The sequence below is a fragment of the Phyllobacterium sophorae genome (assembly GCF_003010965.1).
Taxonomy (GTDB): domain Bacteria; phylum Pseudomonadota; class Alphaproteobacteria; order Rhizobiales; family Rhizobiaceae; genus Phyllobacterium; species Phyllobacterium sophorae.
In genome coordinates, this window is record NZ_PGGM01000002.1 from 1 (window position 1) to 57671 (window position 57671).

Below are 57671 nucleotides of genomic sequence, written 5' to 3' on the forward strand. Positions count from 1 at the left end.
CACGCTCCTTCACCAGCTTCACCGCTTCAAGCTTGTATTCGCGGCTGAACTTTCGTCTTTGCATTCATACTCTCCGGTTTCACGCAGAACACCTTAACTCAGTGTCTATGAAACCGGCAGCAGGCCACTATGTCTGTGTCGCCGCTTCGACGTTGGGGGATAGTCCTGTTTGGGACCGAGATCGAGCTGCGATCTGCGGCAACATGGTTCGGCTCTATAAATTAGTTCACACCGTTCTAGATCAGACTACCCAGCGGCGACAGGAGGCCGCATTCATATTCGCGAGGCTAGTGTTCGAGACGTTGGTAAATATTCGTTACATGATCGAGCATTTCGAGCCGCAGCTAATCGACGAATATGTGAAATACTCGCTGCGCCATGAGCGGAAGTTGAGAGACCGGGTATTGGCAAACATCGATGCCCGCAACGGCATCATGCTTCCAATCGAAGACAGAATGCTCAAATCTATCGAAAGGGCTGCTACTGCAGCAGGGGTGCCCTTGGATGATGTTGATATAAGCCAGAAGGGACCTTGGGGAGGCAAGAACCTCTTCGATAAGGCCGAGGCGGTGGGGCTAGGGGGCATCTATCTCGGCGCTTTTGGTGGTCCATCCCATGGTGTCCACGGCAACTGGCATGAGATATATTCAAACCATGTGGAGTGGGACGAGGAAAGTGGGTTTACCCCGAAGCTTGATTGGCATCATCCGCGACCACAGGTCCTTTTTGGCTTGAGCACTTTGATAATCGAAACGCTGGCCATTTATTTTAGCTTCATGTGCGGTGAGCAATGGGAAGCAATTTTTGGCGAGCCGCTTTCGGACCTAAGCCATCGTGCCACATTGGCCTCTAACGCTCACGAAGCCTATCTCGCCGGTAAGCAGTGGCCAGAAATCTGAAACATATTTCCGTTGGCCAACGTTGGGCCATCGGAACGTATCGGGACACATCGGGAACTTTGGGAAGGGCGGACCAACATTTATTCAATGAAATCAATGCGGTTTGGGTTTCCTCCGGGCCCACCATTTCTCTAGCACGCGCCATGGACTGCCACACCATGATGTTGAGCAGGAGGTTCTACATCTGAAGCACGGTCCCGTATCGGATCGGACTCTCGGCATTGACCGCCGCCCAGCTCAATTATTGGAGGCTAGGACGAATACACTTGGTCCCGCAGCCATATCGGCTTCCAATTTGTCATAGAAGCCATCGCGGTCGTGCGGTTGCGAGATCGGCGGCCCCAATCGCGCCGGCGTGACGCTCGAGACGGGCGCTCACCAGCGTTGGACAAAGCGAAATTTTGGGAATGTAAACGCACTGCGAATTTGATCGAGATATCCTTCAGCGGCGCATCCTCCGGACGAGGAAGCCGCTGATTCACTGTCTGAAGCTCAAAGAAGCCAGCTCAAGCCGAAAGCGATTGCGACACCGGCGGCGAAGATGCAGCTGTAAAGAAAATATGATCGATGGTGCGGCCACGCATCGTCATCATCTTCGTCAAGATCATCCGTTATATAAATGTCCTCGCGCCGCATACCGGACTCCCGATAACAACCCACTCAACACTAAACCCTTTGAACGCCTTCAAGTTCCAACACCTGTGAGCAATGATGTTCCGTCACAGGCGATATATTTCTCCATTATGAACCATTCACTTCAAGGCCCTTTAAGCGTTGACGGTATTATAAAAGCTCTCCCCCAGCCGTAATCTCAAACATCCGCCTGTTGCGCCAGTCCATCCACGTCACCAGCAATAGCAAGGACACATCCAGGAGTAGGGCAAGAAATCGACCGGTCGTTTGGTGTCTCGTGTCATGTGCCCAATCCTCATCATTCCGCCCCAGCCACCCTCGAGGAAGCCATGGCCCATACCATCAAGATCAATGGAACTGCTCACAGCGTCGACGTCGATGATGACACCCCCTTGCTGTGGGTGCTGCGAGATGTGCTCGGCATGAACGGCACCAAATTCGGCTGCGGAGCCGCATTGTGTGGCGCCTGTACCGTTCATATTGACGGCGTGGCGACACGTTCCTGCGTCACCACGATCGACAGTATCGGTGACAGTGCGGTCACCACGATCGAGGCTATCGGCGAAACGCCGCAGGGAAAGGCTCTGCAGAGGGCCTGGCTCGATCTGGAAGTGGTGCAGTGCGGCTATTGCCAGTCGGGACAGCTCATGTCGGCCGCAGCACTCTTGACCGATACGCCGAAGCCGACCGATGCCGATATTGACGGTGCAATGGCCGGAAATGTCTGTCGTTGCGGCACCTATCAGCGCATTCGCGCTGCCATCAAGCAAGCAGCGGAGGCCTGAGGTCATGAACACAATCGATTTGAACGTTCCCATTCTCGGGCAGAACAAGACCTCGCGCCGTGCCTTCCTGCAAGGTGGCGGCTTGCTATTGGGCTTCGCCATGACCGGCATGGGCAGCAAAACAGTGTTTGCCGCAACTGCGGCGCAAGTGACCGAAGCTGAGGTAATAGCGCCATTCGAACCTAATGCCTTCATCCGCATCGATCCCAAGGGAGTCGTGACGCTGGTCATGCCGATGGCTGAAATGGGCCAGGGTGTCTATACCTCCATGGCCATGCTCCTTGCAGAAGAGTTGGAAGTCGACCTTGACCAGGTGTTGCTGCAGCATGCCCCTGCCAATGATGCCCTCTACGCCAATCCGATACTCCAAAGCCAGACGACGGGTGCCTCAACGACGATCCGCGCGTTTTGGACGCCATTGCGTCAGGCAGGTGCGGTCGCTCGCAACCTTCTGATTACGGCTGCGGCCAAGAAATGGAACGTCGATCCTGCGACCTGTCAGGCCAGAAAGGGCGTTGTTTCCGATGCGTCGGGCTCACTACACCTTGGCTATGGGGAATTGGCGGAGGAGGCGGCCAAGCTGCCAGTACCGGCCGCCGACAGCGTGGCGCTGAAGGATCCGAAGGATTTCACCCTAATCGGCACCAGGGCCAAGCGGCTGGACACATCCATAAAAGTGGACGGCCGTGCTGAGTTCGGCATCGACATCAAGGTGCCGGGAATGAAGGTCGCGGCGATCGCCATCTCGCCCGTTTTTGGCGGCAAGCCCAAAACAGTGGATGACGCGGCAGCGCTTGCCGTCAAGGGCGTACATCAGGTGGTCAGGACGGACGAGGCGGTTGCCGTCATTGCCGATCATACGGGAGCGGCCAAGAAAGGATTGGCGGCGGCGGCCATCCAATGGGACGATGGTCCAAATGCCACGGTCAGCAGCGCTGACCTCATCAAGCAGCTTGACGAAGCGTCAAGGCAGCCTGGTGCCGTTGCACGCAATGAAGGTGACGTCGAAAAGGCGCTCGCCGGTGCGGCACAACGAATAGATGCCATCTATCAATTGCCTTTCCTTGCTCATGCGACGATGGAGCCGATGAATTGTACCGTACATGTGCAGAAGGACAGCTGTGACATCTGGGTTGGCACCCAGGTACCGACACTTGCCCAGGCGGCGGCTTCCAAGCTCACCAACTTACCTATCGAGAAGGTGAAGGTACATAATCGCTTGCTCGGCGGCGGTTTTGGGCGGCGCCTCGAAACTGACGGTATTGTCCATGCCGTCAAGGTTGCCAAGCAGGTGGATGGCCCGGTCAAGGTCGTCTGGAGCCGTGAGGAAGATATCCAGCACGATATGTATCGCCCCTATTACTACGATCGGCTCTCCGCAGGGCTGGATGCAGATGGCAAACCCGTAGCCTGGACGCACCGCGTCTCAGGTTCTTCGATCATTGCACGCTATATCCCGCCGCTGTTCAAGGATGGACTCGACTTCGATGCTGTTGAGGGTGCTGCCGAGCCACCCTATGCCCTGCCAAACATCCATGTCGACTATGTGCGGGTCGAACCTGCCGGCATTCCGACTGCCTTCTGGCGCGGCGTTGGCCCAACACACAATATATTCGTCGTCGAAAGCTTTATGGACGAACTTGCACATGCGGCAAAGCAGGATCCCGTCGCCTACCGAAAGGCGCTGCTCGGGCACAATCCGCGGGCGCTCGGTGTCCTGAACCTCGCGGCTGAGAAGTCGGGCTGGGGAACAAAGATGCCTGAAGGTCATGGCCGTGGCGTCTCGGTGCAGTTTGCCTTTGGTACCTATATCGCGCAGGTGGCGGAGGTGGAGGTCGCTGCTGATGGATCGGTCAAGGTCAATCGGGTCGTTTGTGCTGTCGATTGCGGCTTGGTCGTCAATCCGGACACGATCGAAGCGCAGATGCAGGGCGGAACGATTTTCGGTCTGACGGCGGTCTTGCACGGTGCGATCACGCTCAAGGACGGGCGGGTCGAGCAAGGCAATTTCGATACCTATTTGCCGATGCGGATCGATGAGGTGCCGGTGGTCGAAACGCACATGATCAAGAGCGCCGATGCACCCGGCGGCATAGGCGAAGTAGCAACGGCGGCTGTCAGTGCGGCGGTGACGAATGCGATCTTCGCAGCCACCGGTAAACGCGTCAGGACCCTTCCGATTGATCCCGGCGTTTTGAAGAAGGAAGCCTGACCGGTTCCAAATCAAGTGGCGCTGGGGCCCTGTGTCACGGACATGGGCTCCAGTTTTTCATGCTCGGCAGCTTGGCGAATTCATGCCTGTCTGGCTTCTCGAACCCCCACGACTTCCTTGGAAAATATTACGGCTGCGAACACAAGTGCGCCCGCGAAGGTGATAAGCGAGCCTATGCCGACAAGGGGCTCTAACTGGGTGTTGCCGAGTTCCATGAAGTATAGGGCGGGCAGCATGACCAACAAGCCAAATGTGTACATTGCGTAATGGACCATTGCCAGCCGCTTGTTTGCCTTGGAAGGATTGAGAGCATAGTACCCTCCAAAAATGGCACTCGATACCCAGCCGAGAAGGTTGACATGGGCATGGGCTGCTATCGTGGTGTGGTTTCCCGACATTCCCATCTGCAGGCCCACAATCAGGCCTATGATCAGCCATATGATTGCTGTTTTGAAAAACAGCTGAGAAATCTGTGGCATTTGCGGTTCCCCTCCGAACTGCGATTTAGTGATGTGGCGGAGAATACACGCGTGTCCAATGTCTTTCTAGCAGGCACATCTAAGCAAAAATAATCAGATTCAATACGTTTTTGATGGATATCAGGTATGGGGTGCTTCAATATTTTCCATCGGTGCGCGTACGGTCCAAACAATGCGATTGGCACTTTGCTCCAGCGTGCCTTCGCCGCCAAGTGACAGCGGTGTTACGCGTTCGAGGACAACTTTGCCAAATCCATTGTTGCGTCCCAATTTGACGGCAGGTCCGCCAGACTCGGTCCAGGCTAAATAGAAACTCCTGCCTCCATCGCCAACGAACCAGTCGACGGTAATGTGTCCGGATTCTGCCGAAAAAACGCCGTACTTGGCCGAATTTATCGCCAGTTCATGGAAAGCGATTCCAAGGTATTGGACTGCATTGGGTTGAAGCGTGATCGTTGGACCTGACATCGTGATATTCGCTTCGTCACCGAATGGCCTGATCTGTGCCAAAAGCAGATCTGAAATCGTCGCCCCGCGCCATGCGACATGCACCAGCAAGTCGTGTGACCGTGCGAGCGCCATAATCCTTTCACGAACTTGCTGCTCAAATTCAGGAGCATCACCGGTGCGGTTGCCTGTCTCGCGGATCATGGACAGGATCACGGCGTATTGGTTCTTCACGCGATGGTTCACCTCCCGCATGAGCATCAAAATCCGTTCTTCGTTCTCTTTCTTTTCGGTAATGTCGCGCGCAATTTTTGAGGCACCAATGACGCGGCCAGACGAGTTTTTTACCGGCGACACTGTCAACGAAATGTGGATACGATCGCCGTCCTTGCGTTGGCGTATTGTTTCATAATGGTCGATTCTTTCTCCCCTGCGGATGCGCTCGACAATGCTTGGTTCTTCATTCAAGCGCTCAGGCGGGATTAGCAGGGTGATGGAACGGCCAATCATTTCGTCCGCCGTGTAGCCGAATATCCGTTCGGCACCCTTGTTCCAGCTGCGAACAATTCCGGTGAGGTCCTTGCTGATGATCGCATCGTCTGATGATTCAACGATTGCAGCAAGTCGTTGCGTGGCAATTTCGTCTCGCTGCCGGTCGCTTACATCGAGCAGCATATTCAATGCACCGACGATTTCGCCCCGCTTGTTGCGCAGCAAGACCGGACAGGGCAGAAAAGTAATGCGGCTGCCGTCGGGCCTTTCAGCGATTGCCTCTGTCCCGCGAACCTCCCGTTGTTCACGAAGGGTCACGGCCATTGGGCATTCATCGTGCCGCATGGGTGTTCCGTCGGGCCAGTACAATTTCCACGACCCGCACCACTCATCCTCGCCTATTTGAGGTTTTCGCCCCCAAAGTTCAGCTGCAGCTTTGTTGTAAAAAGTAATAATTCCAGATTTATTGGTGGTATAGACCGCAGCGGGGAGATCCATGATGATCGTGTCACGGCTATTGTTGTCCATGCCATGCAAAGCTGCTAGCGAAGATGCAAATGAACTTTGCGGAACGTCCACAATTTCCCCAATCCAACGGCAATTCTCTTCTTGTTGTCGGTCAAAACCAGGAGTCGCTGGTTGCAACAAGATTCCGAGTATTGCCGTTAAACTGTTTGCGACGTACTTGGTTCCATTCCTTGCGCATGCACATTGTCGGTCGCCGGAGGTTGAAGGGGTGGCGCTTTTCGATGAAAGCACTTGAAATGCAATTGCAGGCCGGTTTCGCAAGGAATCCAGCCTGCAATATATTCAGCGTATCGCTTGAGCGCCAGTATGCTTGAGTTCTATAGACCCGGCGTGCGAACCAATCAAATTGCGAAGACGACAGCTGCAACTGCAAGCGCGCCAAACAAAATCATCGAGCATGTCATCCAGTTGGAGATATCGCCGTTTTCTTTCGTATGCCGCATCATCGCCTGACTCCTCCTGAGCATAGCCGGTTGCACCGGCCCGTTCTCAAAAATCACGAACATCCGTCGCTGATTTTAGTTTCCAGCTGTTTTCATAAGTTGTCGTGATTCATAAACTGTCGCTGGAAGGTCAGAAGGTCTAATCCTGTCACTCCAGTTTCAGTGTAAGGATTATAGCGCTTTCAATTTAGTCGTTCAATTTGAACCGAGCGGATGGTCATCACATTTTGATAGCAATTGAAAGGAATGTGATACTGTCGGTTCAGCTCGTGGCGGCGTCCAACAGCCTTGGAAAAACCATCCGCACCAAGGCACCACGACCGCCGTGGAAACTTTCCGGTGCATCGAGCATTTCAAGATGCCCGCCATGATCCTCGACGATTTTCTTGACGATCGCGAGGCCGAGACCCGTTCCCTTTTCGCGTGTCGTTACATAGGGCTCAAGTAACTGGTGACGGTTTTCGGACGGCAATCCTTTGCCATTATCAAGAACTTCGACAATGATCGATTGGCCAGCGGCAGTGGCGCGGATGAGAATAAAGCCTGCCGTGATCTGACCGGTCTCTAATACCGCATCAATGGATTCCGAAGCATTCTTTATGATATTGCCGAAGGCCTGACCAAGCAGGCGGCTATCGAAATTTCCTAGAAGCGGTTCATTGGCAATATCGTGTTCAAACTTGATCCGGTTTTTGCTTATTTCGACGAGGAAGGACGCATCGCGCAATACGTCGCGGATGTCCGTCGCTGCCAGCTGGGGCTTTGGCATGCGAGCAAATTCGGAGAACTCGTCCACCATGCGGCCGATATCGCCGACCTGCCGGATGATGGTCTCGGTGCACTGGTCGAAAACCTCTCGATCTTCGACAATGACCTTGCCATAGCGGCGCCGGATGCGTTCGGCGGACAGCTGTATCGGCGTCAATGGGTTTTTGATCTCATGGGCAATCCTGCGGGCCACATCGGCCCATGCAGATGAGCGATGGGCGGCTACCAGGTCGGTAATGTCGTCGACTGTGACCACATAGGACGTGTTCTTGGTGTCAGCGTCTTCCCGGGTGATCTGGACATTGAAAGATCGTGCGATGCCACCGCGTGTGATGCTGATCTGTTTGCGGCTGGAAGACCGGCCGTTCTCGCGTGCAGCCACGAATACCGCACCGATCTCAGGTAAAATCTGGACAAGGTTCTTGCTGGCTGCCTGCAGGCCGTCAATTGACAACATCTGTTCGGCCGGACGATTGAGCCCGGCGATATTGCCTTGCGAATTGACGCTGATGACCCCAGCCGTCACGCCGGACAGGACTGCTTCTGTAAACCGCCTCCGCTCGTCGATCTCATCCTTGGCCGAGATGAGGTCGCTGTGCTGAGTTTTCAGCTGCTCTACCATGTTGTTGAACGTTTGCGAGAGCGAACCAATGTCACCATCCGATCCGCGCACGGGGACGGAGACGTCGAAATTGCCGGTGGCTACGTCCTCTGCTGCGCCGATCAGCATCCGGATCGGTTGAACGACGCGATTGGCGACCGCAATACCCGTCCACACTGCGGTGAGCAGCAACAGCAATGTGAGCTCGATGTAAAGCAGCGCGTAGGCGATCTGCGTATTGGAACGGTTGTTTGCCAGCGATTGATACTCAGTGTTGTTGTCCGTCATGACGCGCATATTGTCGAGCGCAGAGGAATCCACCGCACGGATTGTATAAAGATACAGGTCTGGCAAGGCCTGTGTCTTGACTACGGCGCCGACAAGATTTGTGTCCCCGGGCGGTATCAGCACAGGCTTGTCTCCGGCCGCACCTTTCAGCGCTTCCAAGGGCACTGCGGGCAATGAATGATCTACGAAGAGTTCTGCTCTGACGACAACCTCGCCGGTCGACTTGACCAACGATGCGCCCAGCAAATTATTGCGGCCGGCATCGTATGTCAGCCAATCCGAGAATGCGCCCCGGTCGAGACTGTAGAGAAGTCGCCTCTGATCCAGGTCTATCGCCATGGAAAGTGTTGTCGTCAACAGGCTCTGTACGTTGTCCTCCATGTAGGATTGCGCTGCCTTGATCGACATGTCGATGATCTGGTTATTCTCCGGTTTGATCCATGAGTTCAGCCGGTTGTCCAGGACAATGAGCGAAAAACACGCAACAATAATCGACGGGATCGATGCAATCAGAGCAAAGATGATCGCGATGTTGGTATGCAGGTCGTTGTGCTTTTCCTTGCTTTTGAACAGGAGCAGTTTTTTCAGCGTCGCGTAGGACAAATAGACCAGCACCAGAATGGAAATGGCATTGGCAGCGATGATGAGCTGGGTCGTTTGCTTTGTCGGTGATACGTTGGTGATGCCCATCATGACGATGAACGAGACGATCGTTGTCGCCAAAACCAGGAGCGTCATCACCAACGCGCCTTTCGGCAGAACCTGCGGTTTCACTACAGTCTTGCTGGCGGGCATCCATTCGCCTCGTTGGATCCCCCGATCGTTCGGAGCGGATCACATAGTTCTGTTGTCGATTATCGGTCGTGGCGCCGCTTGTAAAGCAAGCTTGCATAACCAGCACACTTTGAGGCAACAGGAAGAATGGGCGCGTTGCCGATGTGCCACGGCTGCCTACGGAGAACCTTATGACAATCCGCACCATACTTAAGTTTCCCCATCCAGGTCTGCGATCGCATGCCAAGCCTGTCACCGAGTTCGACGGTGGCCTGCAAATGCTGGCACAAGATCTCCTTGAGACAATGCGTGCTGCTCCCGGAATTGGTATTACCGCTCCGCACATTGGCGTCCTGAAACGGCTTGTCATCATTGAACTGGACCCGAATGCCGGCGCCCGGTTCTATGCCAATCCCGAAATAGAATGGGCCTCCGATGAATTTACCCGGCACGAGGAGGGAAGCATTGCTATGCCGGGCGTCTCGAATGAACTGGAGCGACCCATATCAATACGCGTCCGCTACCAGGATCTTTCAGGTGTTTTACACACCGAGGAGGCGAGCGGCCTTTTGTCAGCTTGCCTGCAACATGAAATCGATCAGCTGGATGGCCTGTTCTGGATACATCGCCTGTCGAAATTGAAGCGTGATCGCGTGATCAAGCGCTTCGAAAAGTTGCAGCGCATCCAGAAAGCGTAGGGCTGTTCAGCGGTGAATCGGGTCTTTCCAGGGGACGCCTTCCGGCTTTTCCACAGGTTCGATATCGAGATTGACGACAACCGGTTCCTGACCGGAGCGGACAAGGACACATTCCAGTGCTTCGTCCGGGCTGGCGTTGATCTCTTGGTGCGGTACGTAGGGCGGTACGAAAATGAAGTCGCCGGGGCCAGCTTCCGCGACAAATTCCAGCCTCTCGCCCCAGCGCATGCGAGCGCGGCCCTTCACCACATAGATAATGCTTTCCAGGTCGCCATGGTGATGCGCACCGGTCTTGGCATTGGCATGGATCACCACGGTGCCGGCCCAGATTTTCTCGGCGCCTGCCCGGGCACGGTTGATCGCAGTTGCGCGATTCATGCCCGGTGTCTGTGCCGTGTTCGGATCAAGTGAATCGCCCGGAATTACCTTCACACCGTGCTTACGCCAGTCGATAGGTTGCTGACGATCTTGGCCACCATCGTGGGGATGATTGTTGGACAAGGTTATCTCCTGTTTCTTTCCAAGTATCGACGTCAATCTAATCAAGATTGCGACGCTCGACCAGACTGGCTTTTAATGACGATTAATTAACCTCACCTCGGAGTATTTACCTTGACGATCTAACTCTTCGCTCGCCAATGTGTGTCAGCTGCGGGTGTTTCCGCAGTTGTCTGGAACGCTGGGTGATGCCAATCAGTAAATCGCGAAAATCACCGTTCAATGCCGGGAATGAGCGCGGTGGTGATCGCCTGCTTCAGATCGAGGCGGTCTATGACAAGGTTCCCGTGGGCCTTTGCTACATCAATCGCCACGGAGTCTTCGTGACAATCAACGATCAGTTGTCACGCATGCTTGGAATTGCAAGTGAGTTGGCGCTGTGTCAGCGCATCGAAGACATTGTACCTGACCATGCGCCTCTTCTGCGCAAGGGATTGGAAGCGGCTCTCGCTGGACTTGCCATTCCCGATCAACAGATCGAACATTGCGAAGATACATTCATGGTTTCTGCGGCACCAGTGATGAATGATCTGGGCGAGTTCGCTGGTATTTCCGTCGCCTACACCAACATCACGAATATGAGAAAAATGGCCGAGAAGCTGTGGGAAACCGAGCAGCGTACGGCCTATGCGCTCGAAAGTGCTGGCCAGTGGATATGGGACTTGAATATTGCGACGATGCGCGTGTGGCGTTCGCCGCAATACCGCATACTGCTCGGCCTTGACCCGAACGGCGCAGATTCAGAAAGCGTTGCCTGGGATATCGTGCACCCTGATGACAAGGCCCACGCGATTCAAGCGTTTGAGGATGCCGTCAGTGGTCGCACGTCACATTTTGAAGCGATATACCGTGTGCCGCGCGGCGCCGGCGGCAACGCATGGATACTAAGCCGTGGTAAGGTCGTTGAATATGGCCCCGACGGTTCACCGTTGCGGCTCCTGGCGACAAGTGTCGATATCAGCGCGCAGAAGCGTGTCGAGGAACAGCTCTCAACGACGGTACAGTTGCGGCTGGAACTCGAGCAGAAATTGCTGGAAGCCAACCGCAAGCTAAAGAACCAGTCGGAACGGGATCATCTGACCAATCTGCCCAATCGCCGGAAGTTCAGCCATCTGCTGAAACGGGAGTTCGTGCGTGCCATCGAAAATGCAGATACCCTGGCGGTACTGATGGTCGATATCGACCATTTCAAGGCTTATAATGATTTCTACGGGCATCTGGCTGGGGACAAATGTCTCGTGCAGGTGGGACGCGCCTTGAACAAGGTAGTCAAGGATAGCGGGGGATCTGTTGCACGGTTTGGCGGTGAAGAATTTGCGGCACTCCTGCCCAGCATTGCAACAGAACGGGCCGCCGATATTGGTGGTCGAATGCTTGAAGCAATTTCCGCCATGCAGCTTGAGCACGGCGCCAGTCCAAGCGGGAAGGTTTCCGTCAGCATCGGCATGGCGGTCCTTGACGAAGCTCACCGTGTGGCCGTTCCCGGCCCCGACGACCTTCTGAATCTGGCTGACAGTGCGCTTTACGAATCGAAACGCAATGGACGTGGCAGGCTGAGTGTTTGGGGTGCCTTCACGAGATAGGCCGTTGCATGCCGCGTATCGACTTCCTCCAAATCATGGGTGCATGCAGGTTGATCGACCGGACTTCTGGTTGCGATTCTCCTCCATGGTTTGCGAGCCATGCAATACTGTTTTTCACGATTTCGTCGACCGGCTGGGAAAACGTCGTGAGCGCATACGATGCCCATGCTGCCTGCTCGATATCATCAAAACCGACCACGCAGACGTCTTCCGGAATCCGCAGCCCGAAATCATGACGTGCTCCGTCCATCAGTCCAAACGCCATGAGGTCATTGACGCAGAATACCGCATCTGGTTGCTTTGGTTCAGCAAACAAGGTTTGGGCAATCTTGCGGCCGCTCTCATAGACTGTGTTGCCATGTCGAACGACCGTCACATCAAGGCCGAATTCCGCCGCGGCAGCAACGAAGCCTCGTTCGCGAGCCATCAGGCTCGGGGTGCCAACCGCTGAGTTGGCGAGAGCAAGGTGGCGGCAACCGGCGCGTAAAAATGCACTTACTGTCACTCTCGCGGCATGGCCGTCATCAAGATTGATGCGGAAAGGCCCGTCGATCTCGTCATCCCTGTTGATCAGAACAATGCGCTGTCCACTGTCGAGACAGAGTTTTGTGATTGCTTTGTCCGGTAGCCCAGACAAGAGAATGGAGGCGTCGGCGCGGTAATGCAGGGTCTGTCGCAACGCCGCATCGACGCTGCCATCCGATCGATCCGTGTTGATCAGCATCGAAATCTTGCCGGCCCGCTGCAATTCGTGGGTGAGGGCGCGTACCAACCGGGCGCGGTAGGGCGTATCCATCTCCGATACGACGAGGCAGACAATACCGCTTTCGCTGCGCATCAAACCGCGCGCCAACTGATTGACATGATAGCCAAGCGCTTGCGCGGCCGCCATGACGCGCTGACGCGTTTCATCCGATACGCTGGCGCCGGGCGTAAACGTGCGCGACACTGCCGACCGGGAAACGCCGGCCCGCTTCGCAACATCATCGGCGCTGACGAATGATTTGTTCAATTGCCTGATCCCACCGATTAGCGCTCTCCCTTCTATCATCTTGCACGCGATTGCGTGGGCTTGCAATCCCGCATTAGGCCTCAAATATTCGCGCATCGAGCAGTCATTCAGCTTGACAGCCTGTCTCAGCATGTGAAATCTTTGCACACGCTTGCAAAAAGGCGTGCGGCATGGAGGTGCCGCTTTTTCAGGGAGGAAAATCATGCGTTCTGTATTCGCAATCGCTGCCGCTTTTGCCGTTGGTCTTCAGATGATGCCAACCGAAGTGCGCGCTGCGGACAATCTCAATTTGATCTGCTCGGCCGATGTCGTCATCTGTGAGTTGATGAAGGGCATGTTCGAGAAAGAAACCGGCATTCAGGTTAATATGGTGCGTCTGTCATCGGGCGAAACCTACGCCAAGATCCGAGCTGAGGCACGCAACCCGAAAACCGATATCTGGTGGGCTGGTACGGGTGATCCGCATTTGCAGGCCGCATCCGAAGGACTGACACAGGAATACAAGTCGCCCATGCTCGACCAGTTGCAGGATTGGGCGAAGAAGCAGGCAGAGAGTGCTGGATACAAGACGGTTGGCGTTTATGCCGGTGCGCTTGGCTGGGGCTACAACACAGAGATCGTCAAGACTAAGGGCCTGAAGGAAGCAAAATGCTGGGCGGACTTGATCGATCCATCCTTCAAGGGTGAAATCCAGATCGCCAACCCGAATTCATCTGGCACGGCCTACACGGCGTTGGCGTCCCTTGTGCAGATAATGGGCGAAGACAAGGCTTTTGACTACCTGAAGCAGCTCAATGCCAACGTCTCGCAATATACCAAGTCCGGATCGGCGCCGGTGAAGGCTGCTGCACGCGGAGAAACGGCGCTCGGTATTGTCTTTATGCATGACGCCGTCGCGCAGATTGCCGAAGGCTTCCCTGTAAAGGCCGTCGCTCCTTGCGAAGGCACGGGATATGAAATCGGTTCTATGTCGATCATTAAAGGCGCTCGCAATCTTGATGCCGCGAAGAAATGGTACGACTGGGCGCTGACTGCCGAAGTGCAATCGCACATGAAGGAAGCAAAATCCTTCCAGCTACCTTCGAACAAGTCTGCGACGGTTCCGCCGGAAGCGCCGAGGTTCGAAGACATAAAGTTGATCGACTACGACTTCAAGACCTATGGCGACCCGGCCAAGCGCAAGCAGTTGCTAGATCGCTGGGACAAGGAAATTGGCGCAAGCGCCAACTGATCCCTCCGCGCTTCTGACGCTTATATGTCCGGACCGACCGTCCGGACATATAGTCAGCGCAGGCAACTATCTTTCATGAATCAAGGCGGCAAGTGGCGTGATGGAACGTAGCGACCGGAGACTGAACATTGCTCTTGGTATCGGGCTTGCCGGGTTCACTCTCGTGCCCTGGTACAGAATCGAAAGTGGCTTTTTTAATCTCGGTTGGCTGGGCAATTTCCCGACAGGGCCGGAAGAAGCGCCTGGCTTGGCGCAAATCTTCGAATATGGCCGCTGGACCTTGGCGGTCTTGGCGCTGCTCTTCATTGTCGGCCTATGCGCTCGAGCCTTCAAGGTCTCGCCATTGCGTTCAAATATGCTGATCACTGCAGGTGGGGCCGGTCTCATCTTCCTTGTTTTGCAAGGTCTCGCGGTCGGTTTCAGCGGCTGGACGTGGACGATCAGCGAAAGTCTTTTCGGACCGCTTGCGGATGGTCAATCATCCATGGGGGCGGGGGCAGGGCTGGTTGCGTTGTCCTTTGTCTTGTTGTTTTCCTTTGGCCTCGCCGAGCGCGGCGCGCTCAGGGGCGATGCCTTCGTGGTTGCCTCGATCGCTCTGCTTGTTGTCCTCGTCAGCATTTTTGTGTTCTATCCGGTCGGTAGCATGTTTGTCGGGGCCTTCCAGACCTTCGACGGTTCGTTCGATCCCTCCGGATTTGTCCGCAACATTCAGGATCCATCGATCTGGAGCCTGGATTGTGTCATCGGTGGCAATCGTTGCGGGATTGCCTGGCGGACCCTGCTTCTGGCGATACTTGCGGCCTTTAGCTCTACGTTACTTGGTCTATGTTTCGCACTGGTCGCGACACGTACACGCTTTCCATTCAAGAAGGGTTTGCGACTTCTGACGATCCTGCCGATCATCACGCCGCCTTTCGTCATCGGCCTCGCGCTCATCCTGCTCTTTGGCCGCGCCGGTGTGGTGACACAGCAGCTTTCCAACCTCTTCGGCATCGAGCCCGGCCGCTGGCTCTATGGCCTCACGGGCATCTGGATTGCACAGGTTCTCTCGTTCACGCCCATCTCATTCCTGGTGCTGATCGGTGTCGTCGAGGGTGTCAGTCCATCCATGGAAGAAGCGTCGCAAACGCTGCGCGCAGACCGCTGGCGCACATTCTGGAAGATTTCACTGCCCTTGATGAAACCCGGGCTGGCCAATGCTTTTTTGATCGGATTCATCGAGAGCATGGCGGACTTCGGCAATCCGCTGGTGCTCGGCGGCAGCCACGGGGTGCTTTCGACAGAAATCTTCTTCGCTGTTGTGGGCTCGCAAAATGATCCGTCGCGTGCCGCCGTGCTGGCGATTATCCTGCTGTTCTTCACGCTTTCCGCATTCCTTGCGCAGCGTTTGTGGCTCGGCGGCAAGAGCTTTGCGACCGTAACCGGCAAGGGCGATTCGGGGGCACATATCGCCTTGCCCCGATCGCTTTCAATAGGTGTGCATGCCATCGTCATTCCATGGATCCTGTTCACGCTGGTCATCTACGGCATGATCTTCGTCGGCGGCTTTGTCCGGACGTGGGGTCTCGATAACACGCTCACGTTCGAGCATTATCAGCGCGCATTCTCGTTCAGCTTTGATAATGGCGTGGTTGCCTGGACAGGGGTTGCGTGGAATTCCTTCTGGACAACCATCAAAATCGCGCTGATTTCGGCACCGCTCACAGCAGCAGTCGGACTGCTCACAGCCTATTTGATCGTTCGTCAGCGCTTCGTCGGACGCAATGTGTTCGAGTTCGCGCTGATGATGAGCTTTGCGATACCCGGCACAGTTATTGGCATCAGCTACATCATGGCGTTCAATTTGCCGCCGCTGGAGATGACCGGTACCGCGCTGATCTTGATTGCCTGTTTTGTCTTCCGCAACATGCCGGTTGGCGTGCGCGGCGGCGTGGCGGCGATGAGCCAGCTCGACAAGAGTCTGGACGAGGCGTCATTGACTTTGCGGGCGACCAGTTTCCGCACGATCCGCAAAGTCATTTTGCCCTTGCTTCGCCCCGCGATCGTGGCTGCGCTGGTCTATTCATTCGTCCGTGCCATCACCTCGATCAGCGCTGTCATATTTCTGGTCAGCGCGGAGTACAATATGGCGACTTCCTATATCGTCGGCCTTGTCGAGAACGGCGAATACGGCGTTGCCGTGGCCTACTCGTCAATGCTGATTGTCGTCATGATCGTCATCATCACCTGCTTCCAGCTACTGGTGGGCGAGAGGAAGTTGCGCCGCGAGAACCGCGTTGCGACCGCCTTCGTTCCGTCTGCCGCACCTCAAGAGAAGGCCGTATCATGACAACCCATCGCACCGGTTCTGTTGTTTTCGCCAATGTCAAAAAGCAGTTCGGAACCTTCACGGCCATTCACGATCTGACCCTGGATATCGAACCTGGTACGCTTGTGACCTTACTCGGTCCATCAGGCTGCGGCAAAACGACGACCCTTCGCATGCTGGCCGGTCTCGAGCATCCGAGTTCGGGACGCATTCTCATTGGCGGCAAGGACGTTACCATGCTTCCCGCGAACGAACGTGATGTCTCGATGGTATTTCAGTCCTACGCCTTGTTCCCCCATATGTCGGTGCTTGAGAACGTTGCCTATGGGCTCGAATCATCGAAGATGAAAAAGAATGAGGCGCGTGAACGGGCAGAGGAGGGGCTGAAGCAGGTTGGTCTTGCCGGTTATGGCCAAAGGCTGCCCGCCGAGCTCTCCGGTGGCCAGCAGCAGCGTGTCGCCGTTGCCCGCGCACTGGTGCTCGAACCGCAGGTGCTCTTGCTTGACGAACCCCTCTCCAATCTTGATGCTCGCCTGCGGCGCCGCGTGCGAACGGAAATCCGTGAGCTGCAGCAGCGCCTCGGTTTCACGGCCGTCTATGTCACCCATGACCAGGAAGAGGCGCTTGCGGTGTCGGACAGGATCATAGTCATGCAGGACGGTGTTGTTGCCCAGCAGGGCTCACCGCGCGAACTCTACGAAGCACCCGCGTCATCCTTCATCGCCGACTTTATCGGTGAGGCCAATGTGGTTCCCTGTGAAGTGCTGCGAAGTGATGGCGGGCAGGCGATCATCCGCGTTGGCAGGCTCGAACATTCGGTTCCCGGGCGAAGCGCGCGGCCGGGACCGGCCAAGCTCGCCGTCAGGCCCAACGCGATTACGCTCGAGGCGGCTGAAGCCGGCGCTTTTCCCGGAAGCATCCGGCATGCCGCCTATCTCGGCGATCACGTGGAATATGAAGTCGAAACGGAGGCGGGCACACTCTTTGTCGTGGATCCAGCCGTCGACAGGAACCTTGCGCCTGCCACGAATGTCAGCATCGGCTTTCATCATCGTGGCATCGCCATCATCAACAATTGACGCCTGTATCCATACCGAAGGAACGAACATGACATCGCATGCCGCTGCTGATCTTCAGGATCGCTTCGCCCTGGCTCAGAAAATGGCAACCGAGGCCGGGGCCGTGGCTCTTGCCCATTTCAATGCACGTGAACGGCTGGTCATCGAGACCAAGGCCGATCCGCACGATGTTGTCTCAATCGCCGATCGCGAAGTGGAGGATCTCATCCGGACGCGAATCGCCGTGGCATTTCCGGGCGATGCCATTCTTGGCGAAGAATATGGCGTCAGCTCAGGTACGTCCGATTATACGTGGGTTATCGATCCGATTGACGGCACTAGCCCCTTTGTCAACGGCATGCCGACGTGGTGTGTTTCCATCGCAGCCTTGCATGGAGAGGAAATAGCCATCGGCGTCATCTATGTGCCGTGCAACGATGAACTCTACGCGGCAGCCAAGGGCATGGGTGCCGCATTGAACGGCAAGGCCCTGAAGCTTGATGCGAGCCGTAACATCCGCAACGCAGTGACCGGCATTGGCGCCAACAATCATGTGACACCGGCAACAGTGGCAGCGATTGTTGAAAAACTGCTCGATGCCGGCGGCAATTTCATTCGCAATGGTTCCGGCGCGTTAATGCTGGCTTATGTCGCGGCCGGGCGGCTGGTCGGCTACTACGAACCATATATGCATGCCTGGGATTGCATGGCGGGCTACTGCCTGGTCAAGGAAGCCGGCGGCTGGCATCATCCATTTCCTGTCAAGGGTGATGGCCTTACGCGAGGATCGCCGGTGCTCGCTGCTGCGGAAGGTGCTGTAAGCGATCTGCGCGCAATAGCAGGCCTTTAGGGTCGAACCAATTAGACTGCTGGCGCAGGCGGCTATTCGACAGCCGTTTCGCCGTCGACCGTCGCGTGCCTGGCCGACAATAGTTTCGTATCGCTCGGCTGAAACCGTCCCTCGATATCGAGATAGGTTGAATAGAGAACGCCGGCCACGAAAAGAACCGCAACGCCGTAATCGCACACTTTGATCAAGAATAACCGCGTGTGCCTCCCTTCATAATCATAGTAGCCTCGAGTTCTTTTCATGGCCCCCACCACATTTTTACCCATTAAGCTATTTTACGACTGACGCCGGTACCTCGCAATCAATCGGAGGCTAATCAGTTGGAGTGGCACGAGTGATGAGTGAGGCGGCCAACTAGATCCCTTGTGACTAAGCTGACGAAAACCGCACGTTGAAGCGAGGCAGGCCCTGTCGGCCCAGTGAACACTGTCGCTCTATTAGGGCGTGGGAAAATACCTGCGCTGACGAACTGGTAAAATTGAGGGATCGCCCGCCAGCGGGTCAGGTATCGCGCGAGAGCTTGTCACGCAAAAAAATGTCAATTTCCCGCTCTCGTGGCAAATGCAAATCATTGACTTATTTCAGCGAATAACATCGACTAAAGTATGATGCTGTAGAGCAGAGTTTCTTTAAAGCTGGATAGTCATGACGGTCGTGCGGAATCTTTTGTGGGCGCCAACAATAGGCTTATCTTGGCTGTGGGGGTTGGGGTTCTTCTATTCTATCCATGTCACGTTGACTTATGGGTGGCTCGGCTTTTTCGGCTTTGCCATCGCCAATGTCGCGGGTCTATGGCTGTTCGGCTATATTCTTGGCCGCACCAAGCGCCCTCCGGATCAGATCATCAAGGAAATTGAAGGCCGTTACGCGGGTGTATTCCTGCTCTTCCAGATGGCCGCGCTAGTTGTCACCATCTTCGGCTTTGTAGCTTATCTTTGGCAGCCGATTGTCGGCGAGGGCTCTCCGGTCGGTGTTGCCCTGTTGCTCTTGTTTGCCTGCGCCATCGGGCATGCGCTGTCATTGCAACAAATAAAATTATTGCACATTGCCTATACCGTAGTTGGTGTCGCCGCTGGCATCGTCTTGCTCATTGGGTTGCGCCAGACGTCGGATTATCCGGGGGTGCCGCTTCATCAATTCGACAGTCGCTTCTATGGCCTGGTCATGCCCACGCTTATTGGCTTTCTGCTTGGGCCCTGGCTCGACATTCAGCATTGGCAACGGGCCGTCACCATCAAGCGCGAAGGCGGTAACGTGGGCCTTGCATATGGGGTTGGTGCATTGCTGTTCTTCGGGTTTCTATTTCTGAACGCCTTGACAGCCTCCGCCGTCGGCCCGATCGGCAGCATTCTTTCGATCGATGGGCTGCCCAGCGCCCAGGGTGCCGTTTCTGCAGCCACTGTGCTCGCTGCAGAAAACGGGCAGCCATATCTCGCAGTTGCCTTTGTGGTCTGGACGGTCATTGCCCTCGCTTCAACCGTGGACAGCTTTTATTGCGCAACGTCGTGGTTCCTCAAGGGTAAGAATCTACGCAGTAACAGTCCGCTTCTCGCCCTGATCCCTGACGGTGTGGCCTCATCGCCCCTATGGCTTCTATTTGGCGCTGTCTGGGTTGCCTTCACTGCGGTTCCAGCGAACTTTTCATTGATGTATTTCATGATGCCTTTTGCGACATTGTTTGTCAGCGCTTCAGCCAATCTGGTCTGTGAAGCGCTGGGCGCCAGGCCGAAATTCGATCCAGTGCTGAGCTTCATGATCGGCTGCGGTTCCGCGCTGATATTTGTAATCGGATATATCCAGCCAATACCGGGTTTCCTGTTCATCTCGCCGTTCATAGGATTGATTGGCGCATTGCCGGCTATCATTGAGTTGGTTGGCCCGGCCTCGAAAGCGATACCAGTCGAGATCGTCGACCAGCCTTTCCGAATGATGACGCCATCACCATTGACGGGTGTGTCTGGCGGCGAGGATATGTCGCCGTCACATGGCTTCGACGGAGAGTGGTTCGTCATGCAGTTGGTACCGACCTATGACGACACCAATTCGGTCGGCAACGTTTATTTCGCCAATTATGTCCGTTGGGTGGGCAAGGCGCGCGAACTGTTCTTCAATGTCTGCATGCCGGATTTCGACCTCGCCACAACGCGGTTCTATATCCTTACCCGGTCGTTCTCTCACGACTATCGACGCGAGTCGAAAGAATTTGAACAGATCAGCGTGCGGATCAAGATCGCGCGGCACAACCGCAAATTCGTCACGTTGCAGCACGAAATTCATAGCTCGGCGCAAGGCCTGCTTGGGCACGGCGAGCAGTCGTTGATGTTCGTGGATCGGGAAAATTACACTCCGCTCGACATTCCGGGCGAGGTAATCAAGGGCTTTCTTCCCTATTGGCCCAAAGATTCCCGCCTGTCTCCGAGCTACCGGCCACCTATCCAGGATGCTGCGAAACGTCAGGCTTGAGGTATTCCACCGGCCATTTCAGCTGATTGACGAGTCGTCCGGGATCCAGACCTGGCTTCATATGGACAAACTTTTGCTCTAGCTGGCGACCTGATAGCGCTCGCTGTCAAATGCCAGGAGTTCGAAGGTCTTTTCAACAGGCTCGGCAGGGCTGAACAGGAAGCCCTGCACCTGATCGCAACCTTCCTTCTGCAGGCAGGCGAGCTGTTCGCGGGTCTCTACACCCTCTGCGGTAATCTTCATGCCCATGCTGGCGCCGAGGCCCATAACAGCGCGGATGATCGCGAGGCTCCCCCGATTGTGGGGCAGATCACGGACGAAAGACTGGTCGATCTTGATCTTGTCGAACGGCATCTTGCGCAAATAACTCAAGCTCGAATAACCCGTCCCAAAATCGTCCAGTGCAATGCTGACGCCCATGGCGCGGAACTGGCGGAGCAGAGAGATTGCCGCAACATTGGCCTCGAGGAACACTGATTCCGTGATCTCGAGTTCCAGACGGTTCGGTTTCAATTTGTTTTTCGTCAGGGCATCGCGGACAATCGATGCAAGATCGGAGTGCCGGAATTGGATTGCAGATATGTTGATCGCAACATGGATGTCCTGCGGCCACGAGACGGCGGTACGGCACGCTTCTTGAATGATCCATTCGCCAAGAGGAATGATATTGCCGGTTTCTTCAGCGATCGGAATAAAGATGGTCGGTGAAATGAAACCGTGTACCGGATGTTTCCAGCGAAGCAGGGTTTCAAAGCCGACGGTTTTCAGCGTCTGCGCGGAAACGATGGGCTGGAAGTGCAGGATAAATTCCTGCCGGGCCAGCGCTCCCCGCAAATCCATTGCCAATGCACGCTTTGCCTCGATGCGCGCATCCATTTCGACCTCATAGAAGCGGAAGCTGTTGCGGCCCTCGTTCTTGGTACGATAGAGCGCGAGGTCCGCGCAGCGCATAATGTCGTTGACGCTGTCGGTCGGAGCGATTGCAATGCCGACGCTGATATGGATGTTGATCTGGATACCATCGATCCAGAACGGCTGTGAAATGCTCTGGACCAATTGCTCGGCAAGCTCGGTTGCCGCTGCTTGATCGGCACCGCGCGCCAGAATAGCAAATTCGTCGCCGGACAAGCGTGCGACTGTGTAGGTTGCGGGTGAGCTGCCGCGCAGCCGATCGGCAACCTGCTTGAGCAGTTGGTCGCCGATACCGTGGCCGAAGCTATCATTGACCGTCTTGAATTCATCGAGATCTATACAGAAAACAGCAAAGCTGCGCAGGCCCTTCTCCAGGTCCTTGGTGGCCTGGCCGAGCTGGTCGGTGAATAGTGTACGGTTCGGCAGGTCCGTAAGCACGTCGTAGCGGGCAAGATAGGATAATTGGTCATCGGATTGCTTCGCCGAGGTTACATCCGAACCGACGCCGCGATAACCGACGAACTGCCCCGCATTGTCAAAGATCGCCTTGCCGGTCAGGGACCACCAGCGTGTCTCTCCCTTGATGTTGATAGGGAGGATGTGATTGCGGAACGTTGTGCGGTTTTCGATAGCCTGCCAGATGGAACCAACCTTGACCGCTTCCTCGGCGTGGGACTGATCGACCTTGAACAGTTGGGCAAAGGGCATACCCTGTAGCTCTTTCGTCGTCTTCGCGGCAATCTGCGCCAAACGCGGCGATGTGTGCTGGAGTTTCAGGTCAGCGTCGGTTTCCCATATCCAGTCGCTGGCGTTTTCTTCGAAGTCGTATAGCAGCAGGCTGATGACCTCCTTTTGCTGTTCCACCTTGATCTGGTCCAGCGTACGCATGACAATGAGATTGCTCATATGTACGATGGTGAACAGTATGAAGAGGGCATAGAAGGCAAGTAGAATTGCTATGAAAAGAAAGAAATCCTCACCGGTCGAGGCAAGAGCGAAAAATGAACCGGTGATGATTGTGCCCGAATAGGCGATGGCCGCGAGCGGAACAACCGCAACGCCTATCCCGGTTGCCATCAAACCCGCTGCTGTACAAGCGATGAGAAGCCTGTGATAAGCGTCGGCATCGAGAAACAGCATCAAGGGAATGCTGGCAAGGCAAATGCCATAGAGCGATGATACGATAATCAAATACTTGATTGCATCAAAGCCGAGTTCCTTGATCTTGGGGACCTTGTACCATTGCCAGCAGGCAAAAAGCGAGCCGGCAGTCATCAGTGTGACCACCGTCGTAACGCCGGCAAGATAGGGGCGCGGGCCGAGATCCCAAAAAACGAAAGCGACGACGAACATGACACACATCGCCACGAGGACAGTAAACGGCGCCAGTCTGAGCGCAACATCCATCTGCTCGGCATAGACACGGCGTTTGACCGCCGGGTTTATCGCCCCGCGCATTCCGAACATCGATCGGATCGCGTCAAATGTATGAAAATTGGACAACGGCACGCAAAGCCCTCAGAATCGTGAGTTCATCTTTCCCCATGTTAGTTTTTTTACGTTCGGCATTGGTTAATATACTTAGCATTTTTTTTAATAGTTACCAATGTCTTTATGGTGCGTTGTCGCTTTTTGGTTAAGATGATTTTTCTACATTTAAGCCAGTTGAAATCAACGCTGATTATATTTGATATATATAAAATGGCTTTCGTGAATTGAAGGCACCTGTTTGTAGTAATTTTTCAAGAAATCGCATTCTTTTATTCAAATATATTTATGTATATTTGTTTAATTGCTTTCTGCAACCTGCTCCGCACAAATTACGACCTTTGATAGTATATTTGGTGTATCTCGTCGATCAAAAGAGCGATCGGTAAAAAACGGCTCGGAAGCCTGCCCTGTGCTATGTGCTGCAGTCCGGTATCAGCAGGCCGTTGCGCCAGACGTTCAATTTGGTACGGCGAGTACAGCTGTCAGCAGGCCGGGGAATGCCTCTTCCAGATCGCTCCTGCGTAACTCGTTCATATGGGAAGTACCGTCGTTGCGGGTTTTTACAATGCCTGACTCGCGCAGCACGCGGAAATGATGGGACATACTTGACTTTGGCCGCCCGCCATCGAGTGCAGCACAGGTTGCTTCTCCTTCGAGCGCCAATTTACGAACAATCGAAAGGCGCACCGGGTCGCTCAAGGCGTACAGCACCGATTCAAGTTGGATCTCGGAGGTCGGGGGATGCCGGAACTGTCTCATTCCCAAATCATAGCACAAGTTTTCGTGTATTGCTATTGTTCGAATAATATCGAACTATCAAAATATTGAAGTTGAGTTCCCCTACGGATCCAACATTGGAGTGATCATATATGGCTTCTCTTTTCGAACCCTTCACCTTGAAGGATGTGACATTGCGCAACAGAATCGCGGTGTCGCCCATGTGCCAGTACTCGGCTCACGATGGGATGATTAATGACTGGCACCGTGTCCATCTTGGCGCATTGGCGCGTGGCGGTGCAGGCCTCTTGGTCGTGGAAGCCACGGCCGTGTCACCGGAAGGCCGTATTACACCGGGGTGCCTTGGTTTGTGGAATGACGAACAGGCCGCTGCGTTGGCGCCATCGGTGCAGCTTATCAAGGATGCCGGTGCAGTGCCTGGAATACAGATCGGCCATGCGGGGCGTAAGGCGAGTGCCAATAAGCCATGGGAAGGCGATGACCATATCGTAGAGGGTGATCCACGCGGGTGGGAGACGATCGCGCCATCGGCCATTGCCTATGGCGGTGGCCTTTCGAAGGTACCGCACGAAATGACAAAGGCTGATATCGAGCGGGTTAAGCTGGCGTTTGTCGACAGTGCGAGACGCGCCCTGGCGAGCGGGTTTCAGTGGCTGGAATTGCATTTCGCACATGGCTACCTGGCGCAGAGTTTCCTGTCGCAACATTCCAACCATCGAACCGATGAGTATGGCGGCAGCTTTGAAAACCGCAGCAGGTTCATTATCGAGACTTTGCAAGCGGTGCGCGCAGTCTGGCCCGAAAATCTGCCCCTGGCGATGCGCCTTGGTGTCATTGAATTTGACGGCAATGACGAGGAGACGCTGCAGGAGGCGATTGAACTCGTCAAGCGGCTGAAAGCCAACGGGCTCGATTTCATCGACGTGAGCATGGGCTTTTCGCTCGGCAAGGCGAGTATCCCCTGGGGGCCAGCTTTCCTCGGGCCGGTTGCAGCCCGTGTGCGCCGCGAAGCTGGCATTCCAGCTTCCACATCATGGTACATCAGCACACCACAGCAGGCGGATGGGCTGGTGCGTGACGGCGCTGTTGATCTGGTCATGCTGGCGCGACCGCTTCTCAACGATCCGCACTGGCCCTATAAGGCGGCAAAGGAACTTGGTGTGGAGAATCCAGCTTGGGTTCTCCCTGCGCCTTATGCCCATTGGCTCGACCGGTACCGCGCGGCGTAGATCTATATTTCTGGAGTGAGGAGTGGGCTTTCACCCACCCCTGCCAGTCCGGTTCTTTTCATTTCTGGTGTGATGCAAAACGGCCGGTGACAGCATTGTTCGCCTCCGCTTCGACGGCAAGGCCTTGCCTCGGTCGGGACCAATCTCCCGGTCACACCGGCTGGCACGGCGCTATCTGCTTCTGCCGTCGTTGCAATTGTGTGCTCGCCAAACTCATTGCGTGGTTCGAGGGGCTGCGCAACGAACGCAACATTGGCGTTGCAAGCGGTTGTTTTGGAATAGCGTTTTCACAATCCACCGAAATATGGAATGCCTTGCGTGGTCGTTTGCGAAGGCATTGCCTAAGTTGGCTCACAGGTGGAAACGCTTCTCTCACCTCAAAAAGTCGCCCCAAACTGCGTTGAAATGTTCATGCCTGTCGTCAAGGTCTATCGAAAATCTCGGATGGTCTGTATAGACGGTCGCAAAAAGACAACAGGGCGGATGTGCGAGCACCGCAAATGAATATGGCGATTGTGACAAACAGGGCAAAGAGCCCAATTAATGTAGCTGCGAATGACGAGCCGGCTGTCCAGAAGACGGCTAATCCCATGGTTGCATTCGAAGGCGTCTCCAAACGCTTCGCGGCTGGCCGGACCAGCGCGGAAGTGGTGGCGCTGGCCAATATCGACCTTGTCGTTCCGCGCGGTTCGGTGACCGGAATTATCGGTCGTTCGGGTGCGGGCAAGTCCACTCTGATCCGTCTCGTTAACGGGCTGGAGAAGCCAAGCTCCGGCCACGTCCTTGTCGACGGTGTGGATGTCGCCGGACTTGATGAGAAAAGCCTGCGTGCCGTGCGCCGCTCCATCGGCATGATCTTCCAACACTTCAATCTGCTGTCTTCGCGTACTGCCTTCGACAATATCGCATTGCCGCTGGAGATCGCGGGCGTCGACAAACAGTCGATCGAAAAGCGCGTCACCCCCTTGCTTGAACTCGTTGGCCTATCTGATAAGCGCGATCGCTATCCGGCCGAGCTGTCGGGCGGGCAGAAACAGCGTATAGGTATTGCCCGCGCTTTGGCGACGGAACCAAAACTTCTGCTTTCCGACGAGGCAACCTCGGCGCTCGACCCGGAAACGACGCGCTCAATCCTGGCCTTGCTGAAGCAGATCAACAGGGAATTGGGGCTGACTGTTCTTTTGATCACGCATGAGATGGAGGTGGTGAAGACCATAGCCGATCATGTTGCAGTCATCGATGGCGGACGCATTGTCGAGCAGGGGCCGACATTCGACGTTTTCACCGGACACATACATGAGACCACGCGGGCGCTGCTCGGGGGCCTCGCCGGCATGCGTCTGCCTGAGTTTTTGACCAGCCGGATTTCAGAACGGCCCGAAGCCGGTTCCCGCACCATTCTCCGCGTGGTTTTCAAGGGAGAGAATGCAACGGAACCGATGCTGGCGCGGCTCGGCAGCGACCTCGGTATCGAGGTCAACATTCTGGCCGGCGCCGTGGATGAGATTGCTGGGCGGCCCTTCGGCATGCTCGTCGTTTCGCTGCGCGCAGATGAGGTGAAGATCGTTGAGGCCCGGCAGTTCCTTGCCGACCACGGCCTGTCATCCGAGGTGGTTGGTTATGTCCGCTGATATTCTCGCACTTCTTCTCAAAGCAACCGGCCAGACTCTGTATATGGTTGCCGTGGCCGGGCTGATCGGCTCGCTTTTCGGTATTCCGCTCGGTGTATTCCTTGCAACCAGTGGTCGCGGTGAGCTCTTTCCTGCGCCTTGGGTGAACAAGGTGCTTGGTGCCGTCGTGAATGCGACGCGCTCGACCCCGTTCATCATCCTGGTTGTCGCCATCATTCCGTTCACGCGCCTTGTCGCCGGAACGTCGATCGGCACGACAGCTGCCATTGTGCCGTTGACGATTGCCACCATTCCCTTCGTGGCGCGATTGGTAGAGACGGCAATCCGCGAGGTGGATCCCGGTCTGACGGAAGCGGCCCGGGCTATGGGTGCAAGCCCGATCCAGATCGTGTTCAAGGTGTTGCTGGCCGAGGCACGGCCCGGCATCGCTTCAGCTTTGACCCTGACGATTGTGAGCCTGATTGGCTACGCGGCTATGGTCGGCGCGATTGGTGGTGGCGGTCTGGGTGATCTTGGTATCCGCTATGGCTACCAGAGATTCATGCCCGATGTCATGGCCATCGTGGTTCTGGTGCTGATCGTGCTTGTGCAACTCGTGCAGAGCGCCGGTGACCGGCTTGCTCGCAAATTTGACAAGCGCATCCGTCCACGCTGAGTTCTTCATAAAACAGGAGTTTGAAATGTTGAAGAGAATCCTCGCCACCGCCGCTTTGGCCGCAATCCTGAGCGCGACCGGCGCAATGGCCGAAACGATCAAGGTCGGCGTGACCCCGGGTGAGCACGCGCAGATCCTTGAGAAGGTCAAGGAAGTTGCCAAGCCCAAGGGTCTTGATATCGAGATTTTCGAGTTCTCGGACTACGTCGTGCCCAACCAGGCGCTGAATGATGGTGAACTCGATGCCAATTCCTTCCAGCACAAGCCTTATCTGGACAACCAGATTGCCGACCGCAAGTTCGATCTGGTCGATGTCGCCTATACGGTCAATTTCCCGATGGGCGTCTATTCGAAAAAAGTGAAGAGTTTCGATGAGTTGGCCGACGGAGCTACCATCGCGATTCCGAATGATCCGACCAATGGCGGCCGCGCTCTGCTTATCCTGGCAGACAAGGGCGCTATCAAGTTAAAGGACGGAGTCGGCCTCAAGGTAACGACTGCCGATATCACCGAGAACAAGAAGAACTTCAAGTTCGTCGAACTCGATGCTGCCCAGCTGCCGCGTTCGATCGACGACGTGGATGCTGCGGCGATCAACACGAATTATGCGCTCGAGGCCGGCCTTGACCCGATGAATGGTACAATCCTCAAGGAAGGCGAGAAGGCACCGTACATCAACCTGATTGCTGTTCGTACCGCGGACAAGGACAAGCCCTGGGTAAAAACCTTGATCGAATCCTATCACTCGGATCCGGTGAAGCAGTTCATCCTCGACAAGTACAAGGGTGCCGCTGTTCCAAGCTGGTAATCACAGACTTCGGGAAGAATCTCACCCTGCGGGTGGGATTCTTTTTCCGTCTGCGCCAAACAGATGCAGCTTTTCCTTCGGGATTATTACCCGCAAATTGTCGCCGGTCTCTGAAATCGAACGGCCCGCCACCCGAACGACGACGCGCTCGCCGCCGACAATGCCGTAGACATAACTCTCCGCGCCGACTGGCTCGACGCCCAGCACTTTAAGCTCGAGAAGCAATCCGCCAATGTGCGTTTCGCTTCCGGCGGCGACCTCCAGATCTTCCGGCCGAAAGCCGATCACAGCGCCTGCAGCCGGCACAGCCAGGCCCTCCGCACCGATGCGTGTTCCATCTTTCAGCACGAGCCCAGTGCTGTCTGCCGTGACATGCACGAGATTCATTGGCGGGGCGCCGATGAAACTGGCAACGAAAGTGCTTGCGGGCTTCTCGTAGATATCGAGCGGAGCGCCGATCTGTTCGACCGAACCGGCATTCATCACGACAAGTGTATCTGCCAGTGTCATGGCCTCAAGCTGGTCATGGGTCACATAGACGCTGGTCACGCCCAGCTGACGTTGAAGGTTCTTGATCTCAACGCGCATTTGCCCGCGCAATTTGGCATCGAGATTGGACAGAGGCTCATCGAAAAGAAACACCTTCGGGCTTCGGACAATGGCGCGCCCCATGGCGACACGCTGGCGCTGCCCGCCAGAAAGTTCTTTCGGGCGCCGCTCCAGAAGATGAGTCAGTTCAAGTATTTGCGCGGCATCTTTCACGCGCTTGTCGATCTGGTCTTTCGGCATGCCGCGATTGCGCAGCCCATAGGCCATGTTGTCATAGACTTTCATATGCGGATAGAGCGCATAATTCTGGAAGACCATGGCGATGTCGCGCTCGGCCGGTCCAAGATTATTAACCACAGAGTTCCCAATCTTGACCGTACCATCCGTGATGGATTCCAGCCCGGCGATCATGCGTAGCAGGGTCGATTTTCCGCAGCCGGATGGGCCAACCAGAACGCAGAGTGCGCCATCCTCAATGGCGATGTCGACGCCTTTGACCGCTTCGACTGAAGTTCCATAGACCTTGCGGACATTGGTGAGTTCTACGCTAGCCATATCAATATCATTTCTCCGTTTCGACCAGTCCGCGCACGAACCAGCGTTGCATCAAAACGACAACGAGGATCGGAGGAACAATGGCGAGAATGCAGGTGACCATCACCAGATGCCACTCCGTATCGGCATCGGCGAAGGAAATCATTTTGCGCAAACCGATGACGATGGTCGTCATGTCGTTGCGGTTGGTCATGAGCAGCGGCCAGAGGTATTGCGTCCAGCCATAGATGAAGAGGATCACGAACAGCGCAGCTATGTTGGTTTTCGACAGGGGCAGGAGGATGTCCTTGAAGAAACGCCATGGTCCAGCACCATCGACGCGCGCCGCTTCTACCAGTTCTCCCGGAATGGTCATGAAAAACTGCCGGAACAGCAGCGTCGCCGTTGCTGATGCCATCAGCGGCAGTGTCAATCCCGTATACGTGTCGATCAGTCCGAGATCGACCATGACCTTGTAGGTAGGCAGAATGCGCACCTCGACTGGCAGCATTAGTGTGATGAAAATCAGCCAGAAGAAGACCATACGGCCGGGAAAACGGAAGAATACGATCGCATAGGCCGACAGGATCGAGATGACAATCTTGCCGACGGCAATTGCAAGCGCCATGATCACTGTGTTGAGGAGCAGGCGGTCGACGCCGACGCCGCCGATACGGCCGACACCACCGAAGAGCGCCGCCGAATAGTTCTCCCAGAAATGGCTGCCGGGCAGTAGCGACAGCGGGGGATGCATGATCTCCTGCAGCGACTGTGTGGAGGCAACGAACGTGTAATAGATCGGGAATGCCACGATCAGAATGCCGATGATCAGGATGATATGGGCAATGAGCCGGCCAATGGGATTGTTCTGAATCATCGTCTTCCCTCAGCCGTAGTGGACTTTGCGCTCGACATAGCGGAACTGTATCGCCGTCAAGCCGATGACAATGATCATCAGGATCACCGATTGCGCTGCTGAATCCCCGAGGATCAAATTGACAAAGCCGTCGTTATAAACCTTGTAAACCAGGGTTTCCGTCGCCTTGCCGGGTCCACCCCCTGTGACCGCATGGATGATGCCGAACGTGTCGAAAAAGGCATAGACCGTATTGACGACCAGCAGGAAGAACGTCGTCGGCGCCAGCAGCGGAAAGACGATGGTCCAGAACCGTTTTGTCTCGCCCGCGCCATCGATAGCCGCGGCTTCGATCAGTGACTTTGGAATTGATTGCAGGCCGGCAACAAAAAACAGGAAATTGTAGCTGATCTGTTTCCAGGCCGCCGCGGAAACCACAAGCACCATCGCTTGATCGCCGTTGAGCAGCGGGTCCCAATTATATCCAGCCGAGCGGACCAGATAGGCGAGTGTACCCATCGACGGATTGAACAGGAAGAGCCAGAGCATGCCCGCGATGGCCGGTGCAACCGCATAGGGCCAGATCATCAATGTGCGGTAGATGCCTTTGCCACGAATGACCTTGTCGGCCATAACGGCAAGCAGCAGGGCCAGAGCCATTGCAATCAGCGCGGTGGCCATGGAGAAAATTACAGTCACCTGAAGCGAGTTCACATAGTTGGCATCGCTGATAACACGCTTGAAATTGCCAAGACCGACAAACTGCGTTGAAAGACCAAACGGATCCTCGCGCAAAACGGATTGATAAATGGCCTGCGATGCGGGCCAGTAAAAGAATATCGCGGTAATGGCGAGCTGCGGTGCCAGCAGCAAATAGGGTAAAAACTTGTTTGGAAAAGTGACGCGTGTTGACGATGCCATGAATGCCTCGTGTGAAAATAGCCCTGTCCGTAACCGATACGGACAGGGCTGTCATGAGGGGATATTATTGACCGAGTGCTTGCTTAATCGCAGCGTTGCCGCGCTTGACGGCGTTATCGAGAGCCTGTTGGGCAGTCTGTTTGCCAGCCAACATGTTCTCGTACTCCTCGTTCTCGATGTCGCGAACCTGCGGCAGGTTAACGAGCCGGACACCCTTGGAGTTTTCCGTTGGAGCCTTGCCCAACATCTGCTTGATCGGAATCTCACGAGCAGGGTTCTTGTCGTAGAAACCGGATTTCTTGGTTTCTTCATAGGCGGCCAGCGTTACCGGCAAGTAGCCAGACACCTGATGCAGGCGCGCCTGGATGTCGGTCTTGGAGAGGAAATTGAAGAAGGCAGCAACACCCTTGTATTGCTCGTCACTCTTGCCGGCAAAGACCCAGAGGCTCGCGCCGCCGGGTATAGTGTTCTGCGGGGCGCCCTGGGCTTCCGGTTCGTACGGCAGTTCGCCCGTGCCGTAGTTCATGCCCGACTTGACGACATCGCCGAGACCACCGGATGACTCGGTAAAGATTCCGCATTCGCCAGAGATAAAGAGCTGTTTGGCTTCAGAGGTACGTCCGCCATAACGGAAAGTGCCATCTTTAGCCAGGTCCGCAAGTTCCTGGAAGTGCTTGACGAAGATTGGCGCGTTTATCTTCAGCTCGACATCATTGCCGGCGATGCCGTTTTCATTGGTGCCGAAGGAAAGATTGTTCCAGGCAGCAAAGTTTTCAGTATGAATCCAGGTTAGCCAGGTTGAGGTAAAACCGCATTTTGCCGCGCCGCTGGTCTTGATCTTCTTGGCAGCTTCCCAGACCTCGGGCCAGGTCTTTGGCGGGTTGTTCTCGTCGAGACCGGCCTTCTTGAAGATATCCTTGTTGTAATAAAGGATCGGCGAGGAGCTGTTATAGGGGAAGGACAGCATCGTGCCGTCCGGCTTCGAATAGTAGGAGACGATGCCGGGCAGATAAAGGCTCTTGTCGAACTTCGCGCCCCCCATCGACAGGATGTCGGCAACTGGCTTGATGGCGCCTTCGGCGCCCATCATGACGCCAGTACCTGCATCAAATACCTGCATGATATCGGGTGCCTGCTTCGCACGGAAAGCGGCAATGCCGGCATTGAGTGTTTCCGGATAGGTGCCCTTGAATACCGGAACGACCTTGTAGTCGCTCTGGCTCGCGTTGAATTCCTTCGACAGCGTCTCCACAACTTCGTTATTGGCGCCTGTCATTGCATGCCACCAGCTGATCTCGGTGACGGCGAAGGATGATGTGGATGAAGCGAGAATAATGCCTAGTGCAAGGCCCAGGCGTGTACCACGATAAGTCATTTTAATCTCCCATGATAAGGCGTCATCTGAAGTGCGCTTGGGTGCAGTATCTCCATTATGTGACAGATAAACAACAGGTTTATGACTTTGAACTCATACCTTGGTTCAAGCCTGTGGAAAAAATGCGCAGCTGTTCACTTTTGCGCCATGCAATTAAGGGGCTTCAGACCAATGTGACGCCAGCCTTCCGCATTTTTGTAATCATTGCCGCAAGCGAACCCCCAAGATTTATGCCCCGGCATGCATCGAGAAGCACATCAGCGGCGAATCCATGCTCGACTGCATCCAGTGCCGAATAGGCAACGCAATAGTCAGTCGCGAGGCCAACGAAAGTCACATTGGTGATTTCGCGTTCCCGCAGGTAACCGGCGAGGCCGGTGGGTGTCCTGTGGTCATTTTCGAAGAAAGCCGAATAACTGTCGACATGCGGCCGGAAGCCTTTGCGGATCACCAGTTCAGCCTTTGTCCATTGCAGATCGGGGTGGAAGTCAGCGCCACCCGTTCCCTGAATACAGTGATCCGGCCAGAGCGTCTGCTTACCATAGGGCATCTCAATCGTTTCGAACGGCGCCTTGCCTGGATGCGTTGACGCGAAACTTGAATGCCCAGCCGGGTGCCAGTCCTGGGTCAGGATGACATGATCGAAGCGCACGATGAGCTTATTGATGACCGGAACGATCTCGTCGCCGCTATCCACAGCGAGCGCGCCAGCCGGACAGAAATCATTCTGTACATCGATGACGATCAGCGCATCCTTGGCCATTCCAATTCTCCGACTATCGCGGACTAAGGAATATGGCCAATGCGTTCCCGGCGTCAACGTGCGAAGTGCAGATCCCCGTCGATCCAGACGTGATTGACATCGAGCTTGTCATCAAGGTGGACCACATTGGCAACGAAGCCGGCATCCAGGCGCCCATAGTGATGATGGATGCGGATGCTCTCTGCCGGATAGAGTGAGGCCATGCGAAAGGCCTCGTCGAGCGGCAATCCAAGTTCGCGATGGACGAACCGCACGGCCGAGATCATGTCGAGGTCGGCGCCCGCGAGTGTGCCATCCTCCAGCGTCAGGCGGCCGCCGGCACGTGTGATCTTGCGGCCATTCAGTGTGAACGATGTAATGTCCGTACCGATCGTGGACATGGCGTCGGTGACAAGGAATATCTTTGACGGTCCCTGTTTGGCACGCAGCGCAATCGACATCGAAGCCTTGTCGACATGAAAGCCATCGGCGATCAATCCGGCAGACAACGTGCCCGATTGCAAAGCCGCTCCCACCACGCCGGGACTGCGGTGACCAAGCTGGCTCATGGCGTTGAACAAGTGTGTGACCATCGTGGCGCCCGCGTCCTTGGCTGCCAGGGCGATCTCATAGGAAGCGCCGCTGTGACCAAGGCTGACGATTATCCCGGCGTCCGCCATTGCCCTTATCTTGTCTACTGGCACGGTTTCCGGCGCGACCGTGGTCAGGAGAACCGGAATTTCCTGCGCCGCCTCGATGAGGGCAAGGAGATCGGCGTCGTCCATTGGACGGATCAGCTTGGGATCGTGCGTCCCCTTGTGCGTAATAGAGAGATGTGGTCCCTCGATATGCAAGCCGATAAATCCCGCAACCTTTTCCTGCGCCGCAGCTTTGCCCGCGGCGAGCGCCGCTGCCGTGATCTCTGGTGTGTCGGTGATCAGCGTCGGGAGCAAGGCCGTGGTGCCAAAGGCGACATGCGCATCGCATATGGTGCGGATCGTGTCGACACTCGGGCCGTCATTGAGAAGCGCGCCGCCGCCGCCATTGACCTGAATATCGATGAAGCCGGGCACGAGCATGCCGCCCTGCAGTTCGACATTTCGGATATCGCCATGCAATGTTGAGGCCGCCGTAATGTTCTTCACGACGCCGCCATCAACGACCAAGGCTGATTCGGCATGCCAGTTCTCACCGTCGAATATCGCGGCGCCAGTGAGTGCGTATACGGTGCTCATAAGGTTTCAGTCACTTTTCTCAAATGCGGCGGCTCATCCGGGTTCAGCCCGCGGCTGCGGGCAAAGCTTTCCACGAACGCATAGAAAGACACAAGCAGGGCAAGCGGATCGGTCAGCGGATGCGATGTTGCCACAAACGGCAGGGCGGTCGCTTTGGATGGCTTTGTCGATGTCAGGAAGACTGCGGCACCCTGTTCCGCCAGACGGTCCGCCGCTTCGACGATGGAGTCTTCGGCTGCGTCGCGCGCCGCCAGAACCAGGACGGGGAAGCCTTTGCCGACGATGGCTTTCGGTCCGTGCATGACTTCGGCGCTGCTATAGGACTCAGCGTGAACCGCACTGGTTTCCTTGAATTTCAGTGCGACTTCGTTGGAAATTGCAAGGGACGGCCCGCGTCCGAGGACAAAAAGTGAATTTTCATCCTTCAGCGCACGGGCAAAGGGCGACCAGTCGCAATCGATGGCCTTGGCCAAGGCCGCCGGAAGCGCGTCAATGGCGGCTAACAGTTTCTTGTCCTCGGTCCAATGGCCGATCAGCGCAAGACCGGCAACGGCCGAGCTGACAAACGACTTTGTAGCGGCAACACTGCGTTCAGGCCCAGCCAGGATATCAATGGGAAAGTCGCTGGCATTGGCGAGATCGGAATTGATCACATTGGTAATGGCGATGGTAAGTGCACCGCTGTCGCTTGCTGCCTTGGTCATGCTGACGATGTCGGGGCTCTTGCCCGACTGCGAGATGGATAATGTGGCGGCGCTCCCAAGCTTGAGCGTCACACCATAAATCGACGCCACGGAGGGACCGAGTGAGGCGACCGGGACGCCGGCGGTGAGTTCGCTCGAATATTTCAGGAACGCGCAGACATGATCGGATGATCCACGGGCGATCGACGCCAGGAAGGGCGGGTTCTTCTCGCGCAATTTCGCGCCGGCTGACGCAAGTGCATCGCGGGAAGCGTCCAAAAACCGCGCCGTGACCGCGGGAATGGACAGGATCTCTTCCCGCATCAATGTTGTCTTGGTCGTCAAAGCACTGCTCCTGATATTTCCGAAGAATCGCCAAGCTTCAGTTCGGCGACAAATTCATAGGCGTCGGCCCGGTAGATCGATCGTGTGAATTCGATCACCTTTCCTGATTCCAGATATGATATGCGCTCGATGTTCAGGCTGGCCGAGCCGGCCGGAACCTGGAGCAATTTAGCATCATTTTCCTTCAGTATGGCTGCCGAAATACGCTGTATCGCACGGACCGGCCGGTTGCCGCCTTCCGCCAGAACCGCATAAAGCGAAAGCGTTACCAATTCCGGGTTGGGCAGGACGTGAACCGAAAGTGCCGCCCGTTCGATTGCCATCGGGGTATCATTGGCAACGCGCAGGCGGCTGATGCGAGCGACCTTTTCGCCGGACGACAAGCCAAGCGTGACCATTTCCTCGGGCGAGGGGGCATAGATACCGCGGTCGAGCCAGGTCGAACGGACGATCATGCCGCGTCTGGCCATGTCCTCGGTGAAAGATGTGAGATGCGAAAGTGACTGTTCGACGCGCTCCGAACGCGGCGCAACGAATGTGCCGGACCCGTGCCGCTGCACAAGCAGACCGCTATTGACCAGGCCCTGGACTGCCTTGCGAACCGTGACGCGCGATATGTCTGCCATGGCTGCGAGTTCGCGCTCGGGTGGCAGTGCATCGCCCGGATGGAGCATGCCATCGCGCACGGCATTTTCGATAAGTCGTTGCAATTTGACGTAAAGCGGTCCGCCGCTGACGGAATCGTTGAGTGTTGGAAGGATGTCAATCAAACCGTCAGCCATAGATCACCCCCACCGTGACTTCGGCGAAATTCTTTACAGCAAGTTGTACCGCTCCGGTCAGGGCATCATTCAAGGGTTTTTGAAGTCTAGCGCGATAGCGTGGTGACAGGAGCGGCTCGTAAAGCGGGCCAAGGCCACCCAATAACGAAAGGCGCATCGGCGTTCCTGCCATGATTGCGTCTAGTCCCTCTTCGATTTGCCCGACCGTTTTTCGCAAAATGGCAAGAGCGACCTTGTCCTCTTGTGCGGCATAGTCGAAAACCATGGGCGCAAAAGAACCATAATCGCTTGGGCGCGCCGAATGAGCGAACTGAACGATGCGATGTGGATTGCCGCCAAATCTCTCCATGACCGCGCCGGTCATGGGGGAGGAAGGATGGAACCCGTCATGGGCGAGCAAAGTCTCTTCGAGCAGATCCCGGCCCAGCCGTGCGCCACCCCCGAGATCGCTGACGTTGAAGCCCCAGCCCCCCGCGAAGCGGATATCGGCACCGGATCGGCTAACAAAGGCAGAACCAGTGCCAAGAATAACCACTGTGCCGTCATGGTCCCCAAGCGCTCCCTGAAGCGCAATCACGCCATCGGAGTACACAAGCGAGTTCTTGAACGGCAACATTGCTTGCAGTTGGGCGCTGTTGCCGCCGACATTGGCGCCGGCAAGGCCAAGGACTGCTGAGATAGAGCTGATCGCGGAGGGATCAATCTGGGCCGCTATGAGTGCTGCTTCCGTTGCATCAAGAATGTTGAGACGTGCCGTATTCATGTCTGTCATGATATTGGCCGAACCGCTTTTGCCGACGCCCAGCACATGGCCGTCCATATCAGCCAATGCGGCCCTGCAGCCGGTGCCACCACCATCAATTCCCAGGAGATAAGTCACGTTCATTCGCCCTCCAAAAAACAGAATACCAATAAAATACCAATAGCCAAGCAATAATTTATGCTTTTCCAATTTTTTCCAAAACTCATTGAAATGTAAAGATAAAAAATGCAAGCCAGACTTTTGTATCATATTTTTTTAAGATTTGCTGGACAAGTGGTATTTTTTTGGCATTAATTATCGGAACGAGGAGAGAGGCAGTGGGAACAGCACGTACCGAGCAGCGTAACGACAAGGCATCCGGACTGGACGAGCGATCGCCAGAAGATGTCCTTCGTTTGCTGCACGATGCCCAGATTGAGGCTGCGGCTTCCGTGGCGCGGGCAACGAATTCCATCGCCAAGGCTGCTCTCCTGGCCGCCGATACACTTCGCGCTGGCGGGCGTCTCGCCTATGCCGCGGCAGGCAGTTCTGGCCTTATGGCGTTGGCCGATGCGCTAGAGTTGCCGGGGACGTATGGTATCGCTCCGGATCGTATTGTCATTCTGCTTGCAGGCGGGGTCGCCAGCCTCGACCGCCTTGCTGGCGTCTATGAAGATGACAAGAGCCAGGCGGCCAAGGACATTGCGCAGGCGGACCTTCAAAAGGGCGATTGCCTGATCGCGATTTCCGCCAGCGGTACGACACCCTATGCGCTTGCTGCCATCGATGAAGCAATCAAGCGCGGGCTGAAAATCATCTCGATCGCCAATAATCCCGATGTTCCGCTGTTTGAAGGGGCAGATGTCACCATCACACTGGAGACGCCGCCAGAAATGGTTGCAGGGTCAACACGCATGGGTGCCGGCACTGCTCAGAAGATCGCGCTCAATCTCTTGTCGACTTTGATGGCCGTGCATCTCGGCCATGTCCATGACGGTTACATGGTCAATCTCACCGCGGACAATATCAAGCTGCGCGAGCGGGCAGCGCGAATTGTATCGGCCATTAGCACCTGCGATATCAGCGACGCTGCAAAGCTGCTTGAGGCGAGCGGCGGTTCGGTCAAGGCGGCGATTCTGCTCGCGGCAGGCGCGGCAAATGCAGAAAAAGCATCAGAAATTCTCGAAAGCAATCAACAGAGGCTTCGCCCGGCGCTTTCGGAACTGAAAGGGAGTCTTGGTTCTCGTTAAGAATCCGGGCTCTCATTAACGGCACTGCTCATAAGGGTGCAACAGGAGACTAAAATGGGAAGCACGACACTAAAAACACTGCTTATGGCGACCAGCATCCTGGCTACGGCCGGTTTTGCTCACGCCGCAGATACCACGCTGACGATTGAAAGCTGGCGTACCGACGATCTCGCCATCTGGCAGGAAAAGCTCATTCCGGCGTTCGAAGCCAAGAACCCGGGCATCAAGGTCAAGTTCGCTCCGACACCGCCAACCGAATATGACGCGGCTCTCGGTGCCCGCTTCGATGCGGGCAGTGCCGGTGACATCATCACTTGCCGCCCCTTCGATAAATCCCTGGAGCAGTTCAAGCGCGGCAATCTGACGAGCCTGAACGATCTCCCGGGCATGAAGAACTTCTCGGATGTAGCCAAGGCTGCCTGGACGACCGACGATGGCAAGGACACGTTCTGCGTGCCGATGGCTTCGGTTATCCATGGCTTCATCTACAACAAGGATGCCTTCGAGAAGCTCGGCATCGCCATTCCGACCACGGAAGCCGAATTCTTTGCTGCTCTCGACAAGATCAAGGCAGACGGCACCTATATTCCGATGGCGATGGGTACGAAAGATCTCTGGGAAGCCGCAACGATGGGCTACCAGAACATCGGACCGACGTACTGGAAGGGTGAAGAGGGCCGTGCCAAGCTCATCAAGGGCGAAGCAAAACTGACCGATCCGGAATGGGTTGAGCCTTACAAGGTTCTTCTCAAGTGGAAGGATTACCTTGGCGACGGTTTCGAAGCCCAGACCTATCCGGACAGCCAGAACCTGTTCACGCTTGGCCGGGCTGCAATCTACCCTGCGGGTTCGTGGGAAATCGGCCTGTTCAATACGCAGGCGCAGTTCAAGATGGGTGCATTCCCGCCGCCGGTCAAAAATGCCGGCGACGCTTGCTACATCTCTGATCACAACGATATCGGTGCCGGCCTCAATGCCAAGAGTGCCCATCCGGAAGAAGCCAAGAAGTTCCTCGAGTGGGTTGCTTCGCCAGAATTCGCCGACATCTATGCCAATGCACTTCCAGGCTTCTTCAGCCTGAATTCGACACCGGTGAAGATGGCTGATCCGCTGGCACAGGAATTCGTCTCGTGGCGTGAAAAGTGCAAGCCAACGATCCGCTCGACCTATCAGATCCTGGCGCGCGGCACACCGAATCTCGAGAACGAAACCTGGGTTGAATCGGCCAACGTGATCAACGGCACGGACACGCCGGAAGCTGCCGCCAAGAAGCTGCAGGACGGTCTCGACAGCTGGTACAAGCCTGCCAAGTAAGCAAATCGCTAGCCGGGGCGTCCATAACAGGGCGTTCCGGCTATTTCTTTAGCTGAAGCGCGACGTGTGCCGTCACGCTATCATCTTGCACAAGGTAGTCGTGTGCCGTGTTAAGCACGACCAAAAATCAAAAGCAGGGGTCTCGGATTCAATGGCCACAGTCGCAGAAGTATCGATCGATCGAGGTGAGGACAAGCGCCAGCGTCGCTGGCACATTCTGGTGTTTTTGCTGCCGGCCCTGCTTGTCTATACGGCGGTGATGATCCTGCCGCTCATCGAAACGCTGCGGCTATCCCTGTTCAACGTCAAGGACGGCCAGAGCGCTTTTGTCGGCTTCGGTAATTTTCAGGTGCTCTTCGGCGATCCGCGGTGGGCTGCCAGTTTCTGGAATGCCCTGGGCAATAACTTCATCTTCTTCCTCATCCACATGCTGGTGCAGAATCCGATTGGCGTTGCACTGGCCGCCCTGCTGTCGGTGCCGAAGCTGCGTTTTGGCGCGTTCTACCGCACCGCGATGTTCCTGCCGACCTTGCTGTCCTTCGTGATCGTCGGGTTCATCTGGAAGCTGATCCTGTCGCCGATCTGGGGCGTTTCCCCTTATCTCCTTGATCTGGTCGGGTTGAAGTCGCTGTTCTCGCCGTGGCTCGGCAAGCCGGACACTGCGCTGATCGCTGTGTCGCTTATTTCGGTCTGGCAGTATGTCGGTATCCCGATGATGCTGATCTATGCCGCCATGCTGAACATTCCCGATGAGGTGCTTGAAGCCGCCGAGTGCGATGGGGTAACCGGCTGGAGCCAGTTCTGGAAAATCAAGCTGCCGTTGATCCTGCCCTCCATCGGCATCATCTCCATCCTGACGTTTGTCGGCAATTTCAATGCGTTCGACCTGATCTATACGGTACAGGGCGCGTTGGCCGGGCCAGATGGATCGACTGACATTCTGGGTACCTTGCTCTACCGCACCTTCTTCGGCTTCCAGCTGCAGATCGGCGATAAATCGATGGGCGCGACGATCGCGACGGTGATGTTCCTCATCATCCTGTCGGGTGTCTGCCTCTACCTCTTTGCCATCCAGCGGCGCATGCGCCGGTACCAGTTCTAGGATCAAGCACATGGCAAAACCAACCGCTTCACCCATCCGTACCGGCTTCGTTCATTTGGCTCTCGGCGCCTACACGCTTGTCGCGCTGTTTCCGGTGTTCCTGACCGTCATCAACTCGTTCAAGGACCGGGCATCGATCTTCCGTGATCCGCTCGGACTGCCGACGCCATCAACATTCAGCCTCGTGGGCTATGAAACGGTTCTGAAACAGGGCGATTTCGTCCTGTATTTCCAGAACAGTTTCATCGTCACCGCCGTGTCGATCTTCTTCGTCCTGCTGTTCGGAGCGATGGCGGCCTTCGCGCTTTCGGAATATCGTTTCCGCGGCAACACGATGATGGGCCTCTATCTGGCGCTCGGCATCATGATCCCGATCCGTCTCGGGACGGTGGCTATTCTGCAAGGCATGGTTGCGGCAGGACTGGTCAATACGCTGACCGCGCTCATCCTCGTCTATACGGCGCAAGGGCTGCCGCTTGCTGTCTTCATCCTGACCGAATTCATGCGAACGGTTTCCGACGACCTGAAGAACGCCGGGCGCATCGATGGTCTTTCCGAGTACTCGATCTTCTTCCGGCTGGTCCTGCCGCTGGTCCGGCCAGCGATGGCGACGGTCGCGGTCTTCACCATGATCCCGATCTGGAACGATCTGTGGTTTCCGCTGATCCTCGCACCAAGTGACGCCACCAAGACGGTGACACTCGGCAGCCAGGTGTTCATCGGCCAGTTCGTGACCAACTGGAATGCGGTTCTTGCAGCCCTGACGCTGGCGATCGTGCCGGTGCTGGTTCTCTACCTTGTCTTCTCGCGGCAGCTGATCCGCGGCATAACATCGGGAGCGGTCAAATGACGGCACAGAAACCGATCCGGGTTCTTGTGGCGGGGCTCGGGAATATGGGCCGGAGCCATGCGCTCGCATATCACAACAATCCGGGTTTCGAGATTGTCGGACTGGTCAACCGCTCGGTGGTTCCGCTGCCCGAAGAGTTGTCCTCCTACGCGATCCATCCGTCGTTCGGTCAGGCTCTGGCCGAGCTCAAGCCCGAGCTAGTCTCGATCAACACCTATTCCGACAGTCACGCCGATTATGCCGTGGCGGCGATGGAAGCGGGTGCGGATGTCTTTGTCGAAAAGCCGCTTGCGACCACAGTCGCGGACGCTGAACGCGTCGTTGCTGCCGCCAGAAAACATGGCCGCAAGCTGGTGATCGGATATATTCTCCGCCACCACCCGTCCTGGGTGCGGCTGATCGAAGAAGCGCGCAAGCTAGGCGGTCCCTACGTGTTCCGCATGAACCTCAACCAGCAATCGAGCGGCGCGACATGGGAGACTCACAAGTCACTGATGAAGACGACATCGCCGATCGTCGATTGCGGCGTGCATTATCTCGACGTCATGCTCCAGATCACCGATGCCAAGCCGGTTCAGGTGCGCGGCATGGGCGTGCGTCTCACCGATGAGATCGACCCGAATATGTATAATTACGGCCATCTGCAGGTGCTGTTCGATGACAAAACGGTCGGCTGGTACGAAGCAGGCTGGGGTCCGATGATGTCGGAAACCGCCTTCTTCGTGAAGGATGTAATCTCGCCCAATGGTTGTGTGTCCATCGTCATGGACCAGAACGCCAAGTCGGACGATATCGACTCGCATACCAAGACGTCGACCATCCGGCTGCACGCGGCAAAGACGGGACCGGACGGCCGCTTTGCCAAACCGGACGAACTTTTGAACATGGCGGGCGAGCCGGGGCACCAGGATCTCTGTGATCTTGAACAGGCCTTTGTCCTCAAGGCAATTCGCGAGGATCTCGACCTTGGCCGCCACATGCAGGACGCCGTCCGCTCGCTCAACGTCTGCCTCGCGGCGGATGAGAGTGTGCGTACCGGCAAGCCAGTAGACCTATGAATTTGAATCAAGAAACGGGAACAAGACATTGGGTTCTTTGAAGATTGAAAATATCCGCAAGTCCTTCGGCCATGTGGACGTGCTGAAAGGCATCGACCTCGAGGTCAAGGATGGAGAGTTCGTGATTTTTGTCGGACCGTCAGGTTGCGGCAAATCCACCTTGCTGCGGGTCATCGCGGGACTCGAGGATGCGACTTCAGGCGACATCCTGATCGATGGCAAGAAGGTGAACAACACGCCGCCTGCCAAGCGCGGCATTGCCATGGTGTTCCAGACCTACGCGCTTTACCCGCATCTCTCGGTTCGCGACAATATGGGTCTCGGTCTGAAACAGGCAGGCAAGCCGGCGCAAGAAATCAAGGAGCGCACCAGGATCGCCTCGTCCATGCTTTCGCTCGACGATTATCTTGAGCGCCGTCCGGCAGAACTGTCCGGTGGACAGCGCCAGCGTGTGGCCATCGGGCGCGCCATCGTTCGCGAACCGCAGCTGTTCCTGTTTGATGAACCGCTTTCGAACCTTGATGCCGCGTTGCGCGTCAATACGCGTCTGGAAATCGCCCGTCTGCACCGGCAGCTGAAGGCAACCATGATCTATGTCACGCATGATCAGGTTGAGGCGATGACCCTCGCCGACAAGATCGTCGTGCTGAACCAGGGACGGATCGAACAGGTTGGCTCGCCAATGGAGCTTTACAATTCGCCGCAGACGATCTTCGTTGCGGGGTTTATCGGCTCGCCGCAGATGAACCTGATCGACGCGGCCAAACTCGGTCAGACCGGTGCCAGGACCATTGGCATCCGCCCGGAACATATCCAGGTGAGCAAGACATCGGGTGAATGGAAGGGCTCGGTCATCCATGTCGAACATCTTGGAGCCGATACGATCATCTATCTCCAGACCGATTTCGGGCCGCTGACGGTCCGTCTTTTCGGCGAACACAATTATGATGTCGACGGCACGCTCTATGCCACTCCCGACTCCGGGCGGACTTACCGGTTCGACGATGACGGGCAGGTCATCAAGGCCTGACGATTCATGTCATGACATCATAAAGCGTTTGGGCCATAGTCCGGCGCGTCGCGGAATCAGTTCCGCGCCACCGGTATGGATAGGAACAGGACGACGACCATGAGCTGGACACCCAATTCCAAGCGCTACGACACGATGAAATACAATCGCTGCGGTAGGAGTGGCCTCCATCTCCCCGCCATATCCCTCGGGCTATGGCATAATTTCGGCCATGACACGCCGCATCGGGTCAAGCAGGCGATCTGCCGCCAGGCCTTCGATCTCGGAATCACTCACTTCGACCTTGCCAACAATTACGGTCCGCCACCCGGCTCCGCCGAAGAGGCGTTCGGTGAGATTTTGCGGAACGATTTCAAAGGTTATCGTGATGAGCTGATCATCTCTTCGAAGGCCGGATACAATATGTGGCCCGGGCCTTATGGTGAATGGGGCAGCCGCAAATATATGATCGCCAGCTGCGATCAGAGCCTGAAGCGGCTGGGTCTCGACTATGTCGACATTTTCTATTCGCACCGGTTTGATCCGGATACGCCGCTTGAAGAGACGATGATGGCGCTGGATCACATCGTCAGATCCGGCCGCGCGCAATATATCGGCCTTTCCTCTTATAATTCAAAGCGTACGCGCGAAGCTGAGGCCATACTCGAAGAGCTTGGTACGCCTTGCCTCATCCATCAGCCGAGCTATTCGATGATCAATCGCTGGATCGAGGAAGATGGGTTGGTCGATACGCTTGAGGAACTCGGCATCGGTTCGATCGTATTCTCGCCGCTGGCGCAGGGAATGCTGACCGACAAGTATTTGAAAGGTGTGCCGGAAGAGAGCCGGGCGGCGCAGGGCAAGTCGCTCAATCCCGATTTTCTGAATGAGCGCAACGTCGCCAATATTCGCTCGCTCAACGAGATTGCTGCCAGACGCGGACAGACGCTTGCCCAGATGGCGCTCGCCTGGGTGCTGCGCAAAGGCCGCATCACCACCGCGCTGATCGGAGCGAGCAAGCCGCAGCAGGTGGTTGATTGTGTCAAAGCGCTCGACAATCTCGCATTCACCGATGCCGAGCTGGCCGAGATCGATACCTATGCGAACGATGCGGACATCAACCTGTGGGCCGCTTCGGCGGAACGCAAGGGACCGGAGCGCAATCCGCCCAAGCGCGATTGATACAGACATCGGCAACGCCTGCGGCATTGTTGCCGCGGGCAGTCTCGTGCCAAAGCCAAGATTGGCAGCGCTCCGCTAATGTGCGAAATGTCTGCACCCAGAAATTGATACGGATTGGAATGCTTCGATGAAAATTGCGATGATCGGGACCGGGTATGTCGGTCTGGTGTCGGGCGTTTGTTTTGCGGAATTTGGCTTTCAAGTCACGTGTGTAGACAAGAACCCCGCCATTATCGAACGCCTGCAGGCGGGCGAAGTCACAATTTACGAGCCTGGCCTGGATGAACTTCTGGTGCGCAATGCGCGCGACGGCCGCCTGGTCTTCACAAACGATCTGGCAACAACTGTCGCTGATGCAGAAGTCATCTTCATCGCCGTCGGCACACCGTCGCGTCGCGGGGATGGCGAGGCCGATCTCCAGTATATCCACGCGGCCGCTGATGAAATCGCCGCCGCGATGAAGCCAGGCGCCGTCATTGTTATCAAATCAACCGTGGTTGTCGGCACCAATGCGGAAGTGCGTGCACGCATTGCCAAAGCACGTCCGGGCGTGCCGTTCTCCATGGTCTCCAATCCGGAGTTCCTGCGCGAAGGCTCGGCCGTCGAGGATTTTTTGCGGCCTGACCGCGTTGTGGTCGGTGTTCACGACGACGCGGGCGCTGCGGCGATGAAGCGGGTTTACCGCCCGCTTTATCTGCGCGAGACGCCGATGATCGTGACGACGCTCGAAAATGCCGAGATCATCAAATACGCCGCCAACGCCTTCCTGGCGATGAAGGTGACTTTCATCAACGAAGTGGCCGATCTGTGCGAGAAGGCCGGTGGCAACGTGCAGGACGTCGCGCGGGCGATCGGCATGGATAATCGCATCGGCTCGAAGTTCCTGCATGCGGGACCGGGTTTTGGCGGGTCATGTTTTCCGAAGGACACGCGCGCCTACGCCGCAACCGGCCGCAAGAAAAATGCGCCGCAGACCCTGATCGAGCAGGTCGTTACCGTCAATGAAAAGCGCAAGCGTTCCATGGCCGAACGGGTCATCGAAGCCGCCGAAACAAATGGCACGAAGGCTGTTGCCGTCCTCGGCATTGCCTTCAAACCCAATACCGATGACATTCGCGAGTCTCCCGCGCTTGATATCATTCCCCTGTTGCAAAAGGCTGGTCTGACTGTGCGCGCGCACGATCCTGAAGCCCGTAGCGCGGCCGAACCGGTCTTGCCGGGCGTGGTGTGGTGCAAGTCGGCATACGAGGCCGTCGACGGCGCAGGGATTACCGTCCTGCTCACTGAGTGGAATGCCTATCGGGCGCTCGATCTGAAACGGGTGGCTGATCTGATGAGCGGCAACACCCTGTTTGACCTGCGCAACGTCTATAGTGCACAGGACCTCGAAGGCACCGGCCTCGAATATCATTCGGTGGGAAGGCCGCTGGTGGGGAAGGGGTAATCAGACCACATTCAGCTCCGTTCGAACTCGAATGGAACGCGCCGCCATATTGCCTCCAGTTGCATTGACCTGACAGCCCTTGCCTCCCATTCACGCAAAATACAGGCAATTCTATCCCCGTCGTGATTTACCAGAGCCGGATAGAGGGCGGGGTTCTGCCAAGATAGCCATTCTGACATGCGCTCGTTTTCGTCAATGAGCATACGAGCGGTAGTGAAGTCGCCAGCAATAAGCCGGGCGGCGAATTCCAGAGGCGCCGATTCAAAAAGGGAGCTTCCGCGAAAATGTCCGCTGCTCATCTGAAAAAGGAGCTCACGTGTGGACGCAATCGATCGTAGCTGAGGCAAAAGAGTGTTCTCGATCAATTCCAGCATCTCCTCGATAGACTCCTCGCCAGTGTGGTAGAGGTGGCTGCCTTCGCCGTCAGTTGGTATTGCGTCCGATCTGTACAGACGCTTACCCCAGCGCCGATCGACATAGGACAGAGGTGAGGGTATAACGCCAATTGCCATCTGCGGCACGAAGGCGCGCGGATCAACGCTGGCATCGATGTTCACGATCCGCCATAAATATCCGATCGGGCCTATTAGTATTGATCTGTGAACTAAAATGAGATCGTCATGACGGTTCAGCAGTGGCTCCAAGGCCGTGGCAACTTCAGAAATAGTTGTCAAGGTAGCCTCGCTATGCCCGAGTTCGAGCGAATACCAAGTTCCAGGGGAAACGGCGTTGTTTCCCAAATCTTTGTCAGTTTGAGTCCATAGACAGTGATTCTCTCTCTTGCATGGAGCAGCCTTGCGAGTTCGCCTTCGTCCTCACCTCGAAGGGCAGGATGAAGGGACGGAGTTAGTCGATCCATGTTCGAACGAAGGATACTGTTTGACTCCCAAATACTAAGGGCCGAAGCAAAATCGCCGAGTGCTATTGCGAGAAAAAATCTGATTGGATCGCCAAAAACATAATTGCTTTGAAATTCGCGCTGGGACGCAAATGCAATGTAGCTTTCCAGCGTCTGCATGCTTCTCAGGTAAGGTAGCACTTCCTTCTCGATCAAGTCGAACATCGCTTCAATACTATGGGGATCGCTCACGCTTGGCGTCTCGCTTGCGGGGTCATTGAATCGGTCGCCGAACCCACCCAAGGGATAGTCGCCATAGCCGAAGAGTATGTAAATGTCGGTCGTTGGAAGGAACAGTTTCGGGTCCATCCTACGTTCAAGTCTCACGCCGCGGACAAAATGGTGGACGGGCTTGACGACTATCGTGCGGCCGATTAGCGCTAAATCGTCGTAGCGCTGAAGGAGCGGCTGTACTACATTACGTACATCTTTGATGGTGGTCATCTTGGATCACCACTCCTTGATGGCGCCGGGGCTCGGCTTGACCTGGATAACAAAGAACTGTCTTGTGTTCGGGAACGTTTTGGAGCTGGAATAGGCAAAGTTACCCATTCGTGTTGAATCAAGCGCCGTTTTCCCGGTCTTGAAATCATATATGCACGTCAGGTCGCTTCCAACGGATTCGTATACATCGAGCCCCAGAGATCCTCCCTCTTTTGTCCTGACTCCTTCCCGGTAGTAATCGCTTGTAGCTCCTTCGAGCGGGGCCATCAGATAAAGCTCTGCTTTGAGTGTCGGATCCCCTAAATCCGTCACTATATTTGCAGCTCGCAGGTGAAACTGGATCCCGTAGTTCTGCGGTGATCCGTAGGACGAAATGGGTCCCATCGTTGATGCAACGTTGTCCGCTATGGTTTGGATCTCCCAATACTTGGGACAAAACTTCCTAACCGTATCTTTATCCACCTCGCGTACACTCGCCCAGACCTTTGTATCGGTCTCTCCCTTGGTGAATTGCTTCGCGCGTAGCGAAAGCAGCGGGACGACATAAGGGTCATCCGCAGCTGCGATCGCGTTATATTGCTGCACGGCATCGGCAAGAGGATATTCGAGTTCCGGCGTTTTAAGAAACGAGAGGAGGCTCGTGACGGAGCGTATGACCGGATGACTTCTGACGATTGCCCTCAGCGGAATATTACGGTCGATCTCCCGCGCGATTTGCTCGGCTCGTCCTATCCATGAACCGGTCGCTGGCTTCGAGGCACTTTGAGCAAGAGTGGCCCCGGTTACAATCGGATCAATGCCACCACCTGCGTCAGTCCATTGGCCTCCGTCGGAATTGCCGGCTGGCACGCGTGGCTGGTTGGGATCATATTTGTAACAAAGGTCCAGTTCATCCCAGACCTCGAGTTGCATGTACAGGAGATCCTGCTTGTGCTTGAGCAACTGATACCATTCATCGTAACGGGGGCTCGGACCGTGGCGCGTTGGCGTTCTTAGCCGAGTATCATTTGCCTTTATCTGGCGGATCAGGTCGTTATATGCGGGATGCTCTTTGATCGATCGATGCATGAATAAGGTCCTTTAAAAGGACTATAATCCTATTCATCCTCGCGGCCGTCAATTCGACAATAGTCGCAAACGGTCCACTACCGGCTCAGCCGAAGACCAGAGACTGGTGGACGCCAAACCCCGCCATCGCGCCTGCGGCGGAGGCCAGAGTAGCATTGGCCATGGGGCTGGCCGCATCGCCTGCCGCAAAGACCCCTGCAACCGTCGTTTCTTTCCGGGCGTCAACGCGAATGTAAGGTCCGAGCGGTCCATCATCGAAGGTGCAGCCGAGTTGCTCCGCCAGCGCGCTCGCCATTTGGGTCTTCGGTGCGGTGAAGAGGGCTGCAACGGGTACGATCCTGTCATCGCTGAGCCTGACAGCTTCAAGCGCGGGCGCTTTGCCGAGGAGCTCCACAATGGGTGTCCGCTCGATCCGGGCGCCGCGGGCCGTCAGGCTTGCAACTTGCTCGCCGTCCGGCTCGAATGCCCCTTGCGTGAAGTAGGTAGTCGGACCCCAGTCAGGTAAAAGCATGCCCTGATGCGGCGAGGAAGGATGATTGGCAACGACGCCGACAGCCTGGTTGCCGACCTCGTAGCCATGGCAATAGGGACAATGCAAAATTGTCACCCCCCAGCGTTCCTGCAGGCCCGGAATTCGTGGCAATTCATCCCGCACGCCCGTGGCCAGAACGAGTCGTAAGGCAGACTCTTCCCCTCCGCCGGCGAGTGAAACTGAAAAGCCACCTTCACCTGCGCTGGCGGCCAGGGCTTCTTGGCTGGTGAAAGCTACAGTAGGATAGAGGGCGAGTTGCCGCTTGCCCTCATCGATGATCTCACGCGGCGGCTCGCCATCCTGGCCAAGAAAGCCGTGCGACGTTCTTGCGAAGCGATTACGCGGATGGCCCGCGTCGATAACAAGCACTTTGCGGCGAGCGCGAGCAAGTTGCATGGCTGCTGACAAACCGGCAAAGCTGCCACCGACAACGATCAGATCATACGGCATAGTTCTTCCTTTTTCCTGCAGGCGGGTGGATAACGTCAGATTTAGAACAACATAAGTTACATGAAACTTAGGAGTCAATAGCATGTAACTAATCTTGTTACGGAATAGGAATTGGTGTGCTATAGCGCCCTATCAGGAGCGGAAAAACATGAGACACGACAGCCGACTATCGCGCATGCTGCATGTCCTGATCCATATGGATCGGCACAACGGGTCAGCGACTTCGGAAAAGATCGCGCAAATGCTGAACACGAATCCGGTTGTTGTGCGCCGAACAATGGCGGGGCTGCGGGAAGATGGCTACGTTCGTTCCGAGAAGGGACATGGCGGGGGCTGGACACTTGCCCGGCCGCTCGAAGAGATATCACTGCTCAACATCCACCGGGCTCTTGGAAGCCCGGAGGTGTTCGCAATCGGGCTGGCGATCGACCATCCCGATTGCCTCGTGGAGCAATCAGTCAATGCTGCCTTGCGGGACGCCTTCACGGAAGCCGAGGCATTCCTCGTCTCGCGTTTCGCCAGCGTGACGATTGCCGACATTGCCCGCGACTTCGACGACCGTTACAGCAGGTGCGATCAACCTCAAGGCCCCGCCGCCTGCAATTAGGCCGGCGGCCACGGCCAGGCCGTAACCTTAATAGTCGATCACACCATCGAGTGCGTAGTGCTTTACCGTCTTGCGGTTGGCAATCAATTCCTCGACCGTCGGCGATCCTGTCATGGCGCGAGAAATGGCCAGTTTCGTTGCTTCATAGTTGGTACGGTAAAGATCCTTGTGGTCGAGATTTTCGTCGTCGGCACAACGCGGATCGAGCCAGACCGTGATGATCATGCAAATTTCGTCAGCCTGATCCCTGGGGAGAATATCCTCGATAAGACAGTCGACGATCGCATCGCCCATGGCCGCCTGTACGACACCGCCGAGCAATTCAGCATAGGCCATGTTCTTGATGGTGACTTTGGTAGTCATCATTGTCGCCGGCCGTACCGCCTGGTTGAGGTCGCGCACCACGAACATGCGTGTATGACCCTTGACCTGACCCATCATCGACGCGAACGCTTGTCCTACCGGGCCCCTGACCGACCCGATCACTACCTCCGGCATGGCGTCTGTGACCTGACCTTCTGCTGCCAAAACAGTCGCTTCACCCGTACGAAACCAAATGTCAGTCATTTCTTCTCCCTTTCGATTGCGGTTCGAACCTATTGGCAAGGATCACACCAGTCCAGTTGACGAAAAGCCGCTCATCCCGGCATCTGGAGGGCATAAAGCTTGCCATCTGAATCGACCATTTGGTCCGGCTTATTTCACTGCCTTGTATAGTGTAATGGTCATTCTGCGGCCTTTGCTGTAGTTGACGCCAGATACTGTTGCGACCGCCGCAACCGATCTCTCGCCCTGGGGCAAATTGCTGATAAACGCGTCGTGTTCGCGATCGTCGACAGCTGAAATCGCGCATGCCGGGTCGCGCAAGAGGTGCTGTGCCGCGCCCTGACCATCGGTGAGGAGGGTTTTGGTTCCAGCCAGGAAGACCAGGCTTGGCTCGGTATACCTCGCCGAAGCCAGCACGCTGTTGCTGCACGGTTTCGCAGCATTGAAGGCATTGGCGATGGCTGGGCTGAGCCATATCGGGGTCAAGGCCGGAATGACCCCCCAAGTGAGCAGTCCAAGGGTAATTATCGCAAAAGTTGCAGCAGCTTGCAGCGCACCCTTGAGGTTCTGATTCAGGATGAGCCCGCTGGCGAAGATGCCTGCCGCAAGCGCGGTGAAGAAAACAATGACGCCCGGGAACGAGAACGAACCGGTCATGACATAGGGGAGGACAAGGCCCGCTCCCATAAGTGCGAGCGTCGCGGCGGCGAGCCCCAGCAGCGTCAGGCGTTCCAGCCAGATTTGCCAGCGGCCGCGATAGGGCTGCATGGCAATACCGGTGTCGACGGCCCATGCCATCATCAGCAGAACGGCTGGATAAGCCGGCAGGATGTAGTGCGGCAGCTTGGTGGGTACGAGTTCCGTCACCAGCCAGAATGGGATATACCAGGCCATCAGGAAGGCAAGGCGCGGATCTTCGCGCAACCGGCTCAATGCCTGCAATCCGCCGCGAATGGCAAGCACGCCAAACGGCCAGATGAAGAAGACGAAGATCAATGCGAAATAGCCTGGCGGGGCGCCATGGCTTTCCTGTGCATCGCCGACTTTCGACAGGAAGTCCTTGTTGACGGATTCGTTGAAGAATGCGCCGCCGCTCTTGAGAGTTATCAGGATGAGCCACGGCAGCACGATTGCCAGCAGGATGAGAACGCCGCTTAACGGCTTCAGCCGTTTCAGCCAGCGCCACTCACGATAAAAAAGGCTGAGAGTGCCCATCGTGAGGAGGCTTATGAACGGTGTGATGGGGCCTTTGATCAGCACGCCGATTGCGGTCGCTACCCAGAAAATGAGGGCCGGGGTCCACCGCTCCGCCGCCTGCACACGGCTTGCCATCCAGATCCAGGCCAGTGCTCCCTGTGCGAATACGACGGTCGCCAGCACCGTGGCATCGGTCTTTGCCACCCGCGCTTCAAAGCCGAGCATGACGATGGCGGCCAGCGCAATCCCAGCGAGCAAACCTGCGCTTTGGCCGAAGAAGAATGCGCCGAGCGCCGCGGTTCCAATCACTGCGAGTGTCGCTCCGGCCACCGAGACCAGCCGGTACGTCCAGACCGGTGTGTTGTCACCGTACCCCGTCAACTTGAGAGCGGCGCTCTGCAGCCAATAGATGCCGATCGGCTTCTTGTAGCGCGAGGCGTCCTGAAAGCGGATATCGACGTAGTCGCCACTCTCGGCCATCTGGTGGGTGGCCTGGATATAGCGGGATTCATCACGGTCCAGCGGCGGTATCGAAGCGATACCGGGAACGAAGGACACGAGGCAGATAAAGATCAATAGCAGGTAATGGCTGGCGCGCAGCCGCCTGGCACTGCCCGGAGCAGGATCGGCGTGGGTCATGGCAGTCCCCTTGCTCACGTGTCCTGTGTCATCGCCTTCTTCTCATTGGCGATGAGCCAGAGATTGCGGATGTAGACGATGAGGCCAAGACCCTGCCCGGCGATGAACACCGGATCCTTGCGGACAATGGCATAGATGAACAGCAGCGCACCGCCGAACAGCGAAAAGAACCAGAATGTCACCGGCACTACACTGCGCTTGGCTCGTTCCGAGGCAAGCCACTGCAGCACAAAGCGCATGGTGAAACAGGCCTGCGCAAAAAAGCCGAGCACGACCCAGGCGTCAAACTGCGCGATGAATACCGAATGCAGCCAATTGGTGATAGCGTCAGCCATGGCTGATCTCCGTAATCGTTGGAACGGTCTTGCGGCGCTTTCTCAGCCACCAGACACCGTATAGATCGAGAATGCCGCGCAGCCCGCGGTCAAGAATGCCGTAGTTGGACTTACCATGGCGGCGCTCGCGATCGACAACATCCACATGCACCACACCGTAACCCTCGCGAATGACGAGAGCCGGCAGATAGCGATGCCAGCCATCGAAAAACGGCAGCTCGCGGAACAGGTGGGTGTGCAATGCCTTGAGGCCGCAGCCGCTATCGCGGGTATTATCCTTGAGGATTGCACCGCGCAGCTTGTTGGCATATTTCGACGAAACCTGCTTCAGTTTGGTGTCGGTCCGCTTCAGACGCTGACCCGCGGCGATGCCGATTGCCGGTCCGGCCTGGAGCAAGGCATCAGCAAGTTGCGGCAGGTAAGCGGGATTGTTCTGGCCGTCGCCATCCATGGTGACCACAACCTTGCCCTTGGCGGCAAACACGCCGGAACGCACGGCCGCGCTCTGGCCAGCGGATTTGTCGTGGCGAACATGGCGCAACGGCTTGCCTGATTTGATCCTCTCACCGAGTGCCTCGCCAGTCGCGTCGGTCGAGCCATCATCCACCACAATAACTTCGTAGCTGCGGCCATCCATGGCTGCATCCACTTCATCGAGGAGAAAGGCTAGGTTGGCGGCCTCGTTGCGGCACGGAATGACGATTGTGATTGCCGGATTGCTCAAGTCAGACGCTTTCGTATTGTCTCATCAGGCGCGCTCCATAACATTGAAACTGCCGCCTTGCTATCCTCATTTGTGTTACGAAGCCGTAATGCCCGCCCTGCCGATCAGCGCTTGTTACGGATTTCGGTGAGTGTCTTGGCCGGTGTGATCGCCTCGGGGTCAAGACGGATCTCGATGATCGCGGGCCTGCCGCTTTGCACCGCCCGCTGCCACGCTCCCGCGAACTCCTCAGTGGCCTCTACCGTCTCGCCGTGCCCGCCATAGGCGCGGGCCAGCATGGCGAAATCCGGGTTGGTGAGATCCGTTGCCGAAACCCGGCCCGGATATTCCCGCTCCTGGTGCATGCGGATCGTGCCATATATATTGTTGTTGATCACAAGGACGATGATCGGCAGGCTATATTTGACTGCCGTGGCAAAGTCCTGACCGTTCATAAGGAAACAGCCGTCGCCGGCAAAGCAGACGACGGTGCGTTCCGGATAGAGCTGTTTCGCAGCGACGGCAGCGGGAAGCCCGTATCCCATAGAGCCGGACGTGGGAGCGGCCTGCGTCGCGAAGCGGCGGAAGCGATGGAAACGGTGCAGCCAGGTGGCATAATTGCCCGCGCCATTTGTCATGATTGCATCTTCGGGCAGCACACTCTCGAGATAGGACATGATCGGTCCCATTGCCACCTTGCCGGGACCTGTCTGCGGCGGCGTCGACCAGGTGAGATAGGATTTGTGCGCAGTCTCCGCTTCGCCGGGCCAGTTGATGTGGGATGGCGGCGCAAGATGCTCGACCGCTTCGGCAAAGGCATCGGGTGCCGCGTTGATGGCCAGGCCCGCACGATAGACCCGTCCGAGCTCATCCGCGTCGGGATGGACATGGATAAGGGTTTGCCGGGGGTAGGGAATGTCCATCAGCGTATAGCCGGAGGAGGGCATTTCGCCGAAACGCCCTCCAACCAGCAACAGCACATCCGCCTCCTTCACGCGGGTGGCGAGGGCCGGATTGATGCCGATGCCGACATCGCCGGCATAATTCGCGTGCAGATGGTCGAACAGCATCTGGCGACGAAAGGAACAGCCGACGGGCAGATGCCATTTCTCGGAAAAGCGTGTGATCGAATGGACCGCGCGTTCATTCCAGCGCGAGCCGCCGAGGATCATGAAGGGCTGTTTCGCGCCCTGCAGCAGATCGGCAAGCTTTTCAATGCTGGCGGGTGAGGGGCCAGTCTCGACCGGTTGCCAGCCTTGCGCGTCGACCGCGTTGACGGCGTCGGTGAGCATATCCTCTGGCAAGGCCAGCACAACGGGTCCCGGGCGGCCCGAGGTCGCGACTGAGAATGCGCGCGTTACGAACTCCGGTATGCGCCGCGCATCGTCGATCTCCGCCACCCATTTGGCGGTGTCCGCGAAGAAACGGCGGTACTCCACCTCCTGAAATGCCTCGCGTTCACGCGCCTCGCGCTGCACTTGTCCAATGAACAGGATCAGCGGCGTAGAATCCTGTTTGGCGATGTGGATGCCGGGCGACGCATTGGTCGCGCCGGGACCGCGTGTAACGAAACAAATGCCCGGTTTGCCCGTCAGCTTGCCCCAGGCTTCTGCCATCATCGTGGCGCCACCCTCTGCGCGGCAGACCGTTACGCCGATGTTTGCATCATAGAGCGCGTCCAGTACGGCCAGATAGCTTTCCCCGGGGACGCAGAACAATCGTTCCGCGCCATTGGCCGCCAAGGCTTCAACGATCAGTTCACCGCCCGTTTTCATTGTCTGCATCCTTCAATTCGTTCAATATTTCGGCGCTGTGCTCGCCAAGGCGCGGCGACGGCCTGTCATAACTAAGGGGGGTCTTCGACATGACGATCGGCGTGCGCACGGAAGGTATGGCATTGCCATGGGCGTCGTCGAGATCAAGCCGCAATTGACGGGAAACGATTTGAGGATCGTCGAACATTTCGCCGATCTGGTTGATCGGGCCGGCCGGAACGGCATTTTTGGCGCACGCTTCCAGCAGCTGGGCGCGGGTGTGCTTTCTTGTTTCGACTCTGATCAGAGCGGTCAGTTCGGAACGGTTTTCCAGCCGTGCCCGATTGGTCAGGAAACGCGGATCGCTGGCAAGACTGTCGAGACCGGCTATGGCGCAGAACCGCGCGAACTGGCCGTCATTGCCAACGGCAAGGATCATGTGGCCGTCGGATGTGGGCACGACCTCATAAGGTGAGATATTGGGATGCGCATTGCCCATGCGGTGCGGACTCTTGCCCGTGGCCAAATAGTTCATCGCCTGGTTGGCCATCACCGCGGACTGCACGTCGAACAGCGCCATGTCGATCATCTGGCCCTCACCGGTACTGGCCACGTGCGCCAGCGCCGCCTGAATGGCAATGACGGAGTAAAGCCCCGTGAAGACGTCGGCGACGGCAAGGCCAACCTTCTGTGGTTCACGGTCGGGTTCTCCGGTCACCGACATCAGTCCCGACATGCCTTGGATGATGAAGTCATAGCCTGCCTGCGCAGCGTAGGGACCGGTCTGCCCGAAGCCGGTGATGGAGCAATAGACGAGACGGGGATTGTCAGCGCTCAACGAGGCATAGTCGAGGCCGTATTTCTTCAGGCCCCCGACCTTGAAATTCTCCAAAACCACATCCGCCGTCCGGCAAAGCGCCCTGACGGTTTCCTGGCCCTCTGGTGACGTAAAGTCGATTATGATGGAACGCTTGCCGCGATTGCATGAGTGGAAATAGGCGGCCGAGAGGTTTTCACCCTCGCTGCTGGTAATGAAGGGAGGCCCCCAGCCGCGCGTTTCATCGCCGCCCGAGGGATTTTCCACCTTGATAACATCGGCACCGAGATCGGCGAGGATTTGTCCCGCCCACGGACCAGCAAGAACGCGGGCGAGTTCGATTACACGAATACCTTTAAGGGGGGCATTGGACATTTTGGTCAGGCACTCTTTAGACTGATTGTTCGCTGCGCAAGCGTGTGAGCAGCCCATTCGGCGAAATCCTGCATGATCACTTCCCTATTGATTTCATTGAGGCCTTCATGCCGCGTATCCTCGTAGATCGTGGTGGTGACATGAGTGAAGCCAAGCTTGCGCATCCTGGTTTCAAGGTCCCTGACCGCCTTGCCCTTCGCCGTTGCCGGATCTTCCGCACCACCAACGAGATTAAAGGGCAGGTCGCGCGGAACCTTCGCCAGTAACGAATCGTCGGCACCCGCAAATATGAAGTCGAAAATATCGCCCCACATGCTCACGGTGGGGTTCCAGCCCGAAAGGGGATCGGCAAGATAGGTGTCCACTTCATCGGGGTCGCGTGACAGCCAGTCGGATGCAGTACGCGCATTCTTGATACCGCGTCCCCAGTCCTGAAACGTGAGTTTCGGGAGAATCATGCTTGGAACGTCTGAGCCAAGGAACATGCGTTCCGCGCGCAGGATTCCCTGTGCTAAACGACCGAGAAAGCCTGCGGAGAAATTGGCGTTCCAGATGGCCGCTGCGGCCACCTTGTCCGGGTGCCCCAAAACGTAATTCAGCGCGATAAGCCCGCCCATCGAATGGCCGAACACGATAAGCGGCAGTCCGGGATGACGGCTGCGAGCAAGATTGTTGATCGCATCCACGTCGTCCAGCACATGATTGAGTCCATCAGCCGGAGCAAAGCGCCCGGCCGGAGCGCCCGCGGCCCTGGTCAATCCATGACCGCGATGATCATGGGCATAAACGTGGAAACCCTGTCCATTCAGGAACTGCGCA

At 56.4% G+C, this 57671-nt stretch carries 51 protein-coding genes (1 of these 51 running past the window's edge); 23 read left to right on the plus strand and 28 right to left on the minus strand.

What is annotated here, in order from left to right; translation table 11 throughout:
* From CU103_RS31730 to CU103_RS03965, 3 genes are all read left to right on the plus strand, one after another.
* Positions 1–899: DUF5677 domain-containing protein (locus CU103_RS31730; protein ID WP_210203708.1), on the plus strand; the 899-nt coding region annotated here is incomplete at its 5' end.
* A gap of 962 nt (positions 900–1861) precedes the next feature.
* Positions 1862–2317 (plus strand): (2Fe-2S)-binding protein, encoded by a 456-nt coding sequence (locus tag CU103_RS03960; RefSeq protein ID WP_106662654.1) that lies wholly within the window; start codon positions 1862–1864, stop codon positions 2315–2317.
* A gap of 4 nt (positions 2318–2321) precedes the next feature.
* Positions 2322–4529, plus strand: coding sequence for a xanthine dehydrogenase family protein molybdopterin-binding subunit (locus CU103_RS03965; protein ID WP_106662655.1), 2208 nt, complete (start codon positions 2322–2324; stop codon positions 4527–4529).
* An 80-nt stretch (positions 4530–4609) separates the two neighbouring features.
* Here the strand turns inward: CU103_RS03965 and CU103_RS03970 are convergent, their stop codons facing one another.
* The 3 genes from CU103_RS03970 to CU103_RS03985 all read right to left on the minus strand — a co-directional run bounded on the left by CU103_RS03970 (position 4610) and on the right by CU103_RS03985 (position 9370).
* Positions 4610–5008, minus strand: a complete 399-nt coding sequence (locus tag CU103_RS03970; RefSeq protein WP_106662656.1) for a hypothetical protein — start codon at positions 5006–5008, stop codon at positions 4610–4612.
* A 120-nt stretch (positions 5009–5128) separates the two neighbouring features.
* Positions 5129–6706 (minus strand): PAS domain S-box protein, encoded by a 1578-nt coding sequence (locus CU103_RS03975; protein WP_245448592.1) that lies wholly within the window; start codon positions 6704–6706, stop codon positions 5129–5131.
* A 474-nt stretch (positions 6707–7180) separates the two neighbouring features.
* Positions 7181–9370 (minus strand): sensor histidine kinase, encoded by a 2190-nt coding sequence (locus tag CU103_RS03985; RefSeq protein ID WP_106662659.1) that lies wholly within the window; start codon positions 9368–9370, stop codon positions 7181–7183.
* Between the two features lie 170 nt (positions 9371–9540).
* Here CU103_RS03985 and CU103_RS03990 point away from each other — a divergent pair, with 170 nt between their 5' ends.
* Positions 9541–10047: a peptide deformylase gene (locus tag CU103_RS03990; protein ID WP_106662660.1), complete on the plus strand. Its 507-nt coding sequence runs from the start codon at positions 9541–9543 to the stop codon at positions 10045–10047.
* Positions 10048–10053: 6 nt separating this feature from the next.
* On the opposite strand, the gene CU103_RS03995 is transcribed toward CU103_RS03990, so the two are convergent.
* Complete coding sequence (locus CU103_RS03995; RefSeq protein WP_106662661.1) at positions 10054–10548, minus strand: cupin domain-containing protein; 495 nt, start codon at positions 10546–10548, stop codon at positions 10054–10056.
* Positions 10549–10733: 185 nt separating this feature from the next.
* Here CU103_RS03995 and CU103_RS04000 point away from each other — a divergent pair, with 185 nt between their 5' ends.
* Positions 10734–12128, plus strand: coding sequence for a sensor domain-containing diguanylate cyclase (locus CU103_RS04000; protein ID WP_162707289.1), 1395 nt, complete (start codon positions 10734–10736; stop codon positions 12126–12128).
* Here the strand turns inward: CU103_RS04000 and CU103_RS04005 are convergent.
* Positions 12118–13140 carry a LacI family DNA-binding transcriptional regulator gene (locus CU103_RS04005; RefSeq protein WP_425350559.1) on the minus strand — a complete coding sequence of 341 codons (1023 nt, stop codon included), beginning with the start codon at positions 13138–13140 and terminating at the stop codon, positions 12118–12120. The genes CU103_RS04000 and CU103_RS04005 overlap by 11 nt on opposite strands.
* A 202-nt stretch (positions 13141–13342) precedes the next feature.
* Here CU103_RS04005 and CU103_RS04010 point away from each other — a divergent pair, with 202 nt between their 5' ends.
* The 4 genes from CU103_RS04010 to CU103_RS04025 all read left to right on the plus strand — a co-directional run bounded on the left by CU103_RS04010 (position 13343) and on the right by CU103_RS04025 (position 18587).
* A complete protein-coding gene (locus CU103_RS04010) occupies positions 13343–14371 on the plus strand; it encodes an ABC transporter substrate-binding protein (RefSeq protein WP_106662663.1) in 1029 nt (342 codons plus the stop codon).
* A gap of 100 nt (positions 14372–14471) precedes the next feature.
* On the plus strand, positions 14472–16700 hold the full coding sequence (locus CU103_RS04015) for an ABC transporter permease (RefSeq protein ID WP_106662664.1): 2229 nt from the start codon (positions 14472–14474) through the stop codon (positions 16698–16700).
* Positions 16697–17758, plus strand: coding sequence for an ABC transporter ATP-binding protein (locus tag CU103_RS04020; protein WP_106662665.1), 1062 nt, complete (start codon positions 16697–16699; stop codon positions 17756–17758). Before CU103_RS04015 ends, CU103_RS04020 begins: the two co-directional genes overlap by 4 nt.
* A 28-nt stretch (positions 17759–17786) precedes the next feature.
* Positions 17787–18587, plus strand: a complete 801-nt coding sequence (locus CU103_RS04025; RefSeq protein ID WP_106662666.1) for an inositol monophosphatase family protein — start codon at positions 17787–17789, stop codon at positions 18585–18587.
* A gap of 32 nt (positions 18588–18619) precedes the next feature.
* On the opposite strand, the gene CU103_RS31000 is transcribed toward CU103_RS04025, so the two are convergent.
* The gene (locus CU103_RS31000; RefSeq protein ID WP_146147744.1) at positions 18620–18829 is read right to left on the minus strand and encodes a hypothetical protein; all 210 of its coding nucleotides are present in this window, start codon (positions 18827–18829) and stop codon (positions 18620–18622) included.
* Positions 18830–19232: 403 nt separating this feature from the next.
* Between CU103_RS31000 and CU103_RS04030 the strand changes: the two genes are divergently transcribed.
* On the plus strand, positions 19233–21050 hold the full coding sequence (locus CU103_RS04030) for an acyl-CoA thioesterase (protein ID WP_106662667.1): 1818 nt from the start codon (positions 19233–19235) through the stop codon (positions 21048–21050).
* Between the two features lie 78 nt (positions 21051–21128).
* Here CU103_RS04030 and CU103_RS04035 read toward each other — a convergent pair whose 3' ends face one another.
* Together CU103_RS04035 and CU103_RS04040 are read right to left on the minus strand one after the other, a co-directional pair.
* Entirely contained in the window at positions 21129–23420 is a 2292-nt protein-coding gene (locus CU103_RS04035) for a putative bifunctional diguanylate cyclase/phosphodiesterase (protein ID WP_245448594.1), read from the minus strand.
* Between the two features lie 489 nt (positions 23421–23909).
* Positions 23910–24212, minus strand: a complete 303-nt coding sequence (locus CU103_RS04040; protein WP_106662669.1) for an ArsR/SmtB family transcription factor — start codon at positions 24210–24212, stop codon at positions 23910–23912.
* A 110-nt stretch (positions 24213–24322) separates the two neighbouring features.
* Between CU103_RS04040 and CU103_RS04045 the strand changes: the two genes are divergently transcribed.
* The 4 genes from CU103_RS04045 to CU103_RS04060 all read left to right on the plus strand — a co-directional run bounded on the left by CU103_RS04045 (position 24323) and on the right by CU103_RS04060 (position 28514).
* Positions 24323–25420 carry an NADH:flavin oxidoreductase/NADH oxidase gene (locus tag CU103_RS04045; protein WP_106662670.1) on the plus strand — a complete coding sequence of 366 codons (1098 nt, stop codon included), beginning with the start codon at positions 24323–24325 and terminating at the stop codon, positions 25418–25420.
* Between the two features lie 590 nt (positions 25421–26010).
* Positions 26011–27051: a methionine ABC transporter ATP-binding protein gene (locus CU103_RS04050; protein ID WP_162707290.1), complete on the plus strand. Its 1041-nt coding sequence runs from the start codon at positions 26011–26013 to the stop codon at positions 27049–27051.
* The gene (locus CU103_RS04055) at positions 27041–27706 is read left to right on the plus strand and encodes a methionine ABC transporter permease (RefSeq protein WP_106662672.1); all 666 of its coding nucleotides are present in this window, start codon (positions 27041–27043) and stop codon (positions 27704–27706) included. Before CU103_RS04050 ends, CU103_RS04055 begins: the two co-directional genes overlap by 11 nt.
* A 28-nt stretch (positions 27707–27734) precedes the next feature.
* On the plus strand, positions 27735–28514 hold the full coding sequence (locus CU103_RS04060; RefSeq protein ID WP_106663285.1) for a MetQ/NlpA family ABC transporter substrate-binding protein: 780 nt from the start codon (positions 27735–27737) through the stop codon (positions 28512–28514).
* Between the two features lie 21 nt (positions 28515–28535).
* Here CU103_RS04060 and ugpC read toward each other — a convergent pair whose 3' ends face one another.
* The 9 genes from ugpC to CU103_RS04105 all read right to left on the minus strand — a co-directional run bounded on the left by ugpC (position 28536) and on the right by CU103_RS04105 (position 37416).
* Entirely contained in the window at positions 28536–29618 is a 1083-nt protein-coding gene (gene ugpC / locus CU103_RS04065) for a sn-glycerol-3-phosphate ABC transporter ATP-binding protein UgpC (protein WP_106662673.1), read from the minus strand.
* Positions 29619–29625: 7 nt separating this feature from the next.
* A complete protein-coding gene (gene ugpE, locus CU103_RS04070) occupies positions 29626–30474 on the minus strand; it encodes a sn-glycerol-3-phosphate ABC transporter permease UgpE (RefSeq protein ID WP_106662674.1) in 849 nt (282 codons plus the stop codon).
* Positions 30475–30483: 9 nt separating this feature from the next.
* Positions 30484–31374, minus strand: coding sequence for a sn-glycerol-3-phosphate ABC transporter permease UgpA (gene ugpA / locus CU103_RS04075; RefSeq protein ID WP_106662675.1), 891 nt, complete (start codon positions 31372–31374; stop codon positions 30484–30486).
* Positions 31375–31438: 64 nt separating this feature from the next.
* Positions 31439–32749, minus strand: a complete 1311-nt coding sequence (gene ugpB / locus CU103_RS04080; RefSeq protein ID WP_106662676.1) for a sn-glycerol-3-phosphate ABC transporter substrate-binding protein UgpB — start codon at positions 32747–32749, stop codon at positions 31439–31441.
* A gap of 163 nt (positions 32750–32912) precedes the next feature.
* The gene (gene pncA, locus CU103_RS04085; RefSeq protein WP_106662677.1) at positions 32913–33512 is read right to left on the minus strand and encodes a bifunctional nicotinamidase/pyrazinamidase; all 600 of its coding nucleotides are present in this window, start codon (positions 33510–33512) and stop codon (positions 32913–32915) included.
* Positions 33513–33565: 53 nt separating this feature from the next.
* Complete coding sequence (gene nagA, locus CU103_RS04090; protein WP_106662678.1) at positions 33566–34726, minus strand: N-acetylglucosamine-6-phosphate deacetylase; 1161 nt, start codon at positions 34724–34726, stop codon at positions 33566–33568.
* Positions 34723–35733: an SIS domain-containing protein gene (locus CU103_RS04095; protein ID WP_106663286.1), complete on the minus strand. Its 1011-nt coding sequence runs from the start codon at positions 35731–35733 to the stop codon at positions 34723–34725. Before CU103_RS04095 ends, nagA begins: the two co-directional genes overlap by 4 nt.
* 17 nt (positions 35734–35750) lie before the next feature.
* A complete protein-coding gene (locus CU103_RS04100) occupies positions 35751–36536 on the minus strand; it encodes a GntR family transcriptional regulator (protein WP_106662679.1) in 786 nt (261 codons plus the stop codon).
* A complete protein-coding gene (locus CU103_RS04105) occupies positions 36529–37416 on the minus strand; it encodes a glucosamine kinase nucleotide-binding domain-containing protein (RefSeq protein WP_106663287.1) in 888 nt (295 codons plus the stop codon). Before CU103_RS04105 ends, CU103_RS04100 begins: the two co-directional genes overlap by 8 nt.
* 200 nt (positions 37417–37616) lie before the next feature.
* On the opposite strand from CU103_RS04105, the gene CU103_RS04110 reads away from it, so the two are divergent.
* The 8 genes from CU103_RS04110 to CU103_RS04145 all read left to right on the plus strand — a co-directional run bounded on the left by CU103_RS04110 (position 37617) and on the right by CU103_RS04145 (position 46487).
* A complete protein-coding gene (locus tag CU103_RS04110; protein ID WP_106662680.1) occupies positions 37617–38528 on the plus strand; it encodes an N-acetylmuramic acid 6-phosphate etherase in 912 nt (303 codons plus the stop codon).
* 54 nt (positions 38529–38582) lie between these two features.
* The gene (locus CU103_RS04115) at positions 38583–39842 is read left to right on the plus strand and encodes an ABC transporter substrate-binding protein (protein WP_106662681.1); all 1260 of its coding nucleotides are present in this window, start codon (positions 38583–38585) and stop codon (positions 39840–39842) included.
* A 151-nt stretch (positions 39843–39993) separates the two neighbouring features.
* Complete coding sequence (locus tag CU103_RS04120; RefSeq protein WP_106662682.1) at positions 39994–40944, plus strand: carbohydrate ABC transporter permease; 951 nt, start codon at positions 39994–39996, stop codon at positions 40942–40944.
* A 10-nt stretch (positions 40945–40954) separates the two neighbouring features.
* Positions 40955–41794 carry a carbohydrate ABC transporter permease gene (locus CU103_RS04125; protein WP_106662683.1) on the plus strand — a complete coding sequence of 280 codons (840 nt, stop codon included), beginning with the start codon at positions 40955–40957 and terminating at the stop codon, positions 41792–41794.
* On the plus strand, positions 41791–42852 hold the full coding sequence (locus CU103_RS04130; protein ID WP_106662684.1) for a Gfo/Idh/MocA family protein: 1062 nt from the start codon (positions 41791–41793) through the stop codon (positions 42850–42852). Before CU103_RS04125 ends, CU103_RS04130 begins: the two co-directional genes overlap by 4 nt.
* A gap of 28 nt (positions 42853–42880) precedes the next feature.
* Positions 42881–43882, plus strand: coding sequence for an ABC transporter ATP-binding protein (locus tag CU103_RS04135; protein ID WP_106662685.1), 1002 nt, complete (start codon positions 42881–42883; stop codon positions 43880–43882).
* A gap of 99 nt (positions 43883–43981) precedes the next feature.
* Positions 43982–45043 carry an L-glyceraldehyde 3-phosphate reductase gene (gene mgrA / locus CU103_RS04140; RefSeq protein ID WP_106662686.1) on the plus strand — a complete coding sequence of 354 codons (1062 nt, stop codon included), beginning with the start codon at positions 43982–43984 and terminating at the stop codon, positions 45041–45043.
* A gap of 127 nt (positions 45044–45170) precedes the next feature.
* Positions 45171–46487 carry a UDP-glucose dehydrogenase family protein gene (locus tag CU103_RS04145; RefSeq protein ID WP_106662687.1) on the plus strand — a complete coding sequence of 439 codons (1317 nt, stop codon included), beginning with the start codon at positions 45171–45173 and terminating at the stop codon, positions 46485–46487.
* Between the two features lie 11 nt (positions 46488–46498).
* On the opposite strand, the gene CU103_RS04150 is transcribed toward CU103_RS04145, so the two are convergent.
* From CU103_RS04150 to CU103_RS04165, 4 genes are all read right to left on the minus strand, one after another.
* The gene (locus CU103_RS04150) at positions 46499–47161 is read right to left on the minus strand and encodes a hypothetical protein (protein ID WP_106662688.1); all 663 of its coding nucleotides are present in this window, start codon (positions 47159–47161) and stop codon (positions 46499–46501) included.
* Positions 47158–47829 carry a hypothetical protein gene (locus tag CU103_RS04155; protein ID WP_106662689.1) on the minus strand — a complete coding sequence of 224 codons (672 nt, stop codon included), beginning with the start codon at positions 47827–47829 and terminating at the stop codon, positions 47158–47160. Before CU103_RS04155 ends, CU103_RS04150 begins: the two co-directional genes overlap by 4 nt.
* A gap of 6 nt (positions 47830–47835) precedes the next feature.
* Entirely contained in the window at positions 47836–48897 is a 1062-nt protein-coding gene (locus tag CU103_RS04160) for a hypothetical protein (protein WP_106662690.1), read from the minus strand.
* 85 nt (positions 48898–48982) lie between these two features.
* Positions 48983–49879, minus strand: coding sequence for an NAD(P)/FAD-dependent oxidoreductase (locus tag CU103_RS04165; RefSeq protein ID WP_106662691.1), 897 nt, complete (start codon positions 49877–49879; stop codon positions 48983–48985).
* Between the two features lie 148 nt (positions 49880–50027).
* On the opposite strand from CU103_RS04165, the gene CU103_RS04170 reads away from it, so the two are divergent.
* On the plus strand, positions 50028–50486 hold the full coding sequence (locus CU103_RS04170) for an Rrf2 family transcriptional regulator (RefSeq protein ID WP_106662692.1): 459 nt from the start codon (positions 50028–50030) through the stop codon (positions 50484–50486).
* A gap of 27 nt (positions 50487–50513) precedes the next feature.
* On the opposite strand, the gene fae is transcribed toward CU103_RS04170, so the two are convergent.
* The 7 genes from fae to CU103_RS04205 all read right to left on the minus strand — a co-directional run.
* A complete protein-coding gene (gene fae, locus CU103_RS04175) occupies positions 50514–51053 on the minus strand; it encodes a formaldehyde-activating enzyme (RefSeq protein ID WP_106662693.1) in 540 nt (179 codons plus the stop codon).
* Positions 51054–51182: 129 nt separating this feature from the next.
* Positions 51183–52868 carry an ArnT family glycosyltransferase gene (locus CU103_RS04180; RefSeq protein ID WP_106663288.1) on the minus strand — a complete coding sequence of 562 codons (1686 nt, stop codon included), beginning with the start codon at positions 52866–52868 and terminating at the stop codon, positions 51183–51185.
* Positions 52869–52882: 14 nt separating this feature from the next.
* Positions 52883–53203, minus strand: coding sequence for a lipid-A-disaccharide synthase N-terminal domain-containing protein (locus CU103_RS04185; RefSeq protein ID WP_106662694.1), 321 nt, complete (start codon positions 53201–53203; stop codon positions 52883–52885).
* Positions 53196–53927: a glycosyltransferase family 2 protein gene (locus tag CU103_RS04190; RefSeq protein ID WP_106662695.1), complete on the minus strand. Its 732-nt coding sequence runs from the start codon at positions 53925–53927 to the stop codon at positions 53196–53198. The genes CU103_RS04185 and CU103_RS04190 overlap by 8 nt, the downstream gene beginning before the upstream one ends.
* Positions 53928–54031: 104 nt before the next feature.
* Entirely contained in the window at positions 54032–55681 is a 1650-nt protein-coding gene (locus CU103_RS04195) for a thiamine pyrophosphate-binding protein (protein WP_106662696.1), read from the minus strand.
* On the minus strand, positions 55665–56852 hold the full coding sequence (locus tag CU103_RS04200) for a CaiB/BaiF CoA transferase family protein (RefSeq protein WP_106662697.1): 1188 nt from the start codon (positions 56850–56852) through the stop codon (positions 55665–55667). Before CU103_RS04200 ends, CU103_RS04195 begins: the two co-directional genes overlap by 17 nt.
* 5 nt (positions 56853–56857) lie before the next feature.
* Positions 56858–57671, minus strand: the 3' portion of a protein-coding gene (locus CU103_RS04205) for an alpha/beta fold hydrolase (RefSeq protein WP_106662698.1). 143 nt of this gene lie beyond the right edge of the window; only the last 814 of its 957 coding nucleotides appear in the window; its start codon lies beyond the right edge, outside the window; the stop codon is at positions 56858–56860.

Excerpts from the sequence above, each read along its gene's own strand:
- CU103_RS04180 (WP_106663288.1), bottom strand. The coding sequence starts at position 52,868 with ATGACCCACGCCGATCCTGCTCCGGGCAGTGCCAGGCGGCTGCGCGCC.
- CU103_RS04045 (WP_106662670.1), top strand. The coding sequence starts at position 24,323 with ATGGCTTCTCTTTTCGAACCCTTCACCTTGAAGGATGTGACATTGCGC.
- CU103_RS04050 (WP_162707290.1), top strand. The coding sequence starts at position 26,011 with ATGGTTGCATTCGAAGGCGTCTCCAAACGCTTCGCGGCTGGCCGGACC.
- CU103_RS04000 (WP_162707289.1), top strand. The coding sequence starts at position 10,734 with ATGCCAATCAGTAAATCGCGAAAATCACCGTTCAATGCCGGGAATGAG.
- mgrA (WP_106662686.1), top strand. The coding sequence starts at position 43,982 with ATGAGCTGGACACCCAATTCCAAGCGCTACGACACGATGAAATACAAT.
- CU103_RS03985 (WP_106662659.1), bottom strand. The coding sequence starts at position 9,370 with ATGCCCGCCAGCAAGACTGTAGTGAAACCGCAGGTTCTGCCGAAAGGC.
- CU103_RS03970 (WP_106662656.1), bottom strand. The coding sequence starts at position 5,008 with ATGCCACAGATTTCTCAGCTGTTTTTCAAAACAGCAATCATATGGCTG.
- CU103_RS04195 (WP_106662696.1), bottom strand. The coding sequence starts at position 55,681 with ATGAAAACGGGCGGTGAACTGATCGTTGAAGCCTTGGCGGCCAATGGC.
- CU103_RS04025 (WP_106662666.1), top strand. The coding sequence starts at position 17,787 with ATGACATCGCATGCCGCTGCTGATCTTCAGGATCGCTTCGCCCTGGCT.
- CU103_RS04200 (WP_106662697.1), bottom strand. The coding sequence starts at position 56,852 with ATGTCCAATGCCCCCCTTAAAGGTATTCGTGTAATCGAACTCGCCCGC.
- CU103_RS04120 (WP_106662682.1), top strand. The coding sequence starts at position 39,994 with ATGGCCACAGTCGCAGAAGTATCGATCGATCGAGGTGAGGACAAGCGC.
- CU103_RS03990 (WP_106662660.1), top strand. The coding sequence starts at position 9,541 with ATGACAATCCGCACCATACTTAAGTTTCCCCATCCAGGTCTGCGATCG.
- CU103_RS04010 (WP_106662663.1), top strand. The coding sequence starts at position 13,343 with ATGCGTTCTGTATTCGCAATCGCTGCCGCTTTTGCCGTTGGTCTTCAG.
- CU103_RS04125 (WP_106662683.1), top strand. The coding sequence starts at position 40,955 with ATGGCAAAACCAACCGCTTCACCCATCCGTACCGGCTTCGTTCATTTG.
- fae (WP_106662693.1), bottom strand. The coding sequence starts at position 51,053 with ATGACTGACATTTGGTTTCGTACGGGTGAAGCGACTGTTTTGGCAGCA.
- CU103_RS04055 (WP_106662672.1), top strand. The coding sequence starts at position 27,041 with ATGTCCGCTGATATTCTCGCACTTCTTCTCAAAGCAACCGGCCAGACT.
- CU103_RS04030 (WP_106662667.1), top strand. The coding sequence starts at position 19,233 with ATGACGGTCGTGCGGAATCTTTTGTGGGCGCCAACAATAGGCTTATCT.
- CU103_RS04015 (WP_106662664.1), top strand. The coding sequence starts at position 14,472 with ATGGAACGTAGCGACCGGAGACTGAACATTGCTCTTGGTATCGGGCTT.
- CU103_RS04185 (WP_106662694.1), bottom strand. The coding sequence starts at position 53,203 with ATGGCTGACGCTATCACCAATTGGCTGCATTCGGTATTCATCGCGCAG.
- CU103_RS04035 (WP_245448594.1), bottom strand. The coding sequence starts at position 23,420 with ATGCGCGGGGCGATAAACCCGGCGGTCAAACGCCGTGTCTATGCCGAG.
- CU103_RS04020 (WP_106662665.1), top strand. The coding sequence starts at position 16,697 with ATGACAACCCATCGCACCGGTTCTGTTGTTTTCGCCAATGTCAAAAAG.
- CU103_RS03960 (WP_106662654.1), top strand. The coding sequence starts at position 1,862 with ATGGCCCATACCATCAAGATCAATGGAACTGCTCACAGCGTCGACGTC.
- CU103_RS04165 (WP_106662691.1), bottom strand. The coding sequence starts at position 49,879 with ATGCCGTATGATCTGATCGTTGTCGGTGGCAGCTTTGCCGGTTTGTCA.
- pncA (WP_106662677.1), bottom strand. The coding sequence starts at position 33,512 with ATGGCCAAGGATGCGCTGATCGTCATCGATGTACAGAATGATTTCTGT.
- CU103_RS31000 (WP_146147744.1), bottom strand. The coding sequence starts at position 18,829 with ATGAAAAGAACTCGAGGCTACTATGATTATGAAGGGAGGCACACGCGG.
- ugpC (WP_106662673.1), bottom strand. The coding sequence starts at position 29,618 with ATGGCTAGCGTAGAACTCACCAATGTCCGCAAGGTCTATGGAACTTCA.
- CU103_RS04160 (WP_106662690.1), bottom strand. The coding sequence starts at position 48,897 with ATGCATCGATCGATCAAAGAGCATCCCGCATATAACGACCTGATCCGC.
- CU103_RS04095 (WP_106663286.1), bottom strand. The coding sequence starts at position 35,733 with ATGCGGGAAGAGATCCTGTCCATTCCCGCGGTCACGGCGCGGTTTTTG.
- CU103_RS04155 (WP_106662689.1), bottom strand. The coding sequence starts at position 47,829 with ATGACCACCATCAAAGATGTACGTAATGTAGTACAGCCGCTCCTTCAG.
- CU103_RS04100 (WP_106662679.1), bottom strand. The coding sequence starts at position 36,536 with ATGGCTGACGGTTTGATTGACATCCTTCCAACACTCAACGATTCCGTC.
- CU103_RS04130 (WP_106662684.1), top strand. The coding sequence starts at position 41,791 with ATGACGGCACAGAAACCGATCCGGGTTCTTGTGGCGGGGCTCGGGAAT.
- nagA (WP_106662678.1), bottom strand. The coding sequence starts at position 34,726 with ATGAGCACCGTATACGCACTCACTGGCGCCGCGATATTCGACGGTGAG.
- CU103_RS04040 (WP_106662669.1), bottom strand. The coding sequence starts at position 24,212 with ATGAGACAGTTCCGGCATCCCCCGACCTCCGAGATCCAACTTGAATCG.
- ugpE (WP_106662674.1), bottom strand. The coding sequence starts at position 30,474 with ATGATTCAGAACAATCCCATTGGCCGGCTCATTGCCCATATCATCCTG.
- ugpB (WP_106662676.1), bottom strand. The coding sequence starts at position 32,749 with ATGACTTATCGTGGTACACGCCTGGGCCTTGCACTAGGCATTATTCTC.
- CU103_RS04170 (WP_106662692.1), top strand. The coding sequence starts at position 50,028 with ATGAGACACGACAGCCGACTATCGCGCATGCTGCATGTCCTGATCCAT.
- CU103_RS03965 (WP_106662655.1), top strand. The coding sequence starts at position 2,322 with ATGAACACAATCGATTTGAACGTTCCCATTCTCGGGCAGAACAAGACC.
- CU103_RS04145 (WP_106662687.1), top strand. The coding sequence starts at position 45,171 with ATGAAAATTGCGATGATCGGGACCGGGTATGTCGGTCTGGTGTCGGGC.
- CU103_RS04115 (WP_106662681.1), top strand. The coding sequence starts at position 38,583 with ATGGGAAGCACGACACTAAAAACACTGCTTATGGCGACCAGCATCCTG.
- ugpA (WP_106662675.1), bottom strand. The coding sequence starts at position 31,374 with ATGGCATCGTCAACACGCGTCACTTTTCCAAACAAGTTTTTACCCTAT.